The 57,671-nt window shown below is 41.1% G+C and carries 53 protein-coding genes and 2 tRNA genes (1 of these 55 running past the window's edge); 27 read left to right on the top strand and 28 right to left on the bottom strand.

What is annotated here, in order from left to right:
* On the bottom strand, positions 1-1,451 hold the 5' portion of the coding sequence (locus H5187_RS11905; RefSeq protein WP_145240561.1) for a Lon protease family protein. Its footprint begins 958 nt before the window's first position; the window shows 1,451 of its 2,409 coding nt (coding positions 1-1,451); the start codon lies at positions 1,449-1,451; its stop codon lies off the left edge, out of view.
* A gap of 81 nt (positions 1,452-1,532) precedes the next feature.
* Positions 1,533-1,991: a zinc ribbon-containing protein gene (locus H5187_RS11900; RefSeq protein WP_145240558.1), complete on the bottom strand. Its 459-nt coding sequence runs from the start codon at positions 1,989-1,991 to the stop codon at positions 1,533-1,535.
* Between the two features lie 175 nt (positions 1,992-2,166).
* Here H5187_RS11900 and leuS point away from each other — a divergent pair, with 175 nt between their 5' ends.
* From leuS to lipA, 13 genes are all read left to right on the top strand, one after another.
* Positions 2,167-4,755: a leucine--tRNA ligase gene (leuS, locus tag H5187_RS11895; protein WP_145240556.1), complete on the top strand. Its 2,589-nt coding sequence runs from the start codon at positions 2,167-2,169 to the stop codon at positions 4,753-4,755.
* Positions 4,756-4,757: 2 nt separating this feature from the next.
* Positions 4,758-5,252, top strand: coding sequence for an LPS assembly lipoprotein LptE (gene lptE / locus H5187_RS11890; protein ID WP_145240554.1), 495 nt, complete (start codon positions 4,758-4,760; stop codon positions 5,250-5,252).
* Complete coding sequence (gene holA / locus H5187_RS11885; protein ID WP_182740488.1) at positions 5,252-6,289, top strand: DNA polymerase III subunit delta; 1,038 nt, start codon at positions 5,252-5,254, stop codon at positions 6,287-6,289. The genes lptE and holA overlap by 1 nt, the downstream gene beginning before the upstream one ends.
* A gap of 16 nt (positions 6,290-6,305) precedes the next feature.
* Entirely contained in the window at positions 6,306-6,941 is a 636-nt protein-coding gene (nadD, locus tag H5187_RS11880; RefSeq protein WP_182797901.1) for a nicotinate-nucleotide adenylyltransferase, read from the top strand.
* Positions 6,942-6,994: 53 nt separating this feature from the next.
* Positions 6,995-7,312, top strand: a complete 318-nt coding sequence (gene rsfS / locus H5187_RS11875; RefSeq protein WP_169019778.1) for a ribosome silencing factor — start codon at positions 6,995-6,997, stop codon at positions 7,310-7,312.
* 48 nt (positions 7,313-7,360) lie between these two features.
* A complete protein-coding gene (gene rlmH, locus H5187_RS11870) occupies positions 7,361-7,831 on the top strand; it encodes a 23S rRNA (pseudouridine(1915)-N(3))-methyltransferase RlmH (RefSeq protein ID WP_182718128.1) in 471 nt (156 codons plus the stop codon).
* A 9-nt stretch (positions 7,832-7,840) separates the two neighbouring features.
* Entirely contained in the window at positions 7,841-9,709 is a 1,869-nt protein-coding gene (gene mrdA, locus H5187_RS11865) for a penicillin-binding protein 2 (RefSeq protein WP_149980733.1), read from the top strand.
* Positions 9,706-10,812: a rod shape-determining protein RodA gene (gene rodA / locus H5187_RS11860; protein WP_182718129.1), complete on the top strand. Its 1,107-nt coding sequence runs from the start codon at positions 9,706-9,708 to the stop codon at positions 10,810-10,812. The genes mrdA and rodA overlap by 4 nt, the downstream gene beginning before the upstream one ends.
* Positions 10,812-11,585 (top strand): septal ring lytic transglycosylase RlpA family protein, encoded by a 774-nt coding sequence (locus H5187_RS11855; RefSeq protein ID WP_182718130.1) that lies wholly within the window; start codon positions 10,812-10,814, stop codon positions 11,583-11,585. Before rodA ends, H5187_RS11855 begins: the two co-directional genes overlap by 1 nt.
* A 54-nt stretch (positions 11,586-11,639) precedes the next feature.
* Entirely contained in the window at positions 11,640-12,800 is a 1,161-nt protein-coding gene (locus H5187_RS11850) for a serine hydrolase (RefSeq protein ID WP_149980736.1), read from the top strand.
* Between the two features lie 222 nt (positions 12,801-13,022).
* Positions 13,023-13,301, top strand: a complete 279-nt coding sequence (gene ybeD, locus H5187_RS11845; protein ID WP_145240537.1) for a DUF493 family protein YbeD — start codon at positions 13,023-13,025, stop codon at positions 13,299-13,301.
* Between the two features lie 19 nt (positions 13,302-13,320).
* Entirely contained in the window at positions 13,321-13,974 is a 654-nt protein-coding gene (gene lipB, locus H5187_RS11840; protein ID WP_145240535.1) for a lipoyl(octanoyl) transferase LipB, read from the top strand.
* The gene (lipA, locus tag H5187_RS11835; protein WP_145240533.1) at positions 13,971-14,936 is read left to right on the top strand and encodes a lipoyl synthase; all 966 of its coding nucleotides are present in this window, start codon (positions 13,971-13,973) and stop codon (positions 14,934-14,936) included. Before lipB ends, lipA begins: the two co-directional genes overlap by 4 nt.
* 162 nt (positions 14,937-15,098) lie before the next feature.
* Here the strand turns inward: lipA and H5187_RS11830 are convergent, their stop codons facing one another.
* Positions 15,099-15,809 (bottom strand): hypothetical protein, encoded by a 711-nt coding sequence (locus H5187_RS11830; RefSeq protein ID WP_182797895.1) that lies wholly within the window; start codon positions 15,807-15,809, stop codon positions 15,099-15,101.
* Positions 15,810-16,009: 200 nt separating this feature from the next.
* Between H5187_RS11830 and H5187_RS11825 the strand changes: the two genes are divergently transcribed.
* Complete coding sequence (locus H5187_RS11825; RefSeq protein ID WP_145241401.1) at positions 16,010-16,249, top strand: RNA-binding protein; 240 nt, start codon at positions 16,010-16,012, stop codon at positions 16,247-16,249.
* 233 nt (positions 16,250-16,482) lie between these two features.
* Entirely contained in the window at positions 16,483-18,102 is a 1,620-nt protein-coding gene (locus H5187_RS11820) for a M28 family metallopeptidase (RefSeq protein ID WP_182761446.1), read from the top strand.
* Positions 18,103-18,147: 45 nt separating this feature from the next.
* On the opposite strand, the gene H5187_RS11815 is transcribed toward H5187_RS11820, so the two are convergent.
* From H5187_RS11815 to H5187_RS11805, 3 genes are all read right to left on the bottom strand, one after another.
* The gene (locus H5187_RS11815; protein ID WP_182718133.1) at positions 18,148-19,092 is read right to left on the bottom strand and encodes a general glycosylation pathway protein; all 945 of its coding nucleotides are present in this window, start codon (positions 19,090-19,092) and stop codon (positions 18,148-18,150) included.
* 206 nt (positions 19,093-19,298) lie between these two features.
* Complete coding sequence (locus H5187_RS11810; protein WP_145241408.1) at positions 19,299-19,601, bottom strand: DUF6172 family protein; 303 nt, start codon at positions 19,599-19,601, stop codon at positions 19,299-19,301.
* A 159-nt stretch (positions 19,602-19,760) separates the two neighbouring features.
* Entirely contained in the window at positions 19,761-20,282 is a 522-nt protein-coding gene (locus H5187_RS11805) for a VC2046/SO_2500 family protein (protein ID WP_182718134.1), read from the bottom strand.
* A gap of 112 nt (positions 20,283-20,394) precedes the next feature.
* On the opposite strand from H5187_RS11805, the gene H5187_RS11800 reads away from it, so the two are divergent.
* Together H5187_RS11800 and H5187_RS11795 are read left to right on the top strand one after the other, a co-directional pair.
* Positions 20,395-20,479: transfer RNA gene (locus tag H5187_RS11800), tRNA-Tyr, on the top strand.
* A 49-nt stretch (positions 20,480-20,528) separates the two neighbouring features.
* Positions 20,529-20,613, top strand: a tRNA-Tyr gene (locus H5187_RS11795).
* A gap of 38 nt (positions 20,614-20,651) precedes the next feature.
* Here the strand turns inward: H5187_RS11795 and H5187_RS11790 are convergent.
* Complete coding sequence (locus H5187_RS11790; protein WP_182718135.1) at positions 20,652-21,383, bottom strand: M48 family metallopeptidase; 732 nt, start codon at positions 21,381-21,383, stop codon at positions 20,652-20,654.
* An 85-nt stretch (positions 21,384-21,468) separates the two neighbouring features.
* On the opposite strand from H5187_RS11790, the gene H5187_RS11785 reads away from it, so the two are divergent.
* From H5187_RS11785 to H5187_RS11775, 3 genes are all read left to right on the top strand, one after another.
* A complete protein-coding gene (locus H5187_RS11785) occupies positions 21,469-22,449 on the top strand; it encodes an ion channel (RefSeq protein ID WP_145241414.1) in 981 nt (326 codons plus the stop codon).
* A gap of 249 nt (positions 22,450-22,698) precedes the next feature.
* Positions 22,699-26,040 carry an MHYT domain-containing protein gene (locus tag H5187_RS11780; RefSeq protein ID WP_182794726.1) on the top strand — a complete coding sequence of 1,114 codons (3,342 nt, stop codon included), beginning with the start codon at positions 22,699-22,701 and terminating at the stop codon, positions 26,038-26,040.
* Positions 26,040-27,029 (top strand): two-component system response regulator, encoded by a 990-nt coding sequence (locus H5187_RS11775; RefSeq protein ID WP_182761445.1) that lies wholly within the window; start codon positions 26,040-26,042, stop codon positions 27,027-27,029. The genes H5187_RS11780 and H5187_RS11775 overlap by 1 nt, the downstream gene beginning before the upstream one ends.
* A 7-nt stretch (positions 27,030-27,036) precedes the next feature.
* On the opposite strand, the gene H5187_RS11770 is transcribed toward H5187_RS11775, so the two are convergent.
* Positions 27,037-27,426: a VOC family protein gene (locus H5187_RS11770; RefSeq protein ID WP_145241420.1), complete on the bottom strand. Its 390-nt coding sequence runs from the start codon at positions 27,424-27,426 to the stop codon at positions 27,037-27,039.
* Positions 27,426-28,091, bottom strand: a complete 666-nt coding sequence (locus H5187_RS11765; protein WP_145241422.1) for an HD domain-containing protein — start codon at positions 28,089-28,091, stop codon at positions 27,426-27,428. The genes H5187_RS11770 and H5187_RS11765 overlap by 1 nt, the downstream gene beginning before the upstream one ends.
* A gap of 138 nt (positions 28,092-28,229) precedes the next feature.
* Here H5187_RS11765 and H5187_RS11760 point away from each other — a divergent pair, with 138 nt between their 5' ends.
* The gene (locus H5187_RS11760; RefSeq protein WP_145241424.1) at positions 28,230-29,420 is read left to right on the top strand and encodes a class I SAM-dependent methyltransferase; all 1,191 of its coding nucleotides are present in this window, start codon (positions 28,230-28,232) and stop codon (positions 29,418-29,420) included.
* Between the two features lie 34 nt (positions 29,421-29,454).
* On the opposite strand, the gene H5187_RS11755 is transcribed toward H5187_RS11760, so the two are convergent.
* The 11 genes from H5187_RS11755 to pspA form a co-directional block, all read right to left on the bottom strand.
* On the bottom strand, positions 29,455-29,751 hold the full coding sequence (locus H5187_RS11755; protein WP_145241426.1) for a PilZ domain-containing protein: 297 nt from the start codon (positions 29,749-29,751) through the stop codon (positions 29,455-29,457).
* An 8-nt stretch (positions 29,752-29,759) separates the two neighbouring features.
* Entirely contained in the window at positions 29,760-30,137 is a 378-nt protein-coding gene (locus H5187_RS11750; protein WP_145241521.1) for a PleD family two-component system response regulator, read from the bottom strand.
* A gap of 72 nt (positions 30,138-30,209) precedes the next feature.
* A complete protein-coding gene (gene hrpA, locus H5187_RS11745; RefSeq protein ID WP_182794728.1) occupies positions 30,210-34,097 on the bottom strand; it encodes an ATP-dependent RNA helicase HrpA in 3,888 nt (1,295 codons plus the stop codon).
* A 170-nt stretch (positions 34,098-34,267) separates the two neighbouring features.
* Entirely contained in the window at positions 34,268-34,612 is a 345-nt protein-coding gene (locus tag H5187_RS11740; protein ID WP_149980747.1) for a 4a-hydroxytetrahydrobiopterin dehydratase, read from the bottom strand.
* Between the two features lie 9 nt (positions 34,613-34,621).
* Positions 34,622-35,419 carry a phenylalanine 4-monooxygenase gene (phhA, locus tag H5187_RS11735; RefSeq protein ID WP_145241432.1) on the bottom strand — a complete coding sequence of 266 codons (798 nt, stop codon included), beginning with the start codon at positions 35,417-35,419 and terminating at the stop codon, positions 34,622-34,624.
* 212 nt (positions 35,420-35,631) lie between these two features.
* Positions 35,632-36,813: a methionine gamma-lyase gene (gene megL, locus H5187_RS11730; RefSeq protein ID WP_182797894.1), complete on the bottom strand. Its 1,182-nt coding sequence runs from the start codon at positions 36,811-36,813 to the stop codon at positions 35,632-35,634.
* Between the two features lie 140 nt (positions 36,814-36,953).
* Entirely contained in the window at positions 36,954-38,000 is a 1,047-nt protein-coding gene (locus H5187_RS11725; protein ID WP_182732486.1) for a TIGR01620 family protein, read from the bottom strand.
* Positions 37,997-39,412 (bottom strand): YcjX family protein, encoded by a 1,416-nt coding sequence (locus H5187_RS11720; RefSeq protein ID WP_220493271.1) that lies wholly within the window; start codon positions 39,410-39,412, stop codon positions 37,997-37,999. Before H5187_RS11720 ends, H5187_RS11725 begins: the two co-directional genes overlap by 4 nt.
* Positions 39,413-39,470: 58 nt before the next feature.
* Positions 39,471-39,872: an envelope stress response membrane protein PspC gene (gene pspC, locus H5187_RS11715; protein ID WP_145241438.1), complete on the bottom strand. Its 402-nt coding sequence runs from the start codon at positions 39,870-39,872 to the stop codon at positions 39,471-39,473.
* On the bottom strand, positions 39,869-40,102 hold the full coding sequence (pspB, locus tag H5187_RS11710; RefSeq protein ID WP_145241440.1) for an envelope stress response membrane protein PspB: 234 nt from the start codon (positions 40,100-40,102) through the stop codon (positions 39,869-39,871). Before pspB ends, pspC begins: the two co-directional genes overlap by 4 nt.
* 67 nt (positions 40,103-40,169) lie before the next feature.
* Positions 40,170-40,829 carry a phage shock protein PspA gene (gene pspA / locus H5187_RS11705; protein WP_145241442.1) on the bottom strand — a complete coding sequence of 220 codons (660 nt, stop codon included), beginning with the start codon at positions 40,827-40,829 and terminating at the stop codon, positions 40,170-40,172.
* A gap of 187 nt (positions 40,830-41,016) precedes the next feature.
* On the opposite strand from pspA, the gene pspF reads away from it, so the two are divergent.
* Genes pspF through H5187_RS11675 form a run of 6 tightly spaced genes read left to right on the top strand, consistent with a single transcriptional unit; the run spans position 41,017 to position 47,369 of the window.
* Positions 41,017-42,075, top strand: a complete 1,059-nt coding sequence (gene pspF / locus H5187_RS11700; protein ID WP_145241444.1) for a phage shock protein operon transcriptional activator — start codon at positions 41,017-41,019, stop codon at positions 42,073-42,075.
* Between the two features lie 18 nt (positions 42,076-42,093).
* Positions 42,094-43,701 (top strand): ABC transporter substrate-binding protein, encoded by a 1,608-nt coding sequence (locus H5187_RS11695; RefSeq protein WP_145241446.1) that lies wholly within the window; start codon positions 42,094-42,096, stop codon positions 43,699-43,701.
* Entirely contained in the window at positions 43,701-44,735 is a 1,035-nt protein-coding gene (locus H5187_RS11690) for an ABC transporter permease subunit (protein ID WP_145241448.1), read from the top strand. The genes H5187_RS11695 and H5187_RS11690 overlap by 1 nt, the downstream gene beginning before the upstream one ends.
* On the top strand, positions 44,722-45,615 hold the full coding sequence (locus H5187_RS11685; RefSeq protein ID WP_145241450.1) for an ABC transporter permease subunit: 894 nt from the start codon (positions 44,722-44,724) through the stop codon (positions 45,613-45,615). The genes H5187_RS11690 and H5187_RS11685 overlap by 14 nt, the downstream gene beginning before the upstream one ends.
* Positions 45,616-46,608, top strand: coding sequence for an oligopeptide/dipeptide ABC transporter ATP-binding protein (locus H5187_RS11680; RefSeq protein ID WP_182761441.1), 993 nt, complete (start codon positions 45,616-45,618; stop codon positions 46,606-46,608).
* Positions 46,608-47,369: an ATP-binding cassette domain-containing protein gene (locus tag H5187_RS11675; RefSeq protein WP_149980752.1), complete on the top strand. Its 762-nt coding sequence runs from the start codon at positions 46,608-46,610 to the stop codon at positions 47,367-47,369. The genes H5187_RS11680 and H5187_RS11675 overlap by 1 nt, the downstream gene beginning before the upstream one ends.
* Positions 47,370-47,584: 215 nt before the next feature.
* Here the strand turns inward: H5187_RS11675 and H5187_RS11670 are convergent, their stop codons facing one another.
* The 8 genes from H5187_RS11670 to tig all read right to left on the bottom strand — a co-directional run bounded on the left by H5187_RS11670 (position 47,585) and on the right by tig (position 57,369).
* Positions 47,585-47,920 (bottom strand): hypothetical protein, encoded by a 336-nt coding sequence (locus H5187_RS11670; protein ID WP_182785218.1) that lies wholly within the window; start codon positions 47,918-47,920, stop codon positions 47,585-47,587.
* Positions 47,920-48,414 (bottom strand): ImmA/IrrE family metallo-endopeptidase, encoded by a 495-nt coding sequence (locus tag H5187_RS11665; protein WP_149980754.1) that lies wholly within the window; start codon positions 48,412-48,414, stop codon positions 47,920-47,922. The genes H5187_RS11670 and H5187_RS11665 overlap by 1 nt, the downstream gene beginning before the upstream one ends.
* Before the next feature lie 372 nt (positions 48,415-48,786).
* A complete protein-coding gene (gene ppiD, locus H5187_RS11660; protein ID WP_182794731.1) occupies positions 48,787-50,694 on the bottom strand; it encodes a peptidylprolyl isomerase in 1,908 nt (635 codons plus the stop codon).
* Between the two features lie 170 nt (positions 50,695-50,864).
* On the bottom strand, positions 50,865-51,167 hold the full coding sequence (locus H5187_RS11655; RefSeq protein WP_301562686.1) for an HU family DNA-binding protein: 303 nt from the start codon (positions 51,165-51,167) through the stop codon (positions 50,865-50,867).
* A gap of 185 nt (positions 51,168-51,352) precedes the next feature.
* Positions 51,353-53,713 carry an endopeptidase La gene (lon, locus tag H5187_RS11650; RefSeq protein ID WP_145241462.1) on the bottom strand — a complete coding sequence of 787 codons (2,361 nt, stop codon included), beginning with the start codon at positions 53,711-53,713 and terminating at the stop codon, positions 51,353-51,355.
* Positions 53,714-53,863: 150 nt separating this feature from the next.
* Positions 53,864-55,147, bottom strand: a complete 1,284-nt coding sequence (gene clpX / locus H5187_RS11645) for an ATP-dependent protease ATP-binding subunit ClpX (protein WP_145241464.1) — start codon at positions 55,145-55,147, stop codon at positions 53,864-53,866.
* Positions 55,148-55,282: 135 nt separating this feature from the next.
* Complete coding sequence (gene clpP, locus H5187_RS11640; RefSeq protein ID WP_145241466.1) at positions 55,283-55,900, bottom strand: ATP-dependent Clp endopeptidase proteolytic subunit ClpP; 618 nt, start codon at positions 55,898-55,900, stop codon at positions 55,283-55,285.
* A gap of 164 nt (positions 55,901-56,064) precedes the next feature.
* Positions 56,065-57,369 (bottom strand): trigger factor, encoded by a 1,305-nt coding sequence (gene tig / locus H5187_RS11635; RefSeq protein WP_182794732.1) that lies wholly within the window; start codon positions 57,367-57,369, stop codon positions 56,065-56,067.
* Positions 57,370-57,671 lie beyond the last annotated feature (302 nt).

The raw sequence follows: 57,671 nt of genomic DNA, 5'->3' as shown, positions 1-57,671 counted from the left end.
ATCGCTGACTCAGTTAGACTACACTTTAGCGTCTGCTCACAGTACTCAATCACTTTAGTGATAAATTGATACTGTAATTTATCACTGCTTGGCAGGTAATAATCAAAATCGGCTAACACTCTAAACAGCTCAGCAAACTCTTCGTCATATTCACCGATGGTGTAATACAACTCACGCGAGCCGAGTAAAATAATTTTTACATCAAGCGGGATCAACTGTGGACGCAAGGTAAAGCTACTGCCAACAGCACTATCTTGATACGGTAAATCATTTTTGATTTGATGAGTTTTTAATGACAGCTTTAAACCATCCCACACTTGTGGATTAGCCATCACTTTTTCAGCGTCCATAATCAAATAACCACCGTTAGCGCGATGCAGTGCCCCCGGCTGAATCGATCGATAACTGGTGATCAATGAGCCTTGTGAAGTAGCATATTCAATTTTGCCAAAAATATTACCAAAGGTAGGATTTGGCTCATACACCACAGGGGCAGCATCACCTTCTTTAAATTCAACTAAAATATTAGGTGCAAAAAAGTCGGTAAGCATCCCTTTACGGTCAAAATCTTCTTTGTTTTCGTCGCTAACATCTTCATCATCGAGCCACTCAAGTACCGCATCAATAATTTCCACGCGGATGTCTTTTAGATAGCGTAATACTCCAATGTGCGCAGCATATTTATGTTCAAGATCTTTTAGTAATGGCTTAGTAGCCAGCTCTGCGGTGGATTTTTTTAAATTACGGAGTTTTTCAGATGATTCACGTTTCCAACGAGGCAACTCAATCAGTGCCTCAATGAGTGCATCTTCGAGTTTTTCAATTACTTCATAAAATTGTTCACGCAATTCATCATCAAGCTCAGCAAATTCAGCATCGCTTAGTTGTTTGCCATCAATCAGCGGGGCAAATCCAACCACACTTTTTTCTTCAATTAAGGCAACACTTTGCTCAAGCGCGGCAATTTCCACAGCAGTAATTGCGCTATCGTAAGCGTCGTTAAATTCACGGTCGATTTTTTTCTTTTTACGCTGGTACGCTGGGTTATCAAACGCTGCAGGAAAGGTGTCGAGTACTTCATCAATAAATGAGTCAATATCATCAGCTAACTGTTTACTTTGACCTGCTTGTAAAAACATTGCGATAGGCTCGCGGTGGTCGTCATAATTATTAACGTATAACCACTCATTTGGTGTTGGCCGGCCTTTGCTGTGTGCTTGAAGTTTATCTTTGACTAAGGTAAACCGACCATGCGCGGCCTCCCCCATTACATACACATTGTAACCAGGTAATTCCATCCCTAACGAGAAATCAAGCGCACTTTGCGCCCGCTGTTGACCGATGAAAGTCAAGGTTTCAGGATATGGATTGTTCATGCACGTTTGTACATGATTAAGTGAAATTGTCGGCGCAAGGGCCGACACAGATAAAGGCAGCAGTTTCTTCGTCATTCTAACTTCTTTTTATACCAACATATTCGTTGATTTTGTAAGGTGGCATCAGTGCACTAAAAGGCACTGTTCACTAACTATTTAAGGTTGTAGTGCCTTGCGGCTAAAGTAGATACCATCACATTGCGAACACGCTGTAATTTGCGTAGCGTGGTAAATATCATAACTATATTGGCAATTCTTACATACTAATGTGCCCATGGCTATCCATTCGCCTTGGTGATATACCCCATTGTGCTTAAAATCTTGATTTAATGCTTGCCACTCAAGTTGAGTTTTGTCTTCGATATGTGAAAGTTCAAACCACAAAGACTCTTTAAGCTCTTGCCATGCAAGGGAACCATAGTGTTGATCGTGCTCTTGGATGTGTTCAATATCGCGCTTTAAATATTCACTGTATAAAGTTAATTTTTCTTGTCCTAAATCTTTTAGCGCTTGTTCAGATTCAATAAACTTATCCATCGCATCTTTTAGCTCATGATCTTTTACGTCTTTCAACCATGTGCTCAAATCTGTTAACCACGTCTTATAATCAGCCATTGTTTACTCCTTCAGAACTGTGTTTAGCGAACCTATACCTTACACAAGTATAGGTTAACCTGCCCTGAAAACTAATTTCATATAAAATCCACTGATTTGACGCTGTGATTAGTGCTTTTTTTGGGGTATCCTAACGGCAATTTTTTATTAGTTTGCAAGAAGTCTGGAACCGTAGATGCAAGAGCAATATAACCCGCAAGACATAGAGTCAAAAGTCCAAGCCTACTGGGAAGAAAACCAAGTATTTAAAGCCACTGAAGACGAGAGCAAAGAAAAGTATTATTGCCTTTCTATGTTCCCTTACCCAAGCGGCCGACTCCACATGGGTCATGTGCGTAACTACACGATTGGTGATGTTGTTTCTCGTTTCCAACGCTTGCAAGGCAAAAACGTAATGCAACCTATGGGTTGGGACGCGTTTGGTCTACCGGCTGAAAATGCGGCAATTAAAAATAAAACTGCGCCAGCAAAATGGACCTACGAGAACATCGATTACATGCGTACCCAACTTAAGCAATTAGGTTTTGGTTATGACTGGGATCGTGAGATCGCAACTTGCCATCCAGAATATTACAAATGGGAACAGTGGTTCTTCACTAAGCTTTACGAAAAAGGCCTAGTGTACAAAAAAATGTCAACGGTAAACTGGGATCCAGTAGACCAAACAGTACTTGCTAACGAGCAAGTTATTGATGGTCGCGGTTGGCGTTCAGGTGCTGTAGTTGAACAAAAAGAAATTCCACAGTGGTTTATTAAAATCACTGACTACGCGCAAGAGCTACTTGACGACTTAGACAAGTTAGAAGATTGGCCAGAGCAAGTTAAAACCATGCAGCGCAACTGGATTGGTCGCTCTGAAGGGTTAGATATTGAGTTTAAACGCACCGATAACAACGAAACATTCAGCGTTTATACCACTCGCCCTGATACCTTTATGGGTGTGACTTATGTTGCTGTTGCAGGCGGACACCCTATCGCACAAGAAGCAGCTAAAAATAGCGACGCTGTGGCACGCTTTGTTGATGAATGCAAAAACACCAAAGTAGCTGAAGCTGATATGGCGACGATGGAGAAAAAAGGCATCGCAACGGGCTTTTTTGCTACTCACCCACTTACCGGTGAGCAAGTACCAATTTGGGTTGCCAACTTTGTATTAATGCATTATGGCTCAGGTGCTGTAATGGCCGTACCCGCGCACGACCAACGGGACTTTGAATTTGCTACCGCTTACGGTTTAGACATCAAACAAGTCATTGCACCTGTCGCAGGTTCAGATCTTGAAGTAAACCTAAATGAAGCGGCATTCACTGAAAAAGGTGTGCTGGTAAATTCAGCTGAATTTGATGGCCTTGATTTTGATGGCGCATTTAAGGCTATTGCCGACAAACTTGAAGCACTGGGTGTTGGTGAGCGTAAAGTAAACTTCCGTTTACGTGATTGGGGTGTTAGCCGTCAGCGTTATTGGGGTTCACCAATCCCAATGTTAAGCGATGAAAACGGTAACGAACTTGCTGCGACTGAAGATATGCTGCCGGTGCGCTTACCAGAAGACGTGGTAATGAACGGTGTAACATCGCCAATCAAAGCAGATCCACAATGGGCTAAAACCACAGTTAATGGCGCACCTGCGTTTCATGAAACTGACACTTTTGATACGTTTATGGAATCATCTTGGTACTACGCACGTTACTGTAGTCCACGCCATGACAAAGGTATGCTAGATCCAGCTGCGGCAAACTACTGGTTACCAGTAAACCAATACATTGGTGGTATTGAGCACGCTATTTTACATTTATTGTATTCGCGCTTTTTCCATAAATTATTACGTGATTTTGGCTTAGTTAATTCAGATGAGCCATTTGACCGCTTATTATGCCAAGGCATGGTACTTGCCGAAACATTTTATCGTAAAGATGAAAAAGGTGGCGACATTTGGATTTCCCCTAGTGATGTAAATACTGAAACCGACGACAAAGGCCGCGTGACTAAAGCATGGCATAAAGTTGACGGCGAGCCAGTATTCTCATCAGGCATGAGCAAAATGTCTAAATCAAAAAATAACGGTATCGACCCGCAACAAGTTATCGCTCAATACGGCGCTGATACGGTACGTTTATTTATGATGTTTACCGCACCACCAGAGCAAACGCTTGAATGGTCTGATTCAGGTGTTGAAGGGGCACATCGTTTCATTAAACGTGTATGGAAATATGCGGTTGATGTAAACACTGTTGGTTTCCAAGCATTAGACAAATCAGCATTAAACAACGAGCAAAAAGTGCTTCGTCGTGAGCTGCACAAAGCAATTGCAAAAGTGACTGATGATGTTGAACGTCGTCAAACATTCAACACTGCCATTGCGGCAATCATGGAAATCTCAAACAAATTGTTAAAAGCACCTTTAGCTGACAAACAAGATGTAGCGATTGCCAACGAAGCGCTTGAAGCGCTGCTAATTATGCTTGCACCAATTACGCCGCATTTGTCACATCAATTGTGGCAAGAATTGGGTAAAGAAGGCGATATTTTAGATGCGTCTTGGCCCGTAGTTGATGAGTCTGCCCTTGTTGAAGATGAAAAACTGATCATCGTGCAAGTTAACGGTAAACTACGCGCAAAATTAACGGTGCCAGCTGATGCTACTAAAGAGCAAGTAGAAGCACTAGCATTTGCTGAACCTAACGTATCTAAGTTCACTGATGGCGTAACAATCCGTAAGGTTATTTACGTACCAGGTAAACTACTTAACGTGGTTGCTAACTAATTATGGCTGCTATTCATGCCATTAAAAACGGACTAGCCTTAGCGCTAGTCTGTTTTTTGTTATCTAGCTGCGGCTTTCACCTTAAAAAAGCCTCAAGTCTGCCTGATGACTTGGCCACCTTAACTTTAAACGGTGATGATGAAAAATCAGCGTTATTTGCGATGCTTGGCAAAGAACTCACATTGAGCAAAGTTGAGTTACTCGACACGCCTAAGAAAAACGTCGCTCAGCTGTATTTATATAAAGATCGTCTTGAACGTCAAACCTTATCATTATTTAAAAATGGTCAGGTTGCCGAGTACGAGTTAGCTTATAGTGTTCGCTACTTACTCAAGCGCCCTGGCAAAGAAGCAATTGAACAACGTTTTGAGCTTTATCGTAATTATCAAGACGACCCTGATAACGCTTTAGCAAAAGCAAAAGAGTTAGAGTTGCTATTGAATGAAATTCGCATGCAAGCTAGTCGTCGTATTGTTAGAGAGCTGTCGCAACTATAATGCGCTGTTATGCGAATCAATTACCCAATGAATTAAAAAAAGGCTTACAGCCTTTTTATTTAGTATTTGGTGAAGAACCCTTTCAAGTAGCACAATGCGCTCAACAAATTCGTCAGATTGCGAAACAGCAAGGTTTTGATGAGGTTGTTAAATTTACCTTAATGCCCGGTTTTGATTGGCAAGAGCTAATAGCGCAATATCAAAGTATGTCGTTATTTAGTGCTCGTACTTTAATCGAGCTAGACCTTAATTTTCAAAAGCCAGGTATTGTTGGTAGCCAAACGTTTAAACAGCTCGTAGCACTAAACAACCCCGACACCGTACTTATTGTAAAAGGGGCCAAGGCCAGTCAAGATATTCAGCGCAGTGCTTGGTTTAAGTCGTTAGATAAACTGGGCGTATTTGTACCCTGCTACCCCCTGACCGGCAATCATTTAAGCCGTTGGCTTGATGAGCAGTGCCAGCGCTTAAAAATCAATATGCAAGCAGATGCCAAACGCACCCTAATTGATGCTACTGAAGGTAATTTGTTAGCGTGTTTTCAAGAGCTCGAAAAGCTGTCGTTATTGCATGGCACTGCTATGATCGATCAACAGCAGGTTTTACAAGGCCTACTTAATCAAGCCAAGTTTGATATTTTTGATTTAAGTGATGCACTGCTACAAGGTAATAGTCACCAAGCAATTAAAGTATTAAATAAACTCGCTGGCGATAACACTGAAGCTGTGAGTATCTTATGGACCATTACTAAAGAAGCAAATACCTTACTAAGCCTACAATTAGGCTTACAACAAGGTGAACAACTGGCAACGCTATTTAAACAAAAAGCCATCTGGAAAAATCAGCAAGGGCCGATTCAACAAGCACTTAATCGTTTGTCGATACATACTTTAGAGCAAATCACCCAGTTGCTCGCACAATTTGATGCCAGTTATAAGCAAGGTAATTTAGTCAAACCGTATCAAGCATTAGCACATATTTGTTTAGTATTTTGCCAACCATTGACGTTTCCTTTGCCTGCGCATCCGCTCAACTAATTATTAGGCGTTTATGATGATTGCACTGTTTGGTGGGACTTTTGACCCCGTTCATTTAGGCCATATCAATATGGCTAAGCATTGTGTCGAGCATTTCAATTTAACAACTTTATACTTTATGCCATGTGCGATCCCAGCTCATAAAGCAGCTCCGGGAATAAGCACGCAACACCGCGTTGCCATGCTTAATGCTGCGATTGCACCTTACCCATATTTTCAACTCGATTTACGCGAACTCAATCGCAGTGGCCCGTCATATTCATTATTAAGCCTGCAAGAGATCCGCATACAATTTCCAGATCAACCATTATTATTTTTAATTGGCATGGATTCGTTTAATAACTTAGATAAATGGTTTGAGTGGCAAACAATTACTCAGCTTTGTCATATTGTGGTATTTCAACGCCCAGGCCTAAAATGCACTGCCCATGGCGAGTTACTCGCATACCAACAAGCGGCCGAATGTAGTGATAGCGCAGAGCTTGCAGCACACTCTGGCGGCAAATTATACTTTTTAACTGGCGAAGAACTGGCCATTGCCTCAAGCGATATACGTAATGCGATAAAAAAGGGGTTAAATTACAATGAACTTCTTCCCAGTGCCGTGGGTCAGTATATTCAATCACAGCAACTTTATCTAAGTGGTGAATAAATACTGGTTGCGTGATAAAATAACAGCTATTCACTTTTAAATGAGATAACACCTTGGATACGAAACAACTACTTGCCTTTGCAATAGACAAAATCGACGATATGAAAGCACGTGATGTGGTTAATATTGATGTAACTGCAAGCTCAGACATTACCGACTTTATGGTTGTATGTTCTGGCACGTCAAAGCGTCATGTATTGTCAATTGCAGACCATTTAGCAAAAGAAGCTCGTCACGCAGGTCAAGAACCACTAGGTTATGAAGGCCAATCAGATGGTGAATGGGCGCTGGTTGATTTAGGCGATGTAATCGTACACGTAATGCAAGATCAAGCACGTAGCTATTACGACCTCGAAAAACTATGGAGCTAATACCAAGCTAAACGCTCACTAATTTTTAACCGAGTTTGGATGTAACACGTGAAAATACAGATGATTGCCGTTGGCACCAAAATGCCAGCGTGGGTAGAAACGGGTTTTGCAGAATATCAGCGCCGCTTTCCAAAAGATATGGCGCTGGAGTTAATTGAAATTCCCGCAGGCAAACGTGGTAAAAATGCAGATATCAAACGAATCTTGCATATTGAAGGTGAAAAAACCTTAGCCGCAATCCCTAAAGGCAATCGTATTGTGACGCTTGAGGTAACAGGCAAAGCGCTTGATACTCACCAATTAGCAAAAGACATGGAAAAGTGGCAACTGGATGGCCGCGATGTCAGTTTGCTAATTGGCGGCCCTGAAGGCTTAGCGCCGGAGTGCATTGCAGCTTCAGAGCAAAAATGGTCACTATCAAATTTGACCCTGCCCCATCCATTGGTGCGTATTATTGTTGCTGAAAGCCTTTATAGAGGCTGGAGCTTAAACAATAACCACCCGTATCATCGCGAGTAACATTTACTCATGCGCAAACACAGACCCACAATTAGAGACCACTCAGCAGAAGCTAACCTATTTGCTCGTCGCGCCTTTGTGGGGTTTGTATTTGTTACTATTTTAGTCGCGGTTTTACTTTCCAATTTATATACCATTCAAGTTGATGATCACCAAGATTATCAAACACGTTCTAACGACAATCGCATTAAAGTTATTCCTATTGCTCCTAACCGAGGCCTTATTTATGACCGCAATGGTGTGTTGCTCGCTGAAAATAAACCGGTTTATAATTTAGAAGTTATTCCTGAAGAAGTTGACGATCTTGATGCATCACTGTCAGCACTGACACAATTTATTGATATTTCAGAGCAACAAAAAAACGATTTTCTTGATGATATAAAACATAACCGTCGCTTTAAGAGTCAAGTATTAAAAGCACGTTTAAACGAACAAGAAGTAGCCCGTTTTTCGGTCAATCAGCATAAATTCCCAGGGTTTAGTATCGAAGCACGTTTGGCACGCTACTACCCGTTTGCAGACACCCTAACTCATGCGTTAGGGTATGTTGCTAAACTCAATAAAAAAGAACTGGCTCAGCTCGAAGCACAAGAGCAAGGTACTAATTACCGTGCAACCCATGATATTGGTAAACTCGGTATTGAGAAATATTATGAACAACTGCTGCATGGCCAAGTAGGTTCGCAGCGGGTTGAAGTCAATAATCGTGGTCGCGTCATTCGCACCTTAAGTATGACTCCTCCGCAGCCGGGTAATGATCTTGTTCTTACTCTTGATGTTGGCTTGCAGCAAATTGCCCAACATGCACTTAAAGATATGCGTGGCGCTGTGATCGTCATGGACGCCAAAGACGGAGGCGTGTTGGCGCTTTATTCCAATCCCAGTTATGATCCGAACTTATTTGTTCACGGCATTAGCAGTAAAAACTACAAAGCCTTATTAAATCCTGACCGACCTCTAATCAATCGAACCACACAAGGGCGTTATGCGCCAGCATCGACGGTAAAACCTCACATGGCTGTTCTGGCCCTTGAAGAAGGTCTCGTTACCGAGCAAACGTCAATGTGGGATCCTGGTTTCTTCCAAATTCCGAATGTTGATCATAAGTGGCGAGATTGGAAACGTTGGGGCCATGGCCATGTTGATGTTTACAAAGCCATTGAAGAGTCTTGTGATACCTATTTTTATGATGTTTCTTATCGATTAGGGATCACCAAAATCAGTGATTTTATGGCACAGTTTGGCTACGGTGATTTAACCGGTATTGATATTCATGAAGAAACCACGGCTATTTTGCCATCAAAAGAATGGAAAGAAGGCCGTTTTAAAGAATCATGGTGGCGCGGCGATACTATCTCTGTTGGCATTGGCCAAGGTTATTGGACCGCAACTCCCCTACAAATCGCAAACGCGATGAATATATTAGTAAATCGTGGCGTTAATCACCCTCCACACTTAGTACAAGTTGTAAAAAAAGACAATGACGTCACACAGATCAATAATGAAGAAAAGCCACCCGTTATTTTAAAAGATCCTCGCCATTGGCAGGTCGCATTAGATGCTATGCATAACACTGTTCAAAAAACCTCAGGTACTGCACACAGAGCATTTAAAGGAACAAATTACGATTCAGCAGGTAAAACAGGCACCGCACAAATAGTCAGTATTGCTCAAGGTGAGCGATACGATGCAAAATCCCTCAAAGAGCGTCAACGTGATAACACTATCTATGTAGGCTTTGCACCTTATGAGGATCCCAGAATCGTTGTTTCTGTTGTTCTAGAAAACAATCATGGCGGTGTGCAAATTGCTCGCCAACTAATGGATTACTACTTTGCCGCAAATCCCGTTAATCTTGCTAGGAATAACACACCATGACCAGTTTGCATGATGGCCGTTCAATCTGGATGCGTATGCATCTTGACTTGCCGCTACTGCTGGCATTGCTATTAATGATGGCAGGCAGTGTAACCGTTGTTTATAGCGCCAGTGGTCAAGACCCTGCAATGATGATCCGTCATATTACTAGGATGGGCGGCGCTGTTTTAGGTATGATTATTTTAGCGCAATTTTCACCCGCGACCTTAAAGCGTTTAGTTATTCCTTTATATTGTGTTGGGTTAATGATGCTGGTTGGGGTGCTGTTATTTGGCGTCAGCTCCAAAGGCGCTCAGCGCTGGTTAGATTTAGGCATTACCCGCTTTCAACCTGCTGAATTAATGAAAATAGCCGTGCCTATGATGGTGGCTTGGTATATTGGCCGTAATCATTTGCCGCCAAGAGCACTGCACTTAGTTGTTGGTTTTACCATTGTTATGGTTCCCACACTCCTGATCAAAGAACAGCCCGACTTAGGTACCTCCATCTTAATTGCCAGTTCAGGGATCTTTGTATTATTTTTGTCTGGTTTAAGCTGGCGATTAATCGGCTTTTTAAGCGCTTTGGTTGCTTTAGCTGCATGGCCTTTTTGGCATTACGGTATGCATGACTATCAAAAACAGCGGGTACTAACTTTGTTCAATCCAGAAAGCGATCCTCTTGGCTCTGGTTATCATATTATCCAATCAAAAATAGCTATCGGCTCTGGTGGTATTGAAGGTAAAGGTTGGCTGCAAGGCACGCAATCACAATTAGAGTTTTTACCTGAACGCCATACTGATTTTATCTTTTCAGTACTTAGTGAGGAATTTGGCCTTTTTGGTGTATGTGTTTTATTGTCCATGTATTTATTTATTATTGGTCGCGGTTTGTATATCGCAGTTAATGCTCAAGATGCATTTGGTAAATTACTGGCAGGGGCACTCACGCTGACTTTTTTTGTTTATGTATTTGTAAATATTGGCATGGTATCAGGGTTACTACCTGTGGTGGGTGTACCATTGCCATTGATAAGTTATGGCGGTACGTCGATGGTCACTTTAATGGCCGGGTTTGGCATTATTATGTCTATCGCAACTGATAAAAGGATGCTGTTAAAATAATGCGCTACTGTTTAAAATTATTCAGCTGTTTGTGGTTAGTGGTTTTTTTAAGTGCCTGTAGCTCTTCAGGTATAAATCACAGTGACCGGTATAGTATGCGCCATGATTCTGCACCACTGAGAGTACCCACTGAATTAGAAATGCAAGATGCCATAGTCACAGAGGTTAGCAAAAGTGCCAGTGCTGGGCGCGCTTACACAGTTAACGGCAAAAACTATACTCCGATGCTAGATGAAACTGGTTATAGCGAAGAAGGTATCGCTTCATGGTATGGCCGTAAATTTCATGGTTATCACACCTCAAATGGCGAAGTCTACGATATGTTTGCGATGACTGCCGCTCATAAAACGTTACCCTTGCCTAGCTTTGTAAAAGTAACCAACACCAGTAATGGCAAATCTGTGATTGTCCGTGTAAATGATCGTGGCCCATTTCATGATGATCGCTTAATCGATTTATCCTATGCAGCAGCGTATAAACTTGGTTACTATCATCATGGTACAGCCAAGGTTAAGCTTGAAGCTATTACAATGGCCGATTCGACTGCGCGTTTGAGTTATATTCAAGTCGCTGCAGGCAGTACCTTAAAAAATATTGAAGCATTAGCGTACACTTTACGCCAGCAATACCAATTGCCCACTAATATTGTGGAAAAAGATGCTATTTATAGGCTGCGTTTAGGGCCAATTAAAAATGCTGAGCAAGCTCAGCAAGTACTTGAAAAACTAAAACAGGATCAATTTCAAAACGCGTTCTTGCTTTATAGTGAATAACACCTTTAGAATGAGGTAAACGCGAATCTTTAACTTTAACCATTAATGAGTATGATGAAATCTATTAAATCCAAAATTATTAGCGGTGTATGTGGCGTAGTTTGCTCTGCTGCCGTTTTTTCTGCGACCGCCCAAATCATCCCTGCACCGCCTCAAGTTAATGCAAAAGGTTATTTTCTTGTTGATTTTACCACTGGTAAAGTTATTGCCGAGGGTGAAGCTGATACTCGCCTAGCACCTGCCAGTTTAACTAAAATGATGACCAGCTACGTCATTGGTACCGAAATCAAAGCAGGCAATATAGCGCCAACAGATATGGTTACGGTAAGCGAAAAAGCGTGGGCTAAAAACTTTCCTGAATCTTCGAAAATGTTCATCGAAGTGGGTAAGCAAATTAGTGTTAACGATTTAAACCACGGTATTATTATCCAGTCAGGTAATGATGCTTGCGTAGCAATGGCAGAACATATTGCCGGTAGCGAAAGCGCATTTGCAGACTTAATGAATGCCCATGCTGAGAAATTAGGTATGAGTAACAGCCACTTCATTAATAGCCATGGCTTAGATACCAACGAACACTTCACAACCCCTCGAGATATGGCCACCTTAGGTGCAGCACTTATTCGTGATGTACCTGACGAGTATGCGGTTTACTCACAAAAATCATTTACTTTTAACGGCATTAAGCAATACAACCGTAACTCACTGTTATGGGATGAAAGCTTAAACGTTGATGGTATAAAAACCGGTCATACATCGGAAGCAGGTTACAGCTTAGTAAGTTCAGCGACTAAAGATGATATGCGTTTAATCGCCGTGGTTATGGGTACTTCGAGTGAACGTGCACGTAAAGTAGAAAGTAAAAAATTACTTAACTATGGTTTTCGTTTTTTTGAAACAATCACACCTTACAAAGCCGGCGACAGTTTTGCCGAGCAACGTATTTGGATGGGTAACAAAGAAAATGTATCGTTAGGCATTTTAGTTGATACGCCGATCACTATTCCACGCGGCCAACGTAAAAATTTAAAAGCCGACTTTAAACTTGATAAAGTTTTAGAGGCACCATTAGCGAAAGGCTCTACCGTAGGTACTTTATCTTTACAACTTGAAGGCGAAGTAATTGCTCAGTATCCTCTGGTAACGCTTGAAGAAGTTGAAGAAGGTAGCTTCTTTAGTAAAATTTATGATTACCTACGTTTACAAATAATGTAAAACGCTACCAAATAATATAAGCGCCTTGCAAAGCAAGGCGTTTTTTTTTGCTTTAAAGATGGTAGAATGCGCCCCATATCTAACCCGCAAATAACCAGGATACCAATTGTCTTATGTAAGCGATTAATTCAATTGTTATAAAGGTCGAGAACAGGTTATCTAATCGGTTTATTGTTTGGTAATAAATACTAAACACACATATAAGTATGAGGAGTCAACGTCGTGGCTACACCGGTAAAAAATACTAAATTTGATGAATATTTAGAATACCCTTGCCCTTTTACATTTAGAGTAATGGGGTTGGCAAACGTCAACTTAACTGACCAAATTCTAACTAAGTTACAACCTATTGCCCCTGGCGACTACGCTCCAAAAGTTAAACCTAGCAGCAAAGGTAATTATGAGTCAGTTAGCTTAGTCGTTACCGTGACCAGCGGCACTCATATTGAAGAAATTTATAACGTGATCAGTGCGATTGATGACGTACGACACATGCTTTAAACGCTAAGCGGAGTAAGCTGTGAGCGAAAATACCTTAATCGTCCGTCAACTTGGTAAACAGCGTTACATGCCAATTTGGCAACAAATGCAAAACTATACTGATGTTCGAACTGAGCATGATGCGGATGAAATATGGCTCGTTGAACATGAGCCAGTATTTACGCAAGGCCAAGCAGGTAAAGATGAACACCTACTTGCACCTGGAGATATAGAAGTGATCAAGGTTGACCGAGGTGGTCAAGTAACCTATCACGGACCGGGCCAGCAAATGATGTACGTATTATTTAACTTACGTCGCTTGAAAATTGGCGTACGAGAATTGGTCACATGGCTTGAAGAGTGTATTATCGATACACTCAATGATTACGGTATTAAAGCCTACGCAAAAGCAGATGCCCCGGGGGTTTATGTTAACGATAGCAAAATAGCATCATTAGGACTTCGTGTTCGCCGTGGCTGCTCTTTTCATGGTCTAGCATTGAATGTAAACATGGACATGAGCCCGTTTTTACGTATCAACCCATGTGGTTACGCCGGTATGAACATGGTGCAAACAACCGACTTGAACGGCCCAGAAAACCTTGCGCAAGCAGGTGCTGGGCTCGTAAAACATATGATTAAAAAACTTAATGCGACACAGGTTAAGTATACTGAAGGGTTTGAAAACGAATGAATAAACCAGTCAAGATGGAACCAGGGGTAAAACTACGCGACGCTGAAAAAATGGCGTTGATCCCAGTAAAAGTATTACCCACTGAAAAAAACGAAATGTTACGCAAGCCAGAGTGGCTAAAAATTCGCTTACCTAAATCAACTGAGCGGATCGACGGCATTAAACAAGCCATGCGTAAGCACGGACTGCATTCAGTGTGTGAAGAAGCCTCTTGCCCTAACTTATCAGAATGCTTTAATCACGGTACAGCAACTTTTATGATTTTAGGCGCAATTTGTACTCGTCGTTGCCCATTTTGTGATGTTGCCCATGGCCGTCCGTTAACACCAGACGCCGCAGAGCCAGAGAAGTTGGCTCTTACTATTCGCGATATGAAGTTAAGCTATGTGGTGATCACCTCTGTGGATCGTGATGATTTACGTGATGGCGGCGCACAACATTTTGCTGATTGTATTCGTGAAATTCGTAAGTATAACCCAAAAATCACCATCGAAATTTTAGTGCCTGATTTTCGTGGTCGCATGGACCGAGCGCTTGAAATCTTAATAGAAACGCCACCAGATGTATTCAATCATAACCTTGAAACTGCACCGCGTTTATATAAACTTGCGCGCCCAGGTGCTGACTACAAATGGTCATTAGAATTACTGCGTCGCTTTAAAGAAGCACACCCTGAAGTGAAAACTAAATCAGGTCTAATGGTTGGTCTTGGCGAAGAAATTAGCGAAATCGAAGAAGTACTGCGTGATTTACGCGCGCATAATGTCGATATGCTAACGGTTGGCCAATACCTACAGCCATCAAAGCATCACTTACCTGTAAAACGCTACGTGCCACCAGCAGAGTTTGACGCGCTTAAAGAGTACGCTGATGAAATTGGCTTTACTCATGCCGCATCAGGCCCATTTGTTCGTTCAAGCTACCATGCTGATCAACAAGCTGCGGGTAAAGAAGTGAAGTAATCATTTTTACAGAATTGAAAAAGCCGTTAGTAATGGATTAAATCACTAACGGCTTTTTTGTTATATTAATGGTCTTACCTTTCATGCTAAACCCTTAAAGTTAATTTTAAGAGCATTTCTTCTTAGTTGTTGTAAAAATTTTTAGCATATATTTTTCAACGTTTATTTTCGTTTCGAAGCATTGCTTCTCAATTGTGCTGAAACATTATCGTTCAACTTAAGCCAATTTGTTTCATAATCCCACGTTGCTTTAAACTCTTCGCTACTCCTTGAGCTTTCTAACATTTCTCTAAAATCAAAGACGTCCGCAAAATTACTCTCATTTACGTCATAATTACCCCAGCCTCTAGGCTCCATCTTAATATACTTTAAATAATTAGACTTAAAATCATTAACGGCAGTGACTAGCTCTTCATTACTATTTAGTTTTTCTGCAATGATTGCCTTTTCATCATCATTAAGAGAACCCGTTACTGTAAGCTCACCTGACTCATTGATAGAAATACCCCAACTTTTATTTGCTAAAGAAGGCTGTTCACTCCTTAATTCAGCCATAACGCTATCATAGGGTGAAAGCATCTTCTCAACTGCTTTAGGGACATCACCACCAGGCATATACAAATGAACTGTAGCAACGCCAATATCATACATAACCTCTTCAATAGGTCTTAATATATTGGCATCTTTATTTACAGGCTTATAGTATGTTGCATCAGGCTCTTTAAACTGCCCTTTATGATAGATGTCCTTCGCTAGGCGCTCCATTTCACTTTTTAATTGCTCTTTACTATTCACTGGCGTGTTGATTTCGACCAGCGAACTGTTTGAAGTAGGTTGCAATAGTGGATATGTATCTTTCGAGTTAACTTGCATATTACGTCCTTGTTTTTTTTATAGCTAAGTTGTTATCGGCTAACTATTCTTATGCTTTAACTATTCCCCCCCAAAAAAGGAACCTACTTTATTCTTTGGCTATCAGCCAAAAACTATTTTTGCGGTTTGTAATTAATCATTAGGTCAAACGGCTTTTCCTTGAGACAATCACCCCTGTTATTTTTAAAACATGGTTCTTTATGAAACTATTAGTTAGAAACTTATCACGCACTATCACTGAACATGAAATCCGCGTACTTTTTACTGAACACGGTAAAGTAGCCGATTGTAATTTAGTACTAGATAAAGAAACCGGCCAATCGAAAGGCTTTGCCTTTGTAGAAATGCCAAACGATGCAGAAGCTGCTGTAGCAATAAAAGCATTGAATCAAAGTACTGTTGATAAAAGCAAGATCCGCGTAAAGAAAGCTGACGCTTAAACGTGTTATTTTGTTGCAAAAGGCCAGCACTCTTCGCTGGCTTTTAGCTTTTTTTCACACAACTTCTGCGCCAGTCCCTTTCACCCAACGAAATTTAATTCAGCCCCTAAATCATAGTACCCAAAATCAACTAATTGTATTTTATAAAAATATCTGCGCTTCATGGCAAAAAACTAGACAGCAAAACCGACACCCCATATAGTCACAGTATGTATCCTTAAAAACCTGCAATTATGACTCCTCTTTTTAAATCGCTCAGTGTAACTTTATTATTGGGCTTAACTGGCTGTTCAGAGCCTGCTCAAGAACAAACGACGCTTGACAATACAACCAGTGTAAATTTAAGCAATATTAAACAACATATTAAAACCCTTGCCTCAGACGAATTTGAAGGACGCGGTCCATTAACGCGCGGTGAAGTAAAAACTGTGGGTTACTTAAGTGACCAATACCAAGCGCTTGGATTAACTGGTGCATATAATAATAAGTTTTTACAGCCGGTAAAAATGGCGATGGTAACCGCTGATCAAAACATGCAATTAAAAATTGGCGACTTGAGCTTTACCGCTGGTAAAGATTTTACGGCGCGAACGAAACAATTACAGCCACTTATTGATGTTCGTAATTCAGAGGTAGTATTTGTTGGTTATGGCATTAATGCGCCCGAGTATAATTGGAATGATTATAAAAATATTGATGTAACGGGTAAAACGGTTGTTGTGTTAGTAAATGATCCTGGGTTTGCTACGCAAGACGATGCGCTATTTACCGGCAACGCTATGACCTACTACGGTCGCTGGACTTACAAATACGAAGAAGCCGCTCGCCAAGGCGCAGCCGCAGTGTTTATTGTGCATGAAACAGCGCCAGCTGCATATCCTTGGGGCGTAGTTGAAAGCTCAAATACAGGCACAAAATACACCTTAATGGATAACAACCTAAACGCATCAGAACTACCGGTAATGGGTTGGCTAACACTCGATGCAACCGAGCAGTTATTTAAATCAGCAAACTTGAGCTATCAACAATTAAAGCAACAAGCACTTAACGACGACTTTAAAGCTACTGCGCTTAATTTAACAGCGAACCTTGCATTTAAAAACGAAGTGTCACATGCTAAATCACACAATGTTGTTGCGCAATTAACGGGCAGTGAAGCGCCTGATGAATATATTGTGGTCAGCGCACATTGGGATCATTTTGGCACTAAGCAAACTGATAGCGGGCCAAAAATTTATAATGGTGCAGTTGATAATGCCTCAGGCAGTGCTGCCACAATTGAAATCGCTCGTATATTAAGTAACATGCATAAACAAAAACCGTTTAAGCGCTCGATTATTTTTGCGAACTTTACCGCCGAAGAAACAGGGTTAATTGGCTCAGAGCAATTTGCCAGTGGCGAACTTATCCCTACCAAGCAGATGGTCGCTCTGTTAAATATTGATGGTATGAATGTGCTAGATGGCACCGATTACATACTGCAATACGGCAAAGGCTTATCACAAATGGAAGACTACCTTAGCAAAGCCGCAAGCAAACAAGGCCGTCATGTAAAAATGGATCCCGTGCCACAAAACGGCCTATTCTTCCGATCAGATCACTTCTCACTAGCTAAACAAGGCGTACCTGGTTTACTGTTTATGAGTTTAGGTGATACAGATCCAGATTATATTGCTCATAAATACCATAAAGAAGCTGATGATTACTCTGCTCAGTGGTCATTAGGTGGTGTAAAACAAGACATCGAGTTAATTGTTGATATCGCATCACAATTGGCAAACAACGGTGATTGGCCAAAATGGCAAGCCGATTCAGATTTTAAAACTCGTCGCGCCCAAGACCGCGCAGAATAAATTAAGTTGAGTTGGGGTAGGCATTCATCGCCTACCCCATTTTTATTAATGCCCTTTCTTATTGCGTTGTGCGCTCAATAATAAGGTTTCGGCTTTTGCCCCTAAATACACATAAATAGCCAACGCAATCAATAGCCCTACAACCGCTAACATCATATAAATTGCCGGTAATAAATACTGCGACTGCCCCAGCGCTGCCTTAAACATCGTTAATAACGCTTCAATAGACACTGCAATTAAAATAGTTGAAATAAACCGTGTGATAGTGCGCCGCGTTGAACTGTGCCTAAAGATATCTTTATGCATTAAAATTTCTTCTTCGAGAATCGTTTTACCTAAATCAAATATTGCTAACGCGAGGGTGATAAAAATGATGATCGTAAACGGTTCGAGCGGATCATTTTCTATAGAGCGGACAAACAGTAAGCTATAAATATCACCAAACACCCTACCAAGTAAAAATAACACTAAGATAAATAAGCAACTGACAATAATGCCATAACCCGCTTTAAAAAATGGCGTCATCGTGGCGCGAGTACGATCCCCCATAATAAATTCGATTAATTGCGTTAGACATACATCAATCACTAAATAGCGATTTTCGCCATATGAAGCATGTAACGATTTTATTGCTGAAATACATAAGTGATTGGTCGCGATCGAAATATAGGGCGGCGTAAAACGAGTATGTTGCTGCTGTTGGATACCTTGAAAATACGGCCGTTCACTCAAATCCTGTGAATCGCCATGATTATTTAAGGTTTTCATATACTGACGTTTAAAGCAGACATTGTTACCTAGCTGCACGCCATTTTTATCTAGACAGTATTGTAATTCTAAAAATGGGTATTGAGCGATTAAGTAACGATTATCTTGTTGTTTTTTAACACCGTCTTCTAAGCTTGCTAGCACTGAGTCAAGTAAGTCGTGGATCACGGTTTGATATTCTTGGTAACGTTCGACGCTACTGATATAACTCATTCTTGCCATGTGTTTGCTCCTAACTGCATTATTAAAAGTAATAGCAATTACGGAACCAACTTTACAAAAACTTATAAATCAACTGGTTGCATTATCTGAAGAAGAGAAAAGATCCATTTCGCACCAACCGGGTGCAAAATAAACTGCTGGACTTACTTTTTTGCAAGCACAAAAAATGGGCTACTTAGCCCATTCTTTCATTAAATCAATTACTTTTAAATTTCATCATCAGAGTCTTGCACTTGACGTTGTGCAGCTCTAGCAATGATTTCAACATAAAACGACTCTAAGCCTTGTTTTTCAATTTCGCTGATTGAGTTGCTAATTTCAGCAACGTGCACCACTTGGGCATCTTCAGCTGTGTTACCAAATTTACAATCAAATGCCCAGTAATCAGCATCAATTGGCAACGTTTTGTTACGCTCTCTTTTCAAATACTTTTTTACTTCATGCTTTGCAGCATCTACCATGCGAGGGTATTTGATTTTCTCGTGATTCAGCGTGAATGTTTTCTTCATTACGTTCCTAATTACCTTGATTTAATGATGATGGCAATAATACCAAGTAAATTGGAAATGCCATTTGGGGTCATTATAGCAATTGCATTTAGTTTGTGGATGCTTTTTTTACACTAAAATAAATAAAATATTTTTACCGATAATTATTACAGCTTAATATCACGCTTGGGCAAGGTGTAAGGGTTGATGAAGATCTGCATTATTAAGGCTATCGTAAAATGCAGCCGCATCCATTTGCGGATGATCTAGCTGTGTTTCTTTATCTAAATGACGCTTTCGCACGACTAGTTCGCAATTATCAATCACCATTAGTGGAATATGGTTTTTATCATCTCTGATCACTAATGGTTCCGGCGCAAGGCACGAACGTAAACGAATATCTGCCATGCTGCCTTGTTGTAATAGCTGTGCATTATGTTGGCCAATGAGCATATCAAATTCATCTGGAGCCAATGCTTGCTCAGGCCCTGCCCCTAATTGTTCACGTAATTGCGCTTCAGTTGGTGTTGAAGCATGTGCATCAAATGGGGTTTTAGGGAGATGAAATTGACTAAAATCTAACACGTCATGAGAAAGCATTGCCAATAATAATGCAAACTCGCCACGACGGTGTTCTGAGACACTTTTGGCAAGACGATTGTTAAGTTGACTCTCTGTGATTAACAAATCATCGATTTGCATAGACTTTAGCCGATTGCAGTTAGTAATAGATATTTATCGGCTTTATTTAATATTTCTTTAGCTTTTTTCTTTACTTAAATGCTCACTTTGCTATTATCAGCGCCGTTGCATTGGAGGGGTTCCCGAGCGGCCAAAGGGATCAGACTGTAAATCTGACGGCTCAGCCTTCGCTGGTTCGAATCCAGCTCCCTCCACCACTTTTCTTACCGCTAAGTTAAGTGGGGGCAAATGCGACAAAATTAGTGTGGAGGGGTTCCCGAGCGGCCAAAGGGATCAGACTGTAAATCTGACGGCTCAGCCTTCGCTGGTTCGAATCCAGCTCCCTCCACCACTTTTCTTATCTATCAGCAAAACTTTATTCTCGCTAACTCATTCGACTACCCATTGTAAACTCGCACCGTGTTGCTTTAGCCATTTTGTTGCTTGCTTATAATCAGGATAAAACTCACTGACGCGCTGCCAAAATGCGGCACTGTGATTTAAATATTTCAAGTGAGCTAGTTCATGCACAATCACATAATCAATAATACTCTGCGGCGCACTGGCTAATAACAAATTAAAGGTCAATTCTCGTCGTCGATTACAACTGCCCCAACGACGCTTATAAGTATGAATGCGAATACTGCTAGGTAAAGTCTCTGCCATTTGTAGGCAATAAGCATGTACACGCATTTCAATATAATTTTCTAATTGCTCATGTAAAAAACTTTCGAGCAAGGTTTGGTACATTGGCTGCTGATGCTTAACCCGTCCAGAAAGATTTAGCTGTAACACATCTCCCTGCTGATTTTTTACTAGCTGCCATGCGCTGCGCGAGCTGACACCATAAGTCAGTATCACAGGTTGTGAAAAAACCAGTACGCGATTATCTTGTAATGGGTATTGGCGAGTATCAAGCATTTGACTTTGCTTGTTAATTTGCGCATTGATCCAGTCAGTTTTACTTAGCAGCCAGCTTTCAAGTTCCTTTTTAGCAACCCCAACAGGCGCATAAACTGTGACACTTTGTTGCTGGACTTTGATAGCGACAGTTTTGCGGCGGCGACTACGTTTTAATGTATATTCAAACAAACCTAACTCTTGTAATTGACCGACAGTCATTAAACTAATTAACAGGTCACTATAATACCTTGCAAAATAACTGCTAATCTATATCTAAGTAGAATTAAATAAAGCGATATCAAACATGCCTGATAAGCCTTGTTGTCGTTATACCTCTCCCGATGGCCATCATTGTCAAGAAACAGACATGGGTTCAGGTTTTTGTTTTTGGCATGATGCCAAATTTGATAAGTCAGGCTTAGATCTGACCCAAAAATTAGAGCGCTATGCAAAAAAGGGAGGATTATTACAGGGATTGCAATTAAAACGCGCTAACCTTAATGGGCTTAATTTGATAAAACAAGATGATGAGGATGGCTTTGATTTATCTTACAGTAATTTTTATCGTGCAACGCTCACCAACGCTCATCTGTTTAATAATAAAATAGCCCACAGTTCACTGATGAAAGCCAACTTGCACGAAGCAAGCCTGCATTACTGCAACCTACAAGATACAAATTTATTGGGTATAAAACTAAACAACACCCGTATTGATAACATTGAGCTAGGCGCTGAACTATTACAGGAAAAACAAGCTAAAGCAGCGCTTAAACATACAGATAAAAGCGCAGCCCTTGACTTATTTGAACAATCAGAAGAAATATTTCGCAATTTACGTAAAGCATCAGAACAACAAGGCTTATTTGAACTGGCGGGTAATTTCACGTACAAAGAGCTGCGGATGCGTCACGCACAATATCCACGAGGTTCAAAAAAACGATTAGCCTCGAGCTGTATTGATATGTTGTGCGGGTATGGTGAAAAGCCTGAAAATGTGATCCGTTTTAGTTTGTCACTGATCATCTGCTGCGCCCTGTGTTATTTTATTTTTGGGGTGATGGATGCTGGTCGTATTATGCAGTTCAATCCGGCGGCAACATTAAGTGATAATTTATTAGCCCTACTTAATAGCTTCTATTTTAGCGTGGTTACTTTTACAACCTTAGGATATGGCGATATTACTCCGGTTGGTTTCTCCCGATTCGTTGCTGCAGTTGAAGCGTTTTGCGGGAGTTTCTCTCTGGCATTATTCGTAGTCGTATTTGTCAAACGTATGACCCGATAATTACCGATTACTTTATCTGCGAAAATAAATAGTTCAGCTAAATACCTGCTATAAAACTGGTTATAAATGATGCTATCATTGCGCACAATGAAACTTAGCGAATTGATTTTAAAAAGTTTTTGATTTTGTTAAATTTTGCAGCTAAATATGTAAACAAATAACAGGCATTTGCGCAAAATTAATTAATTGTCTTAACATATATTTCAGGTGATATTAGTTATTACTGAAATAACAGTGTATTGAGCCGTTATGCTTACCGCTTTTTTTATTACCGATCACGATCCGAGCCTTCTTATTAATGGTGTTTATGACCCATTTTTAGTCGCTCTGTCTGTTTTAACGGCTATTTTCTCTGCATTTTTTGCAACTTACATGATCGATCTGGCCAAAGAAACACGCTTCAAAAGTTATCAAAAATTAGCCAACTCAACGGCTTCCTTGGTACTTTCTGGCGGTATTTGGAGTATGCATTTTATTGGTATGTTGGCATTTTCACTGTGTACAAATATCAGCTACGACCCAACACTCACCTTTTTATCTTTCATTCCAGCATTTTTAGCCTGCCTAACTGGCGTGTCATTATTAGTAAAAAATAACGCCACTATTTTCAGTTTAATACTGCCCTCGGTACTACTCGGCGCAGGTATCGGCACTATGCATTACAGTGGTATGGCAGCAATGGAATTGAGCCCGCTGCTACGCTACGATCCATTGATGTTTGGGTTGTCAATTATCGTTGCCGTTGTACTGGCGTTTATATCTTTATATGCTCGCTTTAATATTAAAAAGCACCTCTCAACACTAAATTCTTTGCAGACGCGGTTGATCAGCGCAATCATTTTGGGTTTTGCTGTTGCAGGTATGCATTACATGGGAATGGCGGCAACACGGTTTGTTGCAACCTCGCCATTAATTGGTAATGACAGCGCCAGCTCAGAACTTACATTTGTTGCTATTAGCGTAGTGTTCGCCACCATTATTCTAACCGCGATAGTTGCTATCATTAACGGTATGGTACGCTATCGCATGTTACTTGAAGAAAAAACACGGAATGAATCTCGCTTAGAGGCTATTTTATCGACCGCTATAGATGGCATTGTAACAATTAACAATCGCGGTATTATCTTAAGCTTTAATAACGCTGCAGAGAATATTTTCGGCTGGCATAGCACTGATGTAAAGGGTAAAAACATAAAAATGCTGATGGCAGATGATATCGCAGCCGAGCATGATGAATATCTATTAAAGGCACATCACATCGATTTAGGTAAAGTTATTGGCGTCAATCGTGATGTTCTTGCTAAACATAAACAAGGTCACCTATTTCCTATTCGCTTAGGTATTGGTGAAGCAAACCAGCCAGGACAAGAGTCAATATTTGTTGGCTTTATTACTGACTTGACTGAGCAACGCAAACTACAACAAAACCTCATAGCGAAAGAACAACAATACCGCTCGCTGATGAATAATATGCCTGGCGTGGTATTTCGCTGCCAGTTGGATAAAAGCTGGAGCATGATTTTTATTAGCCCTAGCATTAATGAAGTAACTGGCTATGTCCCATCGGAATTTATCAATCAGCATATTCAGTTTAGTGATTTGATTTTTAAAGATGATAACAAACGCATCAATAAATCGGTCGAGCAAGCGATCGCTGCTAAATCGCAATACTCAATTGAATACCGACTACGTCATCGAAGTGGCAAGCTAATTTGGGTGCTTGAGAAAGGTAGCTTTGAGTTCAACAAGCAAGGTGAAGCGATTTGGATCGACGGCGTTATTATCGATATTAGTGAACGTCGTGAATACGAAGATAAATTAAAGTTGGCGAAAATAGCCGCCGAAGATGCAGCTCAAGCCAAACAGTCATTTATGGCGAATATGAGTCACGAAATTCGCACACCGATGAATTCGATTATTGGCTTTAGTGATTTATTGATGGATACACCACTTGATCAAGACCAACAAAAGCACTTAATTATCGTAAATAATGCGGCTCGCTCGCTGTTACGGCTATTAAATGAAATATTGGATTCTGCAAAACTTGAAAAAGGTAAGCTGACCATTGAATTAGTGCATTTTAATCTTCAAGCGGTGCTTGATAGTATTATTTCTACATTTTGGTTAGAAGCAAAAAAGAAAGATCTAGAACTAACACTTACCATCAAAGAGTCTGTTCACCCTACTTATTACGGTGATCCAGACCGAATTCGCCAAGTTTTAACAAATTTAATTGGTAATGCAGTTAAGTTTACAGCTCAGGGCTCAGTGAATGTCACTGTCAGTACGACACAAAATAATTACTTATTTTTTGAAGTACAAGATACCGGTATTGGTATTGCTAAAGATCGTCTTAAAGCGGTATTTCAGCCTTTTGAACAAGCTGACGGGACTACTACACGTCGTTTTGGTGGCACTGGACTTGGTACTACTATCAGTAAGCAACTCGTTGAGCTGATGGGTGGCATAATCAACGTAGTCAGTGAAGAAGATAAAGGCAGCTGCTTTTATTTTTCATTGCCTTTAGAGGTCGGTGATGAAACCCAAGTCAATTACTTTGATAAGTTGTATACGCAATTACCTAAGCTGCGCATTTTAGTCGTTGATGACATAGCACAAAATGTTGAGCTACTACAGTTATTATTGTCGCGAGATCAGCATACGATTAGCTCTGCAAGCAACGGCTTAGAAGCGATCGCTATTTTTGAAAAACAAGATTTTGATGTCATTTTAATGGATATCCATATGCCTGAATGTGACGGTATTGCCGCGACCGAAAAAATTCGTGAAATTGAGCAACAACGACAGCTAAAAAAGACTCCGATCATTGCGCTCACCGCCAGTGTCTTACAGCAAGATAAATTAACGGCTAAAAAAGCGGGTATGAATGGCTTCGCCAATAAGCCTGTTGATATCAATCAATTGAATCAAGAGATTGCGCAAGTGCTTGGCTTTGGTTTAAATATAGAAACGCAAATTGCTCACAGTGATCCCACAGCACAGCATATTGATTTAAAAAAAGGACAGCAACTTTGGGGCAGTAAGTGTAAACAGCTGAGCGAAATACACCGTTTTTTTAAAGAGCAGCAGGCAACATGTGACATTATCTTTAATGATGGACTAAATGCCTTAAAAGATATTAATGGCACATTACATACCCTTAAAGGCTTATCTGGTAATTTAGGTTTACCGACTATGATGGCCCTACTTTCAACCTTAGAAAACAGCCAAGCCCCTGAGCAGCAGGCGCAAATAATTCAGCAATTGCAGATAGAGTTTAATGCGGTCAATGAGTTGTTAGCTAGAAAAACCAGCAGCTGTATAGCAGTGCAAAGCAGCGAAAAAAATACCCAAGTACTATCGCTCAGCGAATTTAAAATACTGTGTGAACAACTGCGTAAAGACGCAGAAAATGCAGAGCTCAATGATGAGTTGTTAGCAACATTAGCAGACAATGCCCCCGCTACTTATCAAAGTGATGTGGATGCATTAATCGAATATTTCGACCAGTTTGACTTTGACAATGCCCAGAGTACTCTTATTGCATTAATAGAGCTGCTCAATCAGGCAGCAAATTTGGAAACACACTGATGGACTTAATAACCGAACGCCCACGAATTCTTATTGTTGATGATGAACCCGCCAACCTTAAAGTCATGCGCGAAGTATTAGGGAATCAATATCGCCTCTCTTTTGCTAAATCGGGTGATGCCGCGCTCGCGTTAGTTGAAAAAGAGCCACCCAAACTCATTCTACTCGATATTATGATGCCAAATATGAGTGGTTTTGAAGTATGTCAGCTGCTTAAACAAAACCCTGCTACTGAGCATATTCCAGTCATTTTTGTGACTGCACTTGCGGATGAAAGTGATGAGTTTAAAGGTTTTGAAATTGGCGCGGTAGATTACATAACCAAGCCTATTAGTCCTGCAATCGTAAGAGCGCGTGTTAAAACTCATTTATCCCTAGTTCAGGCTGAGCAGCTAAAGTTGGCTCACGTTGATTTAGTCCATCGTTTAGGGTGCGCTGCCGAGTATAAAGACACCGATACTGGCGAGCATATTGTGCGCATGAGTAAATACAGTAAAATTTTAGCACTAGCCTATGGAATGACTGAACAACATGCTGAGCTTCTCAAACAAGCAGCACCGATGCATGACATTGGTAAAATCGGCATTCCCGATGCAATCTTGCTTAAACCAGGGAAATTAACAGCCGAAGAATTTGAACACATGAAACAGCATGCCAAAATCGGCGCTAAAATTTTAGCAAACTCGTCATCGCCGTTATTGCAGCTCGCCTATATACTTGCGATGGAGCATCATGAAAAATGGGATGGATCAGGTTATCCAAACGGTCTTAAAGGTGAGGAAATTTCGATTGAAGGACGTATTGTGGCAATCGCCGATGTATTCGATGCACTTACCTCTAAACGTCCCTATAAGCAAGCTTGGAGCGTTGATGAAGCCATAAGTCATATGCGCGAGCAAGCTGGTAAACACTTTGATCCTCAGCTTATCGCACTATTTGAAGGCCAGCTAGATGCTGTTTTAGCAGTGTACTCTGCCTACCAAAGCTAACCATATGCTAGATGTTGGCCGAGATATATGCATAGTCATGAGAGGTGATTTCATGACTATTACCACTTAAATCCTGAAAATAAACAGAGTATGTAACTTTGTGATCAGCAACCACGGTTTTAATATTTAAGTCAGCCAAATGCTTAAGCCAAGCGATAAACTGCTCTCCAGATGCGCCAAATGCAATCCCTTTACTACTGCCCTCTCGCTCAAATAACGCTAAGCGAATAGTTGCCGCAGGATCTTCTAGTGTTAAAGGCCCAGTACCCTCATCCCAAAAAGCAAGCTCTGGCACAATATTAAATCCAAGGACTGTTTTGTACCACGTGACGGCTTGCGCAAGGTTAGTCACATTTAAATGGCAATGATCGACACCAGATAAAGTAGGCATTGCCATTAGCCAATCTCCGACTTAAGTTGTTCAATAAATACCTGCATATATTCAGTACGACGCACCGCTTCTGCTTTTGCTGAAGGTGTATTCATACTCTGTGCAATATGTAATAGCTTGATGAAGAAGTGATCTAATGTATACAAGCTGTCATCCGGGCTGCGGTGGGCGCAAAATGGATCGTCAGGGTGATATAAATTGCGTCCGATTGAGCCCCCTACTTTCATACAGCGGCTGACACCAATTGCTCCTAAAGCATCCATACGATCAGCATCTTGAACGATTTGTGCTTCCACACTTTCAATTGCAATGTTAGCACTAAAACTATGGGCTACAATAGCATGATGAATGGCATCAAAATATTGCGCGTCGTACCCTATTGACGCTAAAAATGAAATTGCTTTATCTGCGGCCATTGTTGAAGCTTTAGCGCGATCCGGGTGGTTTTTAGCCACTGCAACACAGTCATGCAACCATGCTGCGGGTAACACCACGTCCATCGAAGCATCTTCAGCAAAGCAGAGCTGTTTTGCAACACGCACGACTCGTTCAATATGGGTAATATCGTGGGCGACATCAGCACTCACTAACGACAAAATAAAAGCACGGCAATGATTTTCTAGCTGTTGCAACGGCTCAGATAATACTAAAACGGGCAAACGTTGTTCCATAAATCCTGTAATTTCAAATTAATGCATTGAATTACTGTTACTTTACCGCGGTTATAGGCTGTTGTGCAAAACATTCATTGTATGTTCGAGCCTGCTTCACTAAAATACGCTCTTAATTTATCCGTAATGAGAAGCCTAATGTCATCTGTCGTATACCTAGAAGCTGGTCGTGAAAAATCACTAAAAAGAAAACACCCATGGTTGTTTTCAAAAGCCATCAAAAAAATAAAAGGTAAGCCAGGTTTAGGTGACACAGTGACCATTCACGATAGTAATGGTAAATTTTTAGCTACAGCGGCTTACAGTCCGCACTCACAGATCCGCGCGCGTGTTTGGAGCTTTGATGAAACAGAAATCATCGACCAAGCTTTTTTTGAACGTCGCTTACGTCGTGCCTTTGCGGCACGCGAGCAAGTAATTACTGAAGGTGGCTTAACGGGATTTCGGTTATGTGCCGCCGAGTCTGATTTTTTACCAGGTGTAACCATTGATAAATTTGACAACTTTTTAGTGTGTCAGTTATTAAGTGCCGGTGCTGAGCGCCATAAAGGTGAAATAGTTGGCGCTTTAATCGCTATTTTCCCAGGCTGTAACGTGTATGAGCGCTCTGATGTCGATGTGCGCACCAAAGAAGGCTTAGAGCCGACTATGGGCGTGTTATGGGGTAATAAGCCTGAGCAGCCAGTATTAATTGAAGAAAATGGTTTTAAAATTGAAGTAGACATTCTCGAAGGTCATAAAACCGGTTTCTACCTTGATCAACGTGATAGCCGTGCTGCATTAGAGCGTTTTTCAAAAGATAAAAGAGTACTTAACTGTTTTAGCTACACTGGTACCTTTTCATTGTATGCGCTGCGTGGCGGCTGCGAGCATGTTACTAACGTTGACGTATCGCAACCCGCGCTTGATACCGCAAAACGTAATGTCGAGCACAATAATCTTGATTTAGATAAAGTTGACTTCATAAAACAAGATGTATTTAAATTACTACGCCAATACCGTGAAGATGGGGTGTTATTCGATACTATCGTTATGGACCCACCTAAATTTGCTGATAACAAAGCACAACTAACGGGTGCGTGTCGTGGCTATAAAGATATCAATATGATTGCCATGCAAATTCTTAAACCAGGTGGTACGTTGCTTACGTTCTCATGTTCAGGTTTAATGGAGCAAAATTTATTTCAAAAAGTGGTTGCTGATGCAGCCCTTGATGCTGGTAAGGATTTGTTGATCATGGAGCGTTTAAACCAAGCTGCTGATCATCCAATCGCAGGCAGTTACCCTGAAGGTTTTTACCTAAAAGGCCTGATCTGTAAAGTTTACTAAACTGACTGCAACTAATTAACCTGAGTTCATCAGGTTAATTAAACTGCATTATTTCTAGCCCAGCGGTTACCGTGCCATCACTTTCTTTGCTGGCACGAACGACTTTTGCTGTTGCATCAAGTGGTGCAATGGCAGGGCTGGTCGAATCAATATTCACCTTCACAATGGTGCCCAGTTCAAGTAATTCATCCAACTGCAGTGACAACCCAGTTGCACTTAAATCGACACATACAGCATCAAAATGTTGATCAGCGACTGGCTCAAGTGTGGTTAATTTTGCCTGTGCATTTAATTGCATACGTCTAAAATTACGTTTATCTTCATTTAGCATAATAACTCCTAAACAACCGTATTGATTTTTTCTAATAACCCCACGACCGAAAAAGGCTTCACCACATAGGCATCGCAACCGGCATCAAAACCAGCTTGTTGTTCCTGTACGGATTCTAAGCCTGACACCATAACAACAGGAATATTACGAGTTTCAGGGGTGTTCTTCAACATTCGACACGTGTCGTAACCATCTAGGCCGGGCATACATACATCGAGTAAAATCGCATCCGGTGGATTTGCAATAGCCGACGATAAACAGCTCTTACCTGATTCAGCATAACTGAGCTCAAAATCCGCTGATAAAGCGACTTTGAGCATTTCAAAATTAAAGTACTCGTCATCTACAACTAGTAAACGCGGGTGTGTATTAGCGGATGAGCGCATGGTTAATATCAGTTCCTTCTCATCTAACAAATATTTCCTTCCAAGGTATTCGATGTTTACTAAATACCAAACTCAATCAATTTCTTTCAGAGCATTCAATACACGCTTAGCTGAAATCGGATACGGTGTCCCTAACGTTTGCGCAAACAAGGATACTCTAAGCTCTTGTTGCATCCAAAAAATATCCTGCAATTGTTGCGGAGCAGGCATTCCAGGCGGCACTTTTTTCAGCTGTTTTTGATACTCTTGAGCAACCTTTTCTAACTCAAGTACACATAATCTGTCACGATTTGGATCAACTGGCAACTTTTCTAAGCGTTTTTCTATTGCTTTTAAGTAACGAATTAAATCACTAAGTTTGTCTGCGCCATGATTTGAAACAAAGCCTTTGAATACCAAAGATCCCAGTTGGCTTTTTATATCTCCATGTGCAGTGATCATGGTTAAATCAACTCGCCCTTTCATTTTTTTATGTAACGCATGCGCAATACTCAACACTTGCTCAACTTGGGTTGCAATAGCAACAACCGCATCGCCGAGCTCACCGCGCACGTGCTCTTTTACTTGCTCAAACGCTTGTTCGGTGCGTACATCGCCTAATTTCACCAATAAACTGTCAACGCCTGCGGCAATACAGTCATCAATTAAATCAGCAACCTTACCAAACGGATTAAAATATAGACCTAATTTAGCCTTATTGGGTAAGTTTTGTTGCAAATATTTTATCGGCGAAGGTACATTCAGTAATACCAAACGGCGTAACCCCTGCTGATGGGCAGTTTGCGCTTTAACTTCGTTATCAAATAGCTCCACTGCCGCCGATGATTTTTTATCTACCAGCGCAGGATACGCTTTGATTTCATACTGGCCTTGTTTTTTCACATAGGATACCGGTAACTTGCCAAAATCCCATTGCAATAGGTCAGCTTTTTCAATGCCTTTATCTGCCACTTTAGACAGCGTTTGCGTCACTTTACCCTGCAATTGCGCTTTGAGTTTCGCTAAATCCATACCTCGGGCAAGTACATTATCTTTTTCATCACGAACTTCAAACTGCAGTCGTAAGTGAGTCGCAAGGGTGGTTAAATCCCAGGCCTCTGGATCAACTTTTACACCTGTCATACGTAATAAACGCGTACTGAGTGCCTCAATGAAGTTACCTTGCATAGGCTCGATTGCTGCAAGAACCGCATCTGCATAATTTGGCGCAGGCACAAAATTACGACGTAGTGATTTAGGTAAAGATTTAATTAAACCGGTGATCAACTCATGACGAAATGCAGGAATATGCCAGTCAAAGCCAGCTTCTTCTACTTGGTTTAGTAAGGCCACCGGAATTTGCACTGCAACCCCATCGACCGCTTGGCCTGGATCAAAATGATAGCTCAACGGCAACATTAAATTACCTTGTTGCCATACATCGGGGTAATCAAACTCAGTAACACTATCAGCACCGTGTTGCATTAAATCATCACGTGTCATTTGCAAGTAATGTTTATCCTGCTGCTTTTGCGTTTTATACCATTTATTAAATGCTGCACGACTGTTTATTTGAGCAGGAATTTTCTTATCGTAAAACTCATATAAGGTTTGCTCATCAACTAAAATATCACGACGGCGGCTTTTATTTTCTAGAGTTTGAATATCTTCAATCAGTTCGCGATTAAACTGCAAAAACCCTTCATTTTGACCTAAATCTTGCTCTACTAAGGCACTGCGAATAAACAACTGGCGGCTAACTTTCGGATCAATGTTACTGTACACACAGCGACGCTTTGACACTATGATCAGCCCGTATAGTACCTGCTGTTCGAAAGCGATCACTGCGCCGGGCTTTTTCTCCCAATGCGGCTCACTGTAACTGCGTTTTACTAAGTGTTGTGCTAATGGTTCAACCCAATCGATGTTAATTTTGGCATTAATACGTGCATATAATTTACTGGTTTCAACCAGCTCTGCCGACATCAACCATTTTGGGCTTTTCTTAAATAATCCAGAGCCTGGGAATACATGAAACTGACTGTTGCGAGCGCCTTTATATACTTGCTTTTCATCTTTAAAACCAATGTGACTGAGCATGCCACTCAATAGCGCTTGATGGATTTTATCGCCATCGGCAACATTGCTGGTCGCTTTCATGCCCATTTCATTGCACACAGTACTGAGCTGATAAACGATATCTTGCCACTCACGAATACGCATATAAGCGAGCATATCCTTTTGGCACAGCTTTCTGAATTGGCTGTTACTTAGCTCACTTTGCTGCTCTTCTAAGTAATTCCATAAATTTAAAAAGGCGATGAAATCTGAATCAGGATCGTCAAAACGGCCATGCTTTTCGTTTGCAGCAGCGCGTTTTTCTTGCGGGCGCTCGCGTGGATCTTGAATCGATAACGCCGCCACAATAATAATCACTTCACGCAGCGCACCCAGCTTTTGTGCTGTTAGTACCATTTTAGCTAAACGCGGGTCAACCGGTAAGCGGCTCAGTTCAATACCCGATTTAGTAAGCTGTGTATTGCTATTGTGACGACTAGGTTTTACCGCTTCAAGTTCCTCTAGTAACGTTAAGCCATCGTTGATATTACGGCTATCTGGTGCTTGTACAAATGGGAACTCGGCCATATCGCCCAACCCTAAGCCAAGCATTTTTAAAATAACTGAGGCTAAATTAGTACGTAGTATTTCTGGATCAGTAAACTCTGGGCGCGAATTAAAATCATCTTCAGCATATAAACGAATACAAATACCCGCTTCCACACGGCCACAGCGGCCTTTTCGCTGATTGGCACTGGCTTGTGATATTGGCTCAATCGGTAAACGCTGCACTTTAGTACGATAACTATAACGGCTAATGCGCGCGGTACCAGGATCAATAACGTATCGAATACCCGGCACAGTAAGTGAGGTTTCAGCAACGTTGGTCGATAAAATAATATGACGACGACTATGGGGAGCAAAAATACGGTTTTGTTCTGCGTTAGAAAGGCGCGAATACAAAGGTAAAACATCCGCTCCTTTTAAATTACGTTTACTAAGGGCATCAGCAGTATCGCGTATTTCCCGTTCACCATTTAAGAAGATTAAAATATCGCCTGGGCCTTCTTGGCACAGCTCATCAACGGCATCAAAAATACCTTGCAGCTGGTCGCCTTCAGCCTCCATATCATTTTTATCAATTTCAACCAAAGGACGATAACGCACATCCACCGGAAATGTTCGTCCTGACACTTCAATAATCGGTGCATCATTAAAATGCTTTGAGAATCGCTCTGGATCAATGGTCGCAGAGGTAATAATTATTTTTAAATCAGGACGCTTTGGTAATAGGTTTTTCAAATAACCTAAAATAAAATCAATGTTTAAACTACGTTCATGAGCTTCATCAATAATAATGGTGTCATACTGGTTTAAAAATCGGTCTTGTTGAATTTCCGCCAGTAAAATACCGTCAGTCATCAACTTTATATAGCTGTTATTTGATACTTGATCGCTAAAACGAATTTTAAAACCCACTTGCTGGCCAAGTTCACATTGCATTTCATGAGCAATCCGATCCGCGACACTGCGCGCAGCCAAACGTCTTGGTTGGGTGTGACCGATATAACCATCAACGCCACGGCCAAGTTCTAAACACATTTTAGGAATTTGCGTGGTTTTACCTGAGCCGGTTTCACCCGCGATAATAACCACTTGGTTATTGGCGATAGCCTCTTTAATGTCGTCTTTTTTCTGACTGACGGGGAGCTGCTCAGGGTAAGTTACTTTAGGTAACTGAGCTAAGCGCACCTCTCGCAATTGTTGGCTACGTGCTATATCCGCAGTGATTTTTTCAATCACGGCTGCTTGTTTTGTTTCATCGGTTATTTTTTTTATGCCGTGAAGGCGTTTTTTAAAGATGAATTGATCTTTTCTTAAACACGTTTTTAGTTCACCAAACAATTGACCTAGGTTAACCACCCGCGACTACCTTATAAAATTTGAGTAAAGACGAGCGATTGTAGCAAACTTCGCCGCAGGGGTTAACTTTGCTGCGATATAAAATGTAATAACCAAAGCTTAAAACAATAAAAAAGGCGCTAATTAAGCGCCTTTCATGTTCTTTGGGCAGAACAATTGCTGTGTTTTATTTATAGCGCAGCGAAAACTTCATCTGTTTTGGCAGCGCAAATAAAATCATTTTTGTGTAAGCCTTTAATTGAATGGCTCCACCACGTTACCGTTACTTTGCCCCACTCTGTTAGCAAGCCCGGGTGATGGCCTTCATCTTCAGCCATATCACCTACTTTATTAGTAAAAGCGATGGCTTGTTTAAAGTTTTTAAATTTATAAACACGCTCTAATTGCATAATACCGTCGCGTACTTCAGGCACCCAATCTGGGATCATTTTAATTAATTCAGCTAACTCGGTATCTGATACTTGTGGAGCGTCTACGTGACAGGCTTCACATTTTTGTGCGCTTAATGATGACATCTTAAATCCTTAACTTGCTAATTTTTCTTTAGGAGGAAATTTTGGGTCATGTAACCCTAATTCTTTTGCTTGCGCAACTAACGCCATAATATCCAGTTGTGAAATATCAAATAAATCATGGATAGAATTAATGGTGTAGTACAAAGGCTGCATAATATCAATTCGGTACGGCGTGCGTAATACATCCAATACATTCATCGGGTTGATCTCGGGCTTATCTGAATACACGTATTGTGTTTCACCTGGACTTGATAAAATACCGCCACCATAAATACGTAGACCATCATCTGTTTGCATTAGGCCAAACTCAACCGTAAACCAATACATACGGGCAAGGTAAACCCGATCTTTTTTCTCGGCAGCGTAACCTAACTGGCCATATTTATGCGTAAACTTGGCAAAATCAGGATTAGTAAGCATTGCACAATGACCAAATATTTCATGAAAAATATCAGGTTCTTGCAGGTAATCAAACTCTTCACGGCTGCGAATAAAGGTTGCGACTGGAAATTGCTTATTTGCTAATAAACGAAAGAATTCATCAAAGTCGATTAAAGCTGGCACAGGCGTAACTTGCCAGCCGGTAGTCGCTAGTAATACTTCATTAAGCTCACTTAACTGCGGAATACGGTCATGAGGCAGGTTTATTTTTTCAAGCCCTTCCATGTATTCATTGCAAGCTTTGCCTGCAATACATTTTAGTTGGCGTGCGACTAGTTCTGACCATATTTTATTTTCTGCTTCGCTCCAATGGATAACGCCATTTTCATCTGGTGTCTTGGAGGTGTATTTACTTGCTTTAGCCATAATAACCTTCTTAGTGTTAAACCGATATCGGTGTCAACCTGTTAAGGAGATACTAAGCAAATGTAAGGCAAAGTTTAATAGCTGAGACAACATCAGCTATTAGCACCAAACCGCCTTTTGTACACCAAACATTACACTTTAAGATCAAAAAGTTTACAGTGCTATTTTTAAAGGGCTAGAAGCAACACAAACCGTAAATATAAAATTACAGACTATGCAATAAAAGTAAAAGCGCGGTTAAGGTCGTTAATTATATCGTTAACATCTTCAAGGCCAACAGATAGTCTGATCAGACCATCGCTAATACCCGCAGCTGCTCTTTCTTCGGGTGAATACGGTGAATGAGTCATCGATGCCGGATGTTGAATGAGTGTTTCGGCGTCTCCTAAACTCACGGCGAGTGTGCACAATTGGGTATTATTAATAAACTGCTCGCCATCTTTTAGGCTGCCTTTTAATTCAAAGGCAATAACGCCACCAGAGGCTTTCATTTGCTTACCGATAAACTTAAACCCTGGGTGAGATGCAAGTCCGGGGTAATAAACGGTATTAACTTGGGGATGCTGCTCTAAAAATTCAGCAATAATTTGCGCACTTTCACAATGACGCTGCATTCGTATCGCTAAGGTTTTTAAACCACGATTAATAAGCCATGCATCGTGTGGACTAATTGTTGCACCAATATCTTTAAGTACGGTCATTTTAATTAATGTAATGTGCTCTTGACTGCCACACACCAAACCTGCCACAACATCACCGTGACCATTTAAATATTTAGTAGCACTGTGAACAATTAAATCAATGCCATAATCAATTGGCTTTTGCAGTAACGGCGTGAGAAAGGTGTTATCTATTACACTGATCAAATTGTGTTGTTTTGCCACTTGTCCTATTAACTCTAAATCAATTACCGCCATAGTTGGATTAACTGGGGTTTCGGCAAAAATCATTTTTGAATTCAGTTTAATTGCATCGCGTAATTGCTGCTCATCGGTCATATCTACAAACGTCACTTCAATCCCCCAACGCGGCAACATATGTGCGAAGAAAGCAAACGTACAGCCATACAAAGCGCTTGATGCGACTAAGTGATCGCCTTGCGATAAAAAACTTAATACCGATGCAGAAACCGCGCCCATTCCTGTGGCTGTTGCTGCAGCGGCTTCGCAACTTTCAAGTTGTGCGACTTTTTGTTCAAGCTCTGTCGTCGTCGGGTTACCTAAACGGGTATAAATATAGCCCGGTTCTTCACCAGCAAAACGTGCTGCACCTTGCGCGGCACTAGTAAAATGAAACGTAGAAGTTTGGTATAAAGGAGCAGTAAGTGCACCATGCGGATCATTGGCTTTTTCTGGTCCATGGATACATTGGCTGTCGATGTGGAGTTTGTTCATTGTCTGATCTTTTTTGATTATTATTGATCCCATAATCAAAACGTATCGCAGGATAAAGCACAAGCATGCCAGATGCTCAGATGGCTATAAATTGGGATGTAGTTAGTACAGTGGCAGTTCACCACTGTACAGATTTATTGTCAGCTCGTTTCTTTCGTGCCAGCTCCTGACGGCGAAGCTTTGCGGCTCATAATTTTGCTGGCAATCAATTGCGCAGTACCTTTAAGCAAGCTGCGCTTATGCTCAAGTCGTGGTAAAGGACGGCTTAGTTCCATCGCTTTATAACCAATGCGTGCGGTAAATATACCCGCGCTTAAGCCTTGTGCTGCACGTCCTGATAATTTACCTAGTAATTCAGCACTGAGCGCTGTAGCAGCTAAATCCGATACTAACTCAGCACTGCCAACAAACATCACTTGCTTGATCAACATACGATAGAGCTTGATCCGGCTAGCATAACCAAATCCGATACCGTAAATCTTACCTATTTGCTCAATCAGTTTTGTGCCCCGCCAAAGCACAGCCATCATATCCACCAGCGCTAATGGACTTAATGCCACTAACAAGCCTGATTCAGTGGCAAAACGGTTGATCAGCTTTTTAGCTTGAGTATCTTGTTTCACTAACAAACTATCGGCGTACAAGGTCATGATCTCTTTATCGCTATGATGGCTATCAATGCTTGCTTTAAACTCATCAAACCCAGTTAACTGCTGATGTTTATTGAGTTTTTCAAGCCAAGGTAGTGCCCCACCAACCTGTTCGCTATTGAGCAAACGATCCGCTTCATGACGATGTAATTGATTGCGCTTTAAGCTGCGCAACATTCTATACTCACGCCATAAGAGCTTGCCTAACAACAACACGCCACTGAGCACTGCAATTAAATATACGCTGCCTAAGATGATGGATTGCTGAAATGTCACAACCATAGAAAATATAAATTCAGCTAACACTAAAGTTATAAAGCTAATCGCAAACACCCCTTTCAGAGTTTGCCATTTTGACTTTTTATAAACAGGGGTTAAATCAATCTCTTCATCTTGGGGCTCATCGATAACGTGCTCATATTCATACTCCCCTTGATCGATCACTTTAGCTGGGGTCAAGGTAAGTTCATTGTCTATTGGCTGTTCACTAGTATCAATACGTCTGCCGGCTTGAAAGCCTGAAGCGGTCTTGCTCATGTTAGTTTGTCTCCTAAAAGGTACTGCATGACATGATCTAAACGAATGTGTTTTAGTTGCTTGTCTGGACTTGGCATTGGTGCAAACGATAAAAACTCAAAACCATGGCTTGGCCACTCATCTTTATTGAGCATGCGCATTGGTGGCTGCGGTGGTAAGTAGGTCAACCATTGCGACTCTGATAACGGCTTACCATAAATACAATTGAGGGTTTTACCTTGCTCAACCACTTGTTTTGGCATGGTTGCCGTAATAGATGACATCGCCATAGTTTCTATTTTAACGCCATCAAATTTTAAGTGATTACTTTGCTCGTGCACTAATGAGTCCAACAACAGCGCTAAATCTTTATGGTGTGCACTACTAATATGATCTGACTTATTCGCAGCAAACAATAGTTTATCTATATTGGGTTTAAACAAGCGTTTCAAAAAGCCAGTTTCGCCATAGTTAAAATGCGCGAGTAATTGTTTGATCACATCCCCTTGCTCTTGCAGCGTCTCAGGCCCTTCATTGAGCGCACTGAGCACATCAACAAGCACTATTTGCCGATCAAAGTTGCGAAAGTGTTGTGTATAAAATGGCTTAACCACTTCTTTCACATAAGCATTAAAGCGCTTTTGCAAGTGCGCCAAGTTAGACCCTGCAACCATCTCATCATTAGCCTGCGCAACTGGGAAAAACAGTAATAACGGTGCACCTTGTAATTCACCTGGCATCAGCATGCGTCCAGGTTGTAGCATCGCCAATTTAGTGTCTTTTTTAAGACTCACTAACAGTGTTTGATAGTGCGTAGCAATCGCGCTTAGCGCACTTTCATCTACTGGTGCTGTTAAATCAAGCTCGCTCAGTGCAGTTAAAAATGCTTGTGCCTTTTCAACCCGAGGAGAGCGCTGTAACAGTGCATATTGCTGCTCACTCCATTGTTGATAGCTTTGCTCTAGCATGGGTAAATCAAGCAGCCACTCACCGGGGTAATCAATAATGTCTAAATACAAGGTTGATTGCGGTGCAAAGTGACCACGTAAGCCTGCGTCACTCCGGTATTTAATTGCTAGACGTAAAGTATTTATGCGCTCGGTTGATGCAGGCCAGTGTGGTTGCCCTTCAAGCGGCAATAAAGCACTCAGGGCTTTAGGGTAATCAAATGTAGGAATGGTCAGCGCTTGTTGCGGCACTATTTTTGTGGCGATATGGCGCTGTTGCTGCATAACATCAAAAAACGGTAAGTTTTTGTCTGTTGCTTGGCTGGTTAAATGCTTTACTAAAGCGGTAATAAAAGCGGTTTTACCACTGCCACTGAGGCCAGTTACCGCTAATTTTACGTGTTGATCTAAACTACGGTGAACAGCTTTTTCAGCCTTACCTTTGAGTTTATTAAAGGCATTTTTTGCAGATGAAGTGTTTATCATAATGAGCTAGCACTTCAGCGCCATTATTAGTTAGGTGGCTAAAGTGCTATTAAGTCCTTTACAGCTTATTGATTTCACGGCTAACCGTAAACTCGGTTGAAGTAACATAACGTTCCATATCTTGTAAACGTATATCAACACGTCCCAAACGGTCTTTTAAATCTTGTAAAGCACGACGTGGTGGCTCACCTTTTTGCCATACTTTAAATTTTACTTCAAGAGGATCTTCGTGTTTTGCCGCATCAGTTTTGCTTTGTGCATTGGCAGGTTTTTTATCTAAAATAAACCACGCTGCGATGTAAGCCACAACAAACAACGGGCCACCAGCTAGTAACACTGCCGTTACTACGATAATACGTACTAACCACAATTCCATATTGAAATAATCACTGAGCCCTGCACATACACCGGCTATTTTACCACGTGCTGGATCTCTTAGCAGTTCACGTTTAGCACTCATACCTTCCGCCTCCACTGCGGGGCCTCTTGATCAAGTAGTGCTTCTAAAGTTTCTACTCGGTCAGCCATTTTATCTGCTTTTTGAGCAAGCTCAAGTAACTGGCGGTGTTCGTGTTCGCTCAAGCCTTGGCTTACTTGCTTTTTACTTCGGTAATGTAAAATTAACCAAAGGGGTGCTACCACAACCATAAAAATGATAATTGGAGCAACAAACACTTCTGCATCAAACATAACCCTCTCCTACACATCCATTAATTTATCAAGCATAGGGGGATGACTCCCCCTTTATTTATTATCTTTATTTATCAGCAAGCTTCTTTTTAAGTGCTGCTAATTCATCATCGATTTTTTCGTTTTGCTGTAACTCAGCAATTTCATCAGCCAATGACTTTTTGCCTAAGTCGTACGATTCTACTTGTGATTCTAGTCCATCAATCTTAGTTTCGTAGCGCTCAAAGCGATTTAATGCATCTTCAACTTTAGAGCTGTCCAATGCTTTTTTCACTTCTAAACGCGACTCAGCTGAGCGTTGACGTAAAATAATCGCTTTTTGACGTGCTTTTGCATCCGCTAACTTGTCTTGTAGCGTACTTACTTCTTGTTGCAGCTTATCAATGTGAGATTCTATGTGACTGAGTTCATCTTCAACAGCAGCAACCGCTTGTGCTGACTTTTGCTTTTCAAGCAATGCAGCACGGGCTAGATCATCACGGTCTTTGCTCAATGCCAGCTCGGCTTTATCTTGCCATTGAGCGACTTGCTCTTTTAATGTATCGACACGACGTACTAATTCTTTTTTCTCTGCTAATGTTTTCGCAGAGGTTGAACGTACTTCAACTAATGTGTCTTCCATCTCTTGGATGATCAGACGTACCATTTTTTCAGGATCTTCTGCTTTATCTAAAATGGCATTGATATTAGAATTAACAATATCTGCAAAACGCGAAAAAATTCCCATAACATTTACCTCTGTAGTGTTTAACTTAATTGGTCTGCTGTTACTGTTACAATATGCTTGCCAACTTTATAAAACATAAAATACAGTAATATTTTCATAATGTTAAACTAAAAATACAAATTCCTTTAGTTCTCCCTAATTATGAAATACACTAACTGTTAGTAAAAATGACTAAGAGTTAGGGAATATGAGCCAATTTCGCCAACAAGATAATTTACTCGGCCAATCAGACAGCTTTTTAGCGGTACTTGATCAAGTTTCACAGCTGGCAAGTTTAGATAAACCAGTACTGATTATTGGTGAACGTGGCACAGGTAAAGAACTGATCGCCGCCCGTTTACACTTTTTATCAAAGCGCTGGGAGCAAAGCTACATTAAGCTCAACTGCGCGGCACTTAACGAAAACTTGCTTGAAAGCGAATTGTTTGGCCATGAAAGTGGTGCCTTTACCGGCGCAAGTAAACGCCACGAAGGACGCTTTGAACGTGCCAATGCCGGTACGCTATTTTTAGACGAACTAGCAAATACCTCTGCCATGGTGCAAGAAAAACTATTACGGGTAATTGAATACGGTGAATTTGAGCGAGTCGGTGGCAAACAAACCGTCAAGGTCGATACTCGCTTAGTCTGCGCAACCAATGAAGACCTTCCTTATTTAGCCGAGCAAGGTGAATTTAGAAGCGATTTACTCGACAGGCTCGCATTTGATGTAATCACTTTACCGCCACTGCGCGAACGTCAGGAAGACATCATGTTACTCGCTGAGCAATTTGCGATGAATATGGCCCGTGATTTGGACTGGCAACTATTCAGTGGTTTCACCCGCAGTGCTGTGGAAATACTGCAAGGGCATGATTGGCCAGGTAATATACGTGAACTTAAAAATGTCGTGGAACGAAGTTTATATCGCCATGGCAGTGAACATATTCCCGTTCACCAGATTATTTTAGACCCATTTGAAAGCCGCTTTAGACCCAAGCAACGAATTAAAAAACTCCCCACTAAAGCCGTAGAAGCAGCTCCTGTTGCAGTTGTCGCCAATGAACCGATAGTTGCAACAAGTACCCCGCAATTTCAGTTTCCATGTAGCTTAAAAGACCTCTCAAATGAATTTGAAATTGATTTAATAAAAAAAGCGCTTGAATATAGTCAATTTAATCAAAAGAAAACTGCAGAAGTACTTGGTTTAACGTATCATCAACTACGAGGCTATTTGAAAAAATACAACTTGTTAGATCAACAATAATAGTCAGAGGCTAAACGAGTGTATAAATTATTACTTGGTATCTTAACGGTATGCCTAACGGGTTGCTTAGATACCAAAGAAAAAACACTAGAAGAAAAGAATCAGGGCTTAGTTTATTGCGCTGAGGCTAACCCTGTGTCGTTCAATCCCCAAGTGACGACCACAGGTTCGACGATCGATATTATTGCAAATCAATTGTATGACCGTTTGATCAGTATCGATCCCGTGACCGCTGAATTTAAAAGTGAACTGGCCACTGACTGGAAAATAAGTAAAGACGGCAAGTCAGTTACCTTTACCTTGCGCAAAGGAGTGAAGTTTCATACTACTGCATACTTTACCCCAAGCAGAGAGTTTAACGCTGATGATGTAATCTTTACCTTTAGCCGTTTATTCGATGTGTATAATCCTTATCACTTTGTTGGGGATGCCAATTACCCTTATTTTCAAAGTGTCGGCATTGACCAGCTAATTCGGCAAATTGTTCGCGTGTCCGACTACCAAGTGCGCTTTGAATTATTTAATGCCGAAAGCAGCTTTTTAGCCAATATGGCAACTGATTTTGCAGTGGTTTTGTCTCGCGAATATGCCATGCAATTAAAACAGCGCGACCAAGTTAATCTTTTTGATCAATACCCTGTTGGTACTGGCCCCTATGTTTATAAAGAGTATCGTCGCGATCACTTAGTACGCTATTATCGTAATCCTGACTATTGGAAACACCATGTAGTGCTGGAGCAGTTGGTTTACGACATCACCCCAAATGGCACCACCCGAATTGCAAAAATGCTCACTAAAGAGTGCGATGTAACCGCACACCCAAGTAGCGCACAGTTAAGTATTTTAGCCCAACGCGACGACATTAACGTACAAAAAGAAACCAATCTTAATGTAGGTTATTGGGCGTTTAATACCGAGCGCCCACCATTTGACGATTTAAGAGTACGTCAAGCACTGGCCCATGCCATTGACGTTGAAAAAATCATGCAAGCAGTTTATTACGGCAACGGTATTCGTGCGCAATCGTTATTACCGCCAACATCATGGGCATATCAACCACAAGCTAAACTACCCGGATTTAACCCTGATCTAGCTAAAAAACTGCTGATTGAGGCTGGCCTTCCTAATGGCTTTGATATGACCATTTGGGCTATGCCAGTGAGCCGAATTTATAATCCTAACGCACGTAAAATGGCCGAGCTAATGCAAAGCGATTTACGAAAAATTGGTGTAAACGTCAGTATCGTTGAGTATGAGTGGAACACCTTTATTCAACGCATAGGTGAACACCGCCATGACAGCGTGTTATTAGGTTGGGCTGCAGATACACCGGATCCAGATAACTTTTTTAGCCCGCTACTCAGTTGTACCGCGGCATTTAGTGGTAAAAACCCTGCGAATTGGTGTGATCCTGAGTTTGACTTACTCTTGACACAAGCGCTTGATACCACCGATTTAGCCAAACGAAAAGCCTATTATCAACAAGCACAAGCGATGATAGTGCGTGAACTACCTTTATTACCACTTGCCCACGGTATGCGGTTTCAAGCAAGTAGTGCCGATGTAGAAGGTATTCCACTTGGCCCATTTGGCGCAATTTCCTTAGCCAACGCGAGGAAAAAATAATGGTGTTAAATTATATTTTACGTCGTTTAGGCTTACTGTTATTTATGATGTTTACCTTGAGTGTATTTACATTTTCACTCAGTTATTTATTTCCTGGCGATCCGCTTAGTAATTTAAGTGGTATCAGTAATACCAGTTTTTCACAAACCAGTGAACTACAAGAAAAATATCACTTTAACGATAATTATTTAATGCAATATTTTGCTTTTATTGCGCGTATTGTGCAAGGCGACTGGGGCGTGTCGTTCGCTTCGGGCGACAGCGTATTTACTCATATTATCGAGCTATTCCCAGCCACGTTAGAGCTGAGTATTTATGCGTTAATTATTTCTGTTGTGGTTGGCGTTCCGGCAGGTATCTTGGCGGCGGCCTATCATCGGCGCTGGCCAGATAAACTGGTTAACTCCACAACGTTAGTAGGCTACTCAATGCCGGTATTTTGGTTAGCTTTGCTGCTGATCATGGTGTTCTCATTACAACTAGGTTGGTTCCCGATGTCAGGGCGAATGGGCTTACTGTACGAGATCCCCTCCCAAACTGGCTTTATTTTGATTGATATTGTATTAGCAGACTTTCCTTATTCTGGTCTGGCTATGCTTGATGCTCTGCATCATTTAACCCTGCCGACCATTGTTCTGGCAATGTACCCAACCACTGTATTAGTGCGCTTTACACGAGAGTCAATGTTGCATGTGCTTGAGCAAAGTTTTATTAAAACTGCCCGAGCCAAAGGCTTAAACCGTGCCCAATTAATTATGCATCATGCCTTACGTAATGCCTTATTACCGGTTATAAAACAAATTGGTTTGCAGTTTAGTACCTTGATCACTCTGGCGATGATCACCGAGGTGATTTTTTCATGGCCAGGTGTTGGCCGTTGGTTAATTGATAGTATTTATCAACGAGACTACCCTGCTATTCAAGGTGGCTTATTAGCGGTATCGATGTTTGTAATTCTGGCGACTATTATTGCAGAATTAACCTATACCTTGTTCGACCCGCTGTCACGGAATCAAGCGCATGGCAAAGTTTAATTTATTTTCAGAAGAGTCAAACAAATCGCCATTAGCGCGATTTTGGCGCAAATTTAAATCCAATCATCCTGCCTTAGTGGGGTTATGGATTTTTATCGCCTTTGCTATTTTAGCTGCGGCTGCGCCACTGATTGCACCATATGGGGTAAACCAGCAACACAGTGATGCGTTACTTATTCCTCCATCGTGGCATGAAATGGGCGATGTACGTTTTATACTCGGTACCGACGACTTAGGGCGTGATGTACTCTCACGGCTTATGAATGGCGCAACCTATACCTTTGGCTTATCAGTCATTGCTGCGCTGATCACCACTATCATAGGTGTGTTAGTGGGCACATTTGCCGGCATTAGCCGAGGTATTCGCTCAAGCTTTTTAAATCATCTACTTGATATAACCTTATCGATACCGTCTTTATTATTAGCGATTATTATTATTGCGATATTAGGCCCAGGCCTGATGAATACCGTGTGGGCGATTATTTTAGCGCTTTTGCCACAATTTATTCATTCTGTGCGTAACCTCATCGTTACTGAGCTTAATAAAGATTACATTACTGCATTTAAACTTGATGGCGCATCGAATTGGCATATTCTCTCCAGAGGGATTTTTCCAAATATTTATGAGCATATTGTGGTTATTTTTACTATGGCATTATCAACCGCTATTTTAGATATTTCCGCTTTGGGCTTTTTAAAACTAGGGGCACAACCACCAACCACAGAGTGGGGTGCAATTTTAGCTGAAAACCTGGGTTTAATTTATTTAGCACCTTGGACCGTTGGCTTACCTGGGGTATTACTCTTTTTAGCGGTGCTGTCGACCAACTTAGTGGGCGACGGGCTACGCCAAGTGCTCAAAGCACGTAAGGCTGACTAAATGCAATTACTTGATATACGAAACTTAACCATAGAGCTGCGCACCTCTGATACTGTTATTCGCGCCGTAGATAGAGTGAACTTGAGCCTCAAAGAAGGTGAAGTACATGCGTTAGTGGGCGAATCTGGCTCAGGTAAAAGCTTAATTGCCAAAGCCATTGTGGGTGTATTAAATAAACGCTGGCACATTACCGCCGACCGAATGCATTGGCGCGGCGTAGATTTAATGCGTCTATCAAACGAACAACGACGTAAAATTGTTGGTAGTGACATCGCAATGATTTATCAAGATCCCAGTCGCTGTCTTGATCCAACCGCAAAAATATTTGAGCAAATAGCCGAAACGCTCCCAGAAATAGCAAACTCCGGGTTTTTCTTAAAGCGAAACCGCGAACGTAAAGACCGAGTTAAAGCGTTGATCCATAAAGTGGGCATTAAAGATCACGAAAAAGTACTATCGAGCTACCCTCACGAGCTCTCAGAAGGCGTTTGTCAAAAGGTCATGATTGCTATGGCCATTGCTCGTACACCTAAGTTACTGATTGCCGATGAACCAACCACCGCGCTGGAAAGTACCACCCGCGCGCAAGTATTTCGGTTATTAAAAAGTTTAAATCAACTTAAAAACATGTCAATTTTAATGATCTCCCATGAACTTGAAGAAATCATTAATTGGTCCCATGGTATGCATGTACTTTACTGCGGGCAAATGGTTGAAGCAGGTCCAACCCAGCGTATTTTTGCCCAGCCTCGCCACCCCTATACGCAAGCATTATTAAAAAGCTTACCGGATTATGAGCAAGGGCTTGCCCATAAAGAACCTTTTTATGCACTAAAAGGTACAATCCCAACCTTGCAGCATTTGCCTATAGGATGTCGCCTTGGTCCTCGCTGTCCGCAGGCACAAAAAGCTTGTGTAGTAACACCGCCTTTAACTAAACAACATGGTCATAGTTATGCGTGTCATTTTCCATTGATTAAGGTGATGAAATAATGCAACCTCTGTTAAAAGTGCAAGCCTTGTCAAAAAGCTTTAACCTGCGTGCTGGGTTATTTTCACGTAAGCGTTTTGAGGTATTAAAAAACATCTCGTTTTGTTTAGAGCAAGGTGAAACACTGGCTATTATTGGCGAAACTGGCTCTGGTAAAAGTACCCTAGCAAAATTACTCGCTGGAGCAGACAGCGCAGATGCTGGGCAAATCCTACTCGATGGCAACATCATCGAAAACAAAGGCGTTCGCGATCAGCAATGCCGCCATATTAGAATGATTTTTCAAGACTCCGAAGCCTCGCTAAACCCAGGTTTAACGATCGGCGATATGCTCGACGATTGCCTGCAATATAATACTTCTTTGGATAAAGTAACTCGCGCTGAAAAAATCACCGCAACACTGTCTAAAGTAGGTTTATTAAACGACCATCAGTATTACTACCCACATATGTTTAGTGGCGGTCAGCTGCAACGTGTCGCTCTAGCACGTGCATTAATACTCGACCCTAAGGTTGTGGTACTTGATGAAGCATTATCGTCTCTGGACCCTTCTGTACGTGCACAAACCGTCAACCTGCTACTCAAGCTTCAACAGGACACGGGTCTCAGTTATATCTTGATCACTCACCACTTAAGTTTAGTACGCCACATCAGCGATCAACTTGTAGTACTCGATCACGGTGAAATTGTTGAATACGGTAGAACCGAGGATGTATTCCAAAAGCCAAAATCAAAAGTCACTCAGAAGTTGTTGAGTTGCTAAAAAAAGGTTCTAGGTTCTAGGAAAAGCCAGAGCAGTTAAGGGATATATATCTATCGCTGTTTGTGGTTAAAAAACGAAAGCCAATAGTAAAGCGGATTTATCAACCGCTTTATGCGAAATGAGAACATCGTATTTGGGATAGTGCTTACGTTTAACTCAGAAATAGTAGGTTCTGGAAAAATAGAACCTTAATCAACTCCAAACAGTCTGAAAAATCATCTATTTGTTGGCTTGGTTGGAAACAGGTTCTTGGTGATTACTAAAATAACGCCGAACACTTCCGCTAATGTACCACCCATATATAAATTTAACGACCATTCATCAAAAGCCAGCCAACCAAATCCTACGCAAAAAAATATAATATTCATCACGATAAGTTGGCCTATAAGTATTTTAATAAACCAATTGGCATAGGATTTTTTTAATTCTCTATCTGCTTTTGAATCTTCAACTTTCTCTGAAACTAAAGGATCTGTCGGGGTAGTTTTACTTTTATCTTGCAGGCTCGCTTTTATTAACGATGCTAAATTTCCCTTTTCTTGTACCGTCATTATAAAAGCCTCAATGCTTTTAATCTATGCTTAAGCGCTTCATGAGAAACCCCGAAATACATTGCTAAATTAAAATGATTTTTACCTGAACGCAATAATTTTTTTAAAATTGCTTCAGGCATTAATAAGTTAGCTGCGAACTGATTTGCAAATATTTCATCAGCATCAGTTCCGTTTGAAGCATTTGGGCCTCTTAAGTCAACATACTCATATTCAAGGCTTTCATCGTTAGACTCAATCCTGGAAACGTAATGACCTAATTCATGTGCGCAGGTAAATCGTTTTCGGTTACTGTGATCAGCATGATGTAAAGCGATGATCGGATCAGCACCAGCCTCTTTAATCAAGGCGCCGGAAACACTAGGTGGGAGTTCTGTATCCAAAACTTGTAATCCCATTTTTTTAGCTATCGAGACAGGATCAACAGGAAAGTCCTGATTAAGCCAAAGTGTTTCAAGTACTTTGTTAGCTTCAGTTTGTGGATTCAAGTTCATATAATTTCCTCAACTAGAAATTTCTGTTGTGTTTATACAGATAAAAGCAAAAAAACGTCAATTGCACTGATAATATATACAGTAGTTAATATTCAGTTTTTTACCAACATACATTTTAACACTATCACATAATTCTTAGTGTGTTTTTCTGCCATTCTAATATCAATAATAATTGTCACAACTGCTATTTAAAACTTCACAGGCGCAAAGGCTTTCGTTGCACGCTACCCAATTTTGTAAACTAAACTCGAACCTAGCACCTTTAACCTAGTACCTTTAGCCTTTAACCTTTCACCTTTCACCTAGTACCTATATATTCTACCCACAAAAAAAGCGCCATTAGGCGCTTTTTTAGGTTTGCTTAATTAACTATTACTCTGTGGCGGCTTGCGCTTTAGGTAAGTTTAATTCTGCATTTGCTTTTAAAGCTTCAATGAATACCATGTAGTTTTTGTTAACTTGGGTCATAGTAATATTTTGCTTAAGTTGCGCTTCAATTTCACCTTCAACAGTGGCGTTAGTCACGGCTTTTAAGGCTACAATTGCGGCATCACCGTTATTTAATTCAACTTTTTCAACTACTGGTGTGTCACCAGTTGGGTGTGCCATTTTAAAGGCATGTTGAACGATTGCAGGCGAAACAGTGTAAGCTTGACGAGTTAGTGCCGCTTCTTGACGAAGTTCTAAGCTTTGCTCAGTTACTAGGTCATTTAAGCTCTTGCCAGCTTCAATTTCAGCATATAGTGTTGTTGCTTTTTCTTTCGCAAGCTCTGATGCTTTATCACTAACTAAACGTGCTTTAATTTGCTCTGATACATCAGCAAGTGCTTTTGTTGCAGCTGGTACATGCTCTTTAACACGCACTAACACAACATGCTCATCGCCCACTTCGATAACTTCAGAGTTCATTTTATCTTCAAGCACATCTGGTGAGAATATTGCAGCTAATACCGCTGGTGTATTAAGCGGCGCAGGTAGAGAATTACGGTCAACTAATGCTGTTGTTTGTACTTCAACACCGGCAACTTCTGCAGCATCAACTAAGGTATCTGAAATTTCAAATGCAATAGCGCCCATTTCTGTTTGCTTTTCATAGAATGCATTTACTTTTTCAGTACGCTCAAGATCAGCACGTAAATCAGCTTTAACAGTGTCATACGCTTTTACTTGTTGGCTCTGAATATCAGTTAACTGAATAATATGGTAACCAAACTCAGATTGTACAACGTCTGAAAAATCCCCTTTATTTGCTAATGCGAATGCCGCATCTTCAAAAGCAGGATCCATCATGTCACGTTCGATCCAATCTAAGTCACCACCCATTTCAGCACTAACAGTATCATCAGATGATGATTCTGCTAATGCCGCAAAATCACCGCCTTGTTGTAATTGTGCTAACAAGTCTTCTGCTTTGGCTTTTGCTGCATCATCGTCTTCACTGTTATCAATTAAGATATGCGATACACGGCGTTTTTCAGGTTCGACGTATTGTGCTTTGTTTTGATCATAATATGCTTTAACGTCTGCTTCGCTAACATGAGTTTCAAGTGTTAAGTTAGCTGCATTTAAATCAATGTAGTTTACTGATACTTGCTCTGGCGCTAAAAACTGCGACATATTTAGATCATAGTAATCGGCAATTTCTTGCTCTGTTACTGTCACGTTTTGCTGTAAAGACTCTTTGCTGATCACGACATAGTCAATACTGCGCGTTTGCTGTTGTAGCGCAACGGCATTAGTCAGTTCGCTATTTAGAGCAAAATCGGTACCTGCAACCGCTGAAATTAGCTGGCTACGAGTCATTTCTTCACGTAAATATTCACGAAATGCGTCAGGTTGAAAGTTCATTTGACGGATAACTTGTAAGTAACGATCGTTGTTAAATTGCCCACCAATTTGGAAGTATGGCAATTCTAAAATCGCTTTACGAACACTGTCGTCACTAACACGTAAGCCAAGTTCGGCCGCTAGTTGAGTTTGCAATTCTTGTTGTACTAGACGGTCAACGACGCCTTGACGAATTTGTGCCATATAAGTTGGATCAGCAGCAATTTGTGCAAAGTATTCGCCAAATTGTTGCTCTAAACGTGCACGTTCGTTTTGGAACGCACGGCTAAACTCGGTTTGGCTTATTTTAACTCCATTTACTTCAGCTACGGGCTGCTCTGTGGTTTGACCTAAGTAACCACCGATCCCTGCTAAGGCAAAAGATAAAATCACCGCGCCTAAAATAATTTTAGCTACCGGTCCTTGTGAACCTTCTCTGATTTTCTCAAGCATTTATTTATCTCTATTCTATTCGAGGCAGAAATCGCCTTGCTTATGTAAAAAAAGCGTATCTTACCAGATACGCTTTTTTACTTGAAGCAGTTGGCGAGAAAGAACGTTAATTAAGCTGTAAAAGCGATTAACTTCTTACACTACCAAACTAACTCACTAAAGAGCAGTGATTAGCTGTTACATGCATCTTTAAGCGCTTTACCTGCTTTAAAAGCTGGGATAGTCGCTGCAGCGATTTGAATTGTTTCGCCAGTTTGTGGGTTACGGCCTGAACGTGCAGCACGTTCACGTACTGAGAAAGTACCGAAACCAACCAATGCTACTGAATCGCCATCTTTAAGAGCGCCAGAAACAGCCTCGATGAATGAATCAAGTGCACGACCCGCAGCCGCTTTAGAAATGTCAGCATCAGCTGCGATTTGATCGATTAATTGAGATTTATTCACAATATCATCCTCTTTCATTGTTATTATCAAGAGCGATTGTTTTTTAAACTAACATCACTATTTTGAAAATTTTAGAGCAAACTTTTTCATGCTCATACGATTGTAATTTTTCTTCAGCCTAGGCCACATAAGGCCTCGGCTTGAAAACCAGTGCTTAACTTATCATACCATCTAGATTTGAAAAGCCCTTTAAAGCACTTTTTTTCGCTTTTTTACTGGTTTTTTGATGTTTCGACTGAAAAACTCTCAACTGGGTGTACTAAAGCCAGTTTTAAAACCTCATCAATCCACGTAACTGGGTGAATATCAAGTCCTGCCAATACATTGTCAGGGATCTCTTTTAAGTCACGTTCGTTAATTTTTGGAATAATGACCGTTTTAATTCCACCGCGATGAGCGGCTAATAGTTTCTCTTTTAAGCCACCAATTGGTAATACTTCACCACGTAAGGTGATTTCGCCCGTCATCGCCACATCAGCACGTACCGGGTTACCTGTAAGACTTGATACCAAACCTGTTACCATCGCGGCGCCAGCACTTGGTCCATCTTTTGGAGTTGCCCCCTCAGGTACGTGAACGTGAATATCACGTTTTTCGTAAAAATCACTGTTAATACGAAATGCATCAGCGCGATTACGTACAACTGTCATAGCTGCTTGAATCGACTCTTGCATTACATCGCCTAGTGACCCGGTGTAGCTTAGTTTACCTTTGCCTGGTACTGCGGCACATTCGATGGTCAGCAAATCACCGCCCACTTCAGTCCACGCTAAACCTGTAACTTGGCCAATGCGATCGCCGTCTTCAGCTTTACCATAATCATAGCGCTGCACACCTAAGAAATCTTCAAGGTTGTCAGCGTTAATAGTGACTGTTTTAGTGCCTTTTTCAAGCAAGATATTCTTCACCGCTTTACGGCATAACTTAGATATTTCGCGTTCTAAGTTACGTACGCCCGCTTCACGGGTGTAATAACGAATAATGCCGATGATTGCACTGTCTTCGATGATTAATTCGCCATCTTTTAAGCCATTGCGTTTAACTTGTTTAACAATTAAATGCTCTTTGGCAATATTCAGCTTTTCATCTTCGGTATAACCCGATAACCGGATCACTTCCATCCGATCCAATAACGGACCAGGAATGTTAAAGCTGTTTGATGTAGCAACAAACATTACGTCAGATAAGTCATAATCGACTTCTAAGTAATGATCCGCAAAATGGCTATTTTGCTCAGGATCAAGTACTTCAAGCAGTGCCGATGCAGGATCGCCACGCATATCTGATGACATTTTGTCGATTTCATCTAACAAGAATAATGGATTTTTAACGCCCACTTTACTCATGTTTTGAATCAACTTACCTGGCATTGAACCTATGTAAGTACGACGGTGACCACGAATTTCTGCTTCATCACGAACACCACCTAGTGCCATACGAATATACTTACGCCCTGTCGAGCGAGCAATCGATTGACCTAATGACGTTTTACCAACACCTGGTGGACCCACAAGGCACAAAATTGGTCCTTTGAGTTTATTGGTACGCTGTTGCACGGCGAGATATTCAATGATGCGTTCTTTGACTTTATCAAGACCATGATGGTCGCTGTCTAAAATCTTTTGTGCGCCCGCTAAGTCTTTTTTCACTTTCGAACGTTTTTTCCATGGCACATTAATTAATGTGTCTATGTATGAACGTACAACCGTGGCTTCTGCCGACATAGGCGACATCATTTTAAGCTTAGCAAGTTCAGAGTTCGCTTTTTCTTGTGCGTCATTGCTCATACCTGATTCTTCAATGCGCTTTTTCAGTGCTTCGAATTCATCTGGTACGTCGTCAAGCTCGCCTAATTCTTTTTGAATGGCTTTCATTTGCTCATTGAGGTAATACTCACGTTGCGACTTTTCCATCTGCTTTTTAACGCGGGTACGAATTTTTTTCTCAACTTGCAATAAGTCGATTTCACCTTCCATCAACGCCATTAAATATTCAAGACGTTCTGTAACATTGGTGATTTCGAGTACTTTTTGCTTTTCAGGCACTTTCAGCGGCATGTGCGCTGCCATAGTATCGGCAAGGCGCGGCGCTTCATCAATGCCACTGACCGAGGTTAACACCTCTGGTGGTATTTTTTTATTTAGCTTTACATAGCCTTCAAACTGACTGATGGCACTGCGAATAAATACATCTTGCTCTTGCTCATCGATTTCTTCTGAACCAATAAACTGCGCATTAGCAACAAAAAAGTCTTCATTATCAATAAAGCTTTCTAGTTTTGCTCGCTGTGTGCCTTCAACCAGTACTTTGACTGTGCCATCAGGAAGTTTAAGCAATTGTAATACCGTGGCTATGGTACCAACACGGTAAATATCATCTTGCTCAGGCTCATCCACGGTCGCGTCTTTTTGCGCAACAAGGAAAATTTGTTTGTCTTTATCCATTGCCGCTTCAAGGCATTTTATTGATTTTTCACGGCCTACAAAAAGCGGGATCACCATGTGCGGATATACCACGACATCGCGCAGTGCTAGCACCGGGATTTCGACTCGATCTGTTCTCTCAAGCGTCATTATTTTTCTCTTCGCTCTTCATTTATTTTAAAGATTACTCAAGTATATGGGGATAACCTAAGTAAAGTTCAACAATTTAACGCAACTGGATTAAATAAATTATAAAAAAAGGAGCACTAGGCTCCTTTTTATTATCAAAATGAGTAAATTTTACTCAGACGCTGCTTTATCTTGGCTAGCGCTTTGATAAATCAAAATAGGATCTGATTCACCTTTGATCACGGTTTCGTCAATCACTACTTTGCTGACGTTTTCCATTGAAGGAAGTTCGTACATAGTATCAAGTAACACCGCTTCAACGATTGAACGAAGACCACGGGCACCTGTTTTACGCTCCATCGCTTTATGAGCGATAGCACGCAGTGCGTCATCACGGAATTCAAGTTCAACGTCTTCCATACCAAATAATGCGCCGTACTGTTTCGTTAAGGCGTTTTTAGGCTCATTTAATATTTGCACTAAAGCCGACTCATCGAGTTCAGTTAACGTTGCCACAACAGGTAAACGACCGATGAATTCTGGGATCAAACCATATTTCACTAAATCTTCTGGCTCAACATCTTTAAATGTTTCACTTAAAGAACGGCTCGCCGCAGATTCTTTTACGTTAACCCCAAAACCGATACCGGTATTTTTATGGCTACGCTGCTCAATCACTTTATCAAGACCAGAGAATGCGCCACCACAGATGAATAAAATTTTAGAGGTGTCTACCTGTAAAAACTCTTGCTGTGGGTGTTTACGTCCGCCTTGTGGTGGCACAGATGCCACAGTACCTTCAATTAGTTTAAGCAGTGCTTGTTGCACGCCCTCACCAGATACATCACGAGTGATCGACGGGTTATCAGATTTACGTGAAATTTTGTCAATCTCATCAATGTAAACAATACCACGTTGCGCTTTTTCTACATCGTAATCACATTTTTGTAGCAACTTTTGAATGATGTTTTCAACATCTTCGCCCACATAACCAGCTTCAGTTAGTGTGGTTGCATCGGCCATTGTAAACGGCACATCTAATAAACGCGCTAACGTTTCAGCTAATAATGTTTTACCACTGCCGGTTGGGCCAATAAGTAAGATATTACTTTTGCCTAACTCAATATCCGTTTTACCGGTTTGATTACGCAAACGTTTGTAGTGATTGTAAACCGCTACTGACAGTACTTTTTTGGCGTGATCTTGACCAATAACATAATCATCTAAATGATTACGAATTTCTTTTGGTGCAGGCAGTTTATCAGAGGTATTGTGCTTTGGCGCAATGTCTTTGATCTCTTCCCTGATAATGTCGTTGCATAGCTCAACACATTCATCACAAATGTATACTGAAGGGCCAGCAATTAACTTACGAACTTCATGCTGGCTTTTGCCACAAAAAGAGCAGTATAACAATTTATTACTTTTGTCGCCGTCTGTAGGAGTGTCAGACATTCAGCTACCTCATCTTATTCGTTGGCTGCCAAACTACTTAGCAGCTATTTTAATACGCTTAACTATACCAAAAAATATTGGTTTTCACAGTGTAAACAGCTCAAGCTAGCACCGTTAGTTACCAGCTTGTATTTGTTACTTGCTGTCGCGACTAGTAAATACCGCATCAACTAAACCATAATCAACAGCTTGGCTGGCGCTCATGAAGTTATCACGGTCTGTATCTTTTGAAATCACATCTAATGGTTGGCCGGTATGCTCTGCCATTAAACGGTTTAGTTTATCTTTAATAGACAAAATTTCTTTGGCGTGTATTTCAAAATCAGATGCTTGACCTTGGAAACCGCCTAATGGTTGGTGGATCATCACGCGTGAATTAGGTAAACAATAACGTTTGCCTTTTGCACCAGCAGTCAATAAAAATGCTCCCATGCTCGCCGCTTGGCCAACACAAATAGTGCTTACATCTGGTTTAATGAAATTCATAGTGTCATAAATCGCCATACCCGCAGTCACTGAACCGCCTGGCGAATTAATATATAAAAAGATGTCTTTTTCTGGGTTTTCTGATTCTAAAAATAGCATTTGCGCTAAGATCAGATTAGCCATGTTGTCTTCAACTTGACCTGTTAAAAAAATGATTCGCTCTTTTAATAGTCTCGAATAAATATCATACGAGCGCTCGCCTTTCGCTGTTTGTTCAACAACCATAGGTACTAATGCATTGAGTGGATCTGTAATACCAGTGTTCATATTTATCTAATTCCTTATGCGCTTATACTTATCCTTATTATAAGGAAGCATAGTTATTTTTTGGCGAAATTGAAGGCCACAAACTAAAATGGCTCGGGCACACTGCATAATACAGAGTAACACGAGCCATTTAATCGTTAGCGAGGGCTTAAGTCAATGACTTATTAAGCACCTTGCTGTGGATTCATGATGTCATCAAATGCTTTTTCAACGTCAGTCACATTTGCTTTAGCTAAAATAGCTTCAACAGCTTGCTCTTCCATTGCTACATTACGCATTTGTTGCATAAGTTGATCATTTGCTTTGTAGTATTCTACAACTTCAGTTGGATCTTCGTATGCAGAAGCCACTGTTGCAATTAATGCTTCAACTTTTGAATCATCAACTTTGATCTCGTTCGCTTTAATTACTTCACCTAATAATAGGCCAGTCTTAACGCGTGTTACTGCTTGTTCATGGAACAACTCTGCTGGAAGCTCAGGCATGTTTTTAGCGTCGCCACCAAAACGTTGTGCAGCTTGTTGACGTAGTGCATCAATTTCTTGATCTACTAGGGCTTTAGGCACGTCGATTTCGTTGTTAGCTAAAAGACCTTTAATTGCTTGGTCTTTCACGTTAGCTTTAACCGCTTGGTCAAGTTCACGTGTCATGTTCTTTTTAACTTCTTCTTTAAGAGCGTCAACACCGCCTTCAGTTACACCAAACTTAGTTGCGAATTCTTCGCTAAGTTCAGGTAGCTCTTGCGCTTCAACTTTCTTCACTGTGATAGTGAATTGAGCTGCTTTGCCTTTAAGATTTTCAGCATGGTAATCTTCAGGGAAAGTTACGTCAGAAACAACTTCTTCGCCTGCTTTTTTACCTACGATGTTATCTTCAAAACCTGGGATCATACGACCTTGACCAAGTTCTAATGGGAAGTCTTCAGCTTTTCCGCCTTCGAATACTTCACCGTCGATAGTACCTACGAAATCAACCGTTACACGGTCTTTTTCGCCAGCAGCTACATCAACTTCAGCCCATGATGCATGTTGCTTACGAAGTGTTTCTAGCATGTTTGCTAAATCTTCGTCAGTTACAGTTGCTGCTGGTTTTTCTACAGTGATTTTATCTAAACCTTGAACTTCAACTTCAGGGTAAACTTCAAATGTTGCAGAAAATTCTAAATCTTTACCTGCTTCAAGTGCTTTAGGAGCAAATGTTGGTGCGCCAGCAGGGTTAATTTTTTCAGCTACGATAGCTTCATAAAAATTACGTTGCATTACTTCGCCAGCAACTTCCTGACGAACTGCGCCACCGTAACGTTTGTTGATTACAGACGTTGGTACTTTACCAGGACGGAAACCATCAATACGCTGGGTTTTAGACAGTTGTTGTAAGCGTTTTTTTACTTCGGTCTCAACGTTCTCTGCAGGAACGGTGATGGTCAGACGGCGCTCAAGGCCTTGAGTCGTCTCAACAGAAACTTGCATGATATACCTCAATCTTCAATTTTGGCGACTGTTCGCCTTCCTTACAAACACGGTAATCACTATGCGTTTTGGCACGTTTAAAGTCATTAAAGCGACTTATCAACCCCATCTTCACTATAAGATACCAATGCTGCTCTGCCCTTCGGGCACTATGTTAAACAATAGACGCGGCATTATAACCTAATATTTATGATAGTCGAGTCTAGGGGGCAATTATTTGGTCAGATAGCGGATTAAGCAAGCATAGCGGATAAAAAGTAGGCGTTTAAGTTAGCAAGTTAGCAAGTTAGCAAGTTAGCAAG

The organism is Pseudoalteromonas sp. SG44-1, from assembly GCF_014164315.1.
GTDB classification, from domain to species: domain Bacteria; phylum Pseudomonadota; class Gammaproteobacteria; order Enterobacterales; family Alteromonadaceae; genus Pseudoalteromonas; species Pseudoalteromonas rhizosphaerae.
The sequence above is the reverse complement of the archived record's forward strand: the minus strand, read 5'-3'. Positions and strand labels throughout refer to the sequence as shown.

Coding starts and splice junctions, on each gene's coding strand:
- H5187_RS11900 (WP_145240558.1), bottom strand. CDS start 1,991: ATGGCTGATTATAAGACGTGGTTAACAGATTTGAGCACATGGTTGAAA.
- leuS (WP_145240556.1), top strand. CDS start 2,167: ATGCAAGAGCAATATAACCCGCAAGACATAGAGTCAAAAGTCCAAGCC.
- lptE (WP_145240554.1), top strand. CDS start 4,758: ATGGCTGCTATTCATGCCATTAAAAACGGACTAGCCTTAGCGCTAGTC.
- holA (WP_182740488.1), top strand. CDS start 5,252: ATGCGCTGTTATGCGAATCAATTACCCAATGAATTAAAAAAAGGCTTA.
- nadD (WP_182797901.1), top strand. CDS start 6,306: ATGATTGCACTGTTTGGTGGGACTTTTGACCCCGTTCATTTAGGCCAT.
- mrdA (WP_149980733.1), top strand. CDS start 7,841: ATGCGCAAACACAGACCCACAATTAGAGACCACTCAGCAGAAGCTAAC.
- rodA (WP_182718129.1), top strand. CDS start 9,706: ATGACCAGTTTGCATGATGGCCGTTCAATCTGGATGCGTATGCATCTT.
- H5187_RS11855 (WP_182718130.1), top strand. CDS start 10,812: ATGCGCTACTGTTTAAAATTATTCAGCTGTTTGTGGTTAGTGGTTTTT.
- H5187_RS11850 (WP_149980736.1), top strand. CDS start 11,640: ATGAAATCTATTAAATCCAAAATTATTAGCGGTGTATGTGGCGTAGTT.
- lipA (WP_145240533.1), top strand. CDS start 13,971: ATGAATAAACCAGTCAAGATGGAACCAGGGGTAAAACTACGCGACGCT.
- H5187_RS11830 (WP_182797895.1), bottom strand. CDS start 15,809: ATGCAAGTTAACTCGAAAGATACATATCCACTATTGCAACCTACTTCA.
- H5187_RS11825 (WP_145241401.1), top strand. CDS start 16,010: ATGAAACTATTAGTTAGAAACTTATCACGCACTATCACTGAACATGAA.
- H5187_RS11820 (WP_182761446.1), top strand. CDS start 16,483: ATGACTCCTCTTTTTAAATCGCTCAGTGTAACTTTATTATTGGGCTTA.
- H5187_RS11815 (WP_182718133.1), bottom strand. CDS start 19,092: ATGGCAAGAATGAGTTATATCAGTAGCGTCGAACGTTACCAAGAATAT.
- H5187_RS11810 (WP_145241408.1), bottom strand. CDS start 19,601: ATGAAGAAAACATTCACGCTGAATCACGAGAAAATCAAATACCCTCGC.
- H5187_RS11805 (WP_182718134.1), bottom strand. CDS start 20,282: ATGCAAATCGATGATTTGTTAATCACAGAGAGTCAACTTAACAATCGT.
- H5187_RS11790 (WP_182718135.1), bottom strand. CDS start 21,383: ATGACTGTCGGTCAATTACAAGAGTTAGGTTTGTTTGAATATACATTA.
- H5187_RS11785 (WP_145241414.1), top strand. CDS start 21,469: ATGCCTGATAAGCCTTGTTGTCGTTATACCTCTCCCGATGGCCATCAT.
- H5187_RS11780 (WP_182794726.1), top strand. CDS start 22,699: ATGCTTACCGCTTTTTTTATTACCGATCACGATCCGAGCCTTCTTATT.
- H5187_RS11775 (WP_182761445.1), top strand. CDS start 26,040: ATGGACTTAATAACCGAACGCCCACGAATTCTTATTGTTGATGATGAA.
- H5187_RS11770 (WP_145241420.1), bottom strand. CDS start 27,426: ATGGCAATGCCTACTTTATCTGGTGTCGATCATTGCCATTTAAATGTG.
- H5187_RS11765 (WP_145241422.1), bottom strand. CDS start 28,091: ATGGAACAACGTTTGCCCGTTTTAGTATTATCTGAGCCGTTGCAACAG.
- H5187_RS11760 (WP_145241424.1), top strand. CDS start 28,230: ATGTCATCTGTCGTATACCTAGAAGCTGGTCGTGAAAAATCACTAAAA.
- H5187_RS11755 (WP_145241426.1), bottom strand. CDS start 29,751: ATGCTAAATGAAGATAAACGTAATTTTAGACGTATGCAATTAAATGCA.
- H5187_RS11750 (WP_145241521.1), bottom strand. CDS start 30,137: ATGCGCTCATCCGCTAATACACACCCGCGTTTACTAGTTGTAGATGAC.
- H5187_RS11740 (WP_149980747.1), bottom strand. CDS start 34,612: ATGTCATCATTAAGCGCACAAAAATGTGAAGCCTGTCACGTAGACGCT.
- phhA (WP_145241432.1), bottom strand. CDS start 35,419: ATGGCTAAAGCAAGTAAATACACCTCCAAGACACCAGATGAAAATGGC.
- megL (WP_182797894.1), bottom strand. CDS start 36,813: ATGAACAAACTCCACATCGACAGCCAATGTATCCATGGACCAGAAAAA.
- H5187_RS11725 (WP_182732486.1), bottom strand. CDS start 38,000: ATGAGCAAGACCGCTTCAGGCTTTCAAGCCGGCAGACGTATTGATACT.
- H5187_RS11720 (WP_220493271.1), bottom strand. CDS start 39,412: ATGATAAACACTTCATCTGCAAAAAATGCCTTTAATAAACTCAAAGGT.
- pspC (WP_145241438.1), bottom strand. CDS start 39,872: ATGAGTGCTAAACGTGAACTGCTAAGAGATCCAGCACGTGGTAAAATA.
- pspB (WP_145241440.1), bottom strand. CDS start 40,102: ATGTTTGATGCAGAAGTGTTTGTTGCTCCAATTATCATTTTTATGGTT.
- pspA (WP_145241442.1), bottom strand. CDS start 40,829: ATGGGAATTTTTTCGCGTTTTGCAGATATTGTTAATTCTAATATCAAT.
- pspF (WP_145241444.1), top strand. CDS start 41,017: ATGAGCCAATTTCGCCAACAAGATAATTTACTCGGCCAATCAGACAGC.
- H5187_RS11690 (WP_145241448.1), top strand. CDS start 43,701: ATGGTGTTAAATTATATTTTACGTCGTTTAGGCTTACTGTTATTTATG.
- H5187_RS11685 (WP_145241450.1), top strand. CDS start 44,722: ATGGCAAAGTTTAATTTATTTTCAGAAGAGTCAAACAAATCGCCATTA.
- H5187_RS11680 (WP_182761441.1), top strand. CDS start 45,616: ATGCAATTACTTGATATACGAAACTTAACCATAGAGCTGCGCACCTCT.
- H5187_RS11675 (WP_149980752.1), top strand. CDS start 46,608: ATGCAACCTCTGTTAAAAGTGCAAGCCTTGTCAAAAAGCTTTAACCTG.
- H5187_RS11670 (WP_182785218.1), bottom strand. CDS start 47,920: ATGACGGTACAAGAAAAGGGAAATTTAGCATCGTTAATAAAAGCGAGC.
- H5187_RS11665 (WP_149980754.1), bottom strand. CDS start 48,414: ATGAACTTGAATCCACAAACTGAAGCTAACAAAGTACTTGAAACACTT.
- ppiD (WP_182794731.1), bottom strand. CDS start 50,694: ATGCTTGAGAAAATCAGAGAAGGTTCACAAGGACCGGTAGCTAAAATT.
- lon (WP_145241462.1), bottom strand. CDS start 53,713: ATGACGCTTGAGAGAACAGATCGAGTCGAAATCCCGGTGCTAGCACTG.
- clpX (WP_145241464.1), bottom strand. CDS start 55,147: ATGTCTGACACTCCTACAGACGGCGACAAAAGTAATAAATTGTTATAC.
- clpP (WP_145241466.1), bottom strand. CDS start 55,900: ATGAACACTGGTATTACAGATCCACTCAATGCATTAGTACCTATGGTT.
- tig (WP_182794732.1), bottom strand. CDS start 57,369: ATGCAAGTTTCTGTTGAGACGACTCAAGGCCTTGAGCGCCGTCTGACC.